This is a genomic window from Caballeronia sp. INML2 (genome assembly GCF_023631365.1).
GTDB classification, from domain to species: domain Bacteria; phylum Pseudomonadota; class Gammaproteobacteria; order Burkholderiales; family Burkholderiaceae; genus Caballeronia; species Caballeronia turbans.
Genome location: NZ_JALQDH010000048.1, coordinates 113,427 through 155,028, shown reverse-complemented (window position 1 = coordinate 155,028; position 41,602 = coordinate 113,427). Strand labels below are relative to the sequence as shown.

The window sequence follows — 41,602 nt, the reverse complement described above, 5'->3', positions numbered from 1 at the left end:
TCACTTGTGACCCAGCACTTGACTCTCAATACAGTTACTTTCTTTGCAGCAGCAAAGAAAGTGACTGCCGCCCCGCACAGGGGCAGTGCTAATAAACCAACAAGAAAACGGGATCCGGCGAAAAAAAATCGCCGCTAAGCAAACAGGGACTTCATTGCCCCCGCAAAAACCTTTCTGTATCGTGACCCGAAGAATGCTGAAAAATTCAGCAAGCAAAGGAAAGCGAACCGAAATGGAATCTCAAAGCGAAGCGATAAAAACCGACGTATTGATCATAGGCGCCGGCCCGGTAGGCCTATTTGCCGCCTTCGAGGCAAACGTGATCGGCCTCACGTGTCAAATCGTCGACACCCTCGGGCGCATCGGCGGCCAATGTATCGAGCTCTATCCCGACAAGCCGATCTACGACATTCCCGCGATTCCTTCATGCACCGCACGCGAGCTCGTCGATCGCCTGCTCGAGCAGATCCGCCCCTTCGATGTGCCGATCCATCTCGATCAGCGCGTGCAGTCCGTCACGCAGCGCGAAGACGATCATCGCTGGACGGTCACGACCGAACGCGGCATGACCGTCGACTGCGCCGCGATCCTGATCGCGGCCGGCAACGGCGCGTTCGTGCCGCAGCGGCTGCAATTGCCCGAGGTCGCCGCGCTGGAAGGCAAGGACGTGCACTACAGCGTCTCGCGCGTGGCGGATTTCGCGGACAAAGAGGTCATCGTCGCGGGCGGCGGCGATTCTGCGCTCGACTGGGCGCTCGCGTTGAAGGACATCGCGAAGAAGCTCACGCTCGTGCATCGGCGCAGCGGCTTTTCGGCGGCGGCGAACTCGGTTGCGACGATGAAGCGCGCGGTGGACGCGGGCGAGATGGCATTCGTCATCGGCATGATCGAATCGCTCGATGCGCCCGATAACACGCTGCGCGGCGCGCGCATCAAGCAGGTGGAAGGTTCGACGGATGTTGCCGCCGACAAGATCGTCGCGCTCTATGGTCTCGTCTCCGAACTCGGCCCGATCGCCACCTGGAACCTCGATGTGCGCGGCGGGCGCATCGAAGTGGATACGTCGAACTATGAATCCTCTCGGCCGGGCATTTTCGCGGTCGGGGATATCGCCAACTATCCGAACAAGCAGAAGCTCATTCTGTCGGGCTTCCATGAAGCGTCGCTCGCGTTGCGCAAGGCCTATTCGTATGCGTATCCCGAGAAGAAGCGCGTGCACGTGCATTCGAGCTATGACGCGAAGCTCGCCGAACGCGTGAACGCCGCGCACGCAACCGGCGACGCGTAAGCGCTTCGCATGATCGCGCGCATCGTCGCGTGGTTGCTGCTCGCGTCGCTCGTGGGCGCGGCCGCATTCGGCTACGCGGTGTACTCGAAGCGCATCGTGCTGTCCGAGCGCTACGATCCCTTCGCCCCGCTCGACGTGCGTGCGCCTCAAGGTCCGCTCACGCGCTTCAGGCTATGGCGCACGATGCACGACGCGCCACTCTGCGACGCCGCGCTCGCGCGCTCCGGTCTCGTGTATCGCGCGATGGCCGATGCAACAGGGCCGGGCGGTTGTGCGCTCAAGGACGTAGTGCGCGTCACGCAGATGGAAGACCTGCGCATCAGTTCGCCCTTTCTCGCGACGTGTCCGCTCGCGCTCGGCATCGCCTATTTCGAGCATCAGTATCTTCAGCCCGCCGCGCTCGACATCTACGGCGAGCGCGTCGCGCGCATCGAGCATGTCGGCAGCTATGCGTGCCGCAACGTGAATCATCAGCAGGACGCTGCGCTGAGCCAGCATGCGAGCGCGAACGCCATCGACCTGACGGGCTTCGTGCTCGAAGACGGACGCCGCATCACGCTCGCGCGCTGGAGCGATGCGGCCTCTCCCGATGGACAGTTCCTGCGCCGCGTTCACGAAGGCGCGTGCCATGCGTTCGCCACCGCGCTGGGCCCCGGTTACAACGCGCTGCACGAGACGCACTTTCACGTCGACATGGGACCGTATCGCATGTGCCGCTGACCTACGCGTGGCGGTGCGCCGGGTCGCGGCACGCCGCATGATCGTGAGGCTGATCGTTCCACGCCGACCCGAGGATGATGCTGCAGAAGTTCAGCCGCCTGTAATTCGGGTCCTTCAACGCGAGCACGTCGGCCTTGACATTGCCGAAGGTCGATTCGGGCTTGCCGATCGTGCCTTTGGCGAATGCGTCGATGATGCCTTCCTTGAAGTTCGCCTCGCGCGGATGCGCCGCGACCACGAGGCGCCGCTCATCCGCGCTGAACTCGTCGTAGGCGAGACCGAGCACATCCATCTCGACGCCCGCCGTGACCAGCGCGACCACCGGCTTCTTGTACTGCGGAATGCCGGGCGTCGTGTGCAGCGCGATCGCGTCCCACACCTGCTCGATCTCGTATTCGCCGATGCCATGCCGACGCAGGAAATCGCGCGCCGCATTCGCGCCATCGACTTCGAAGCGGTCGTGCGCGCTGCTGTACGCTTCGGTGAGGCCCATGTCATGGAACATCGCGCCGATATACAGCAGTTCGGGATCGTACTTCAGTTGCTTGCGCTCGCCCGCGAGCGCGCCGAACAGGAACACGCGGCGCGAATGGTGGTAGAGCAGATCGGGCTCGGTATCGCGCACGAGTTGCGTGGCTTCGCGCGCCATCTGGCTGTCGGGAATCCTGATGCCTGCGATGATTTCGCTCATGAGTATGGCTCCGTGATGTGGGTCGATCGACGACGCGGATGCGGGTGCGTTGCTAAAATCGCGCAGCGCGTCGGATGGCTTTAGTCTCGTCAAAACGCCTTCACGTCTCAATCGAAACGGCGCGTCGAACCCTGCCAAGCGCACGCCGTCTTCTGCCATGCGCGCTCATCACGGACCTTCCATTCGATGCCTACAGTCGCAATCGCAATCTTCCAGGGCGTGCAGGCGCTCGATGTGGCCGGTCCCGTCGATGTGTTCGCGGAAGCGAACGGCTTCATTGCCCAATCGAACGCATATGAGATCACGCTCGTCGGTCCCGCAGAGCGCATCGTGCGCGCGTCGAACGGCACGCGTCTCGTCGCGGACCTGTCTTTCGACGAAGCGCATCGGCGCTATGGCACCGCGCTCGTCGCGGGCGGCCCGGCGCTTCCCGCCGATGCGCCGGATTCGCGGCTGACGGCCTGGCTCGCCGATGTCGCCTCGCACTGCGAGCGCTACGGCTCGATCTGCACGGGCGCATTCGCGCTCGGACACGCGGGCCTGATCGACGGCCGCAATGTGACCACGCACTGGCAGAACGCGCCGCGCCTCGCGGAGCGCTTTCCGCGCGCACGCGTCGAGCTGGACCGCATCTACATGCGCGACGACAGGCTCGTCACCTCGGCGGGCGTGACGGCGGGCATCGATGTCGCGCTCGCGCTCGTCGCGGAAGATCATGGCGCGCAGGTCGCGCTCGCGGTTGCAAAGCGCCTCGTCGTCTTCGCGCAGCGACGCGGCGGGCAATCGCAATTCAGCCCGTACTTGAGCGCACCCGCCGATGAGACTTCGCCGGTCGCGAAAGTGCAGGCGTATGTGATGGAGCACATCGGCGAGCGGCTGTCGGTCGCGCAACTGGCGAGCGTCGCCGGCATGAGCGAGCGCAACTTCGCGCGCGCCTTCGTGCAACTCGCGCAGATGACGCCGCATGAGTTCGTCGAACGGGCGCGCGTCGACGCGGCCCGCAATATGCTCGAGAGCAGCGACACGCCTCTGAAAACCGTCGCATACGAGTGCGGCTTCGGCACGGCCGATCGGATGCGGCTCGTTTTCACGCGGCGGCTCGGCGTGTCGCCGAACGACTATCGGCTGAGCTTCCGCACGCGCTTCACGAAGTAATTGGCGCGCTTGTACGCCGACGCCTCACGCCGAGTTCGCTAAACTTCGTGATGATGCGGTACGTGCAGCAGTGCGCGCGCGCCGCCGAATCCACCCTCGACATATCGGAACAGCGAATGACGAAACAAGAGACCGCCACGCAGGATCCCTACGAACGACGCGCGCTGCTGCTGCATCTCGGCGACGTGATGGAGTCGGTGTTTTGCCTGAGCCAATGCGCCGACGAATACGCGAGCATCGGCGAAGCGGTGAAGGGCAACGACGCGCTTGCTGGCTTCACGCTGCTCGGCTTCATCGACGAGAAGATGACGCCGCGCGATTTCATCCGGCGCGCATCGGGCGCGTTCTTCGTCTGGCCGAAGGCGCTTCTCGACGAGACGCTGAATCGGCAACTGCTCGCCAACACCGTCAGGCACGATCTCTTCGCAGACAACGCGAAGGGTTGGGGCGCCTATGTGGAAGAGCGGCGCAAGGACGTGCCGTGGTTCGGCGAGGAGCTGCCCGAAACCGCGAAGAGCGCGGCTCCGGCGCATGAAGCGCAGGCGCCGGCTCGGCAGAAGCAGAAGAGCAAGGCCGCGTCCGAAAAGCCATCGCGCTATTCGACATGGCCGTGGCCCGACAAGCCAGGCGACGCGTAATCGAAGGCTATTGCTTCTTGCTCATGCCGCTCGCGCCCGCATCGAAGCCGAGGCCGTTGGGCCGGTCGGGCGCGGCGCCCTTGCCCGATGATGTCTTGCCCGGCCGCGTCTTCGGTGCATCGCTGGCGTTCGCGGCCGCTGCCGCAGGCGGCGTGACGTTTTTCTCCTGATACGCGGGCGTGCTGTCGTATTCGAGCTTGTTCGGTTTTTGCGGCGCCTGCTGAGCGCTCGCCACGACGGCGAGCGTGCCACCGAGCAGACCCCCCGTCATGCGCCCGAGCGTGCCGAGTGTGGGTCTCATCTGCTGCCTCCCTTTGTACTTTAACTTTATCTAGCAAAGCGCGGACCCGCGGTTTGCGGCGTTCGAGCGCAGGCTTGTCGTCGCTCAAACCTCGTCGCCGCTGACGAGCGCGCGCGATCATGCCTTGCGCGCGGTCAATGGCGTGTGCGCCCCCGCCCGGGAAAATTCCCGCTTTTAACGCGGGAAAGATAGAAATGAAAAAAGTCTTCGGGGCAGTGGTGATGGCGTGCGCCTCCTTGTTTGCAGGCGTGGCACACGCGGCGGGCGATGCGCCGTCGAGTGATTCGATGGGCGGCATCCACGCCGGCGACGTGCTGGTGCGCCTGCGCGCGATCAGCATCCAGCCCGATGTGACAGCGGGCGGCGCACTCGGCACGCTCGGCGTGGACGTGAACAATGCGATCGTGCCGGAACTCGACTTCACCTACATGATCCGCGATGACATCGGCGTGGAGCTGATCCTGGCTACGTCGCGGCATCAGGTGACGTCGAGCATCGGCGGGCTGGGCGGCGTGAGCGTGCTGCCGCCGACACTGCTCCTGCAATACCACTTCAATCACGCGGGCCGCGTGCGTCCGTATGTCGGCGCGGGCGTGAACTACACGTATTTCTACAACGACAAGCTGAAAGCGGGCGATACGCCGGTGTCGATCCGGCACAGCAGCTTCGGCCCGGCGCTGCAGGCGGGCGTCGACGTGCAGGTGGCGAAAAATCTCTTCGTCAACGCGGATCTGAAAAAGATCTGGATGCGCACGAGCGCGTCGGCGGACGGCGCCGATCTCGGCTCGCTCAAGATCGATCCGTGGGTCATCGGTATCGGCGTCGGCATGAAGTTCTGACATGTGCGCTTTTCCGGCGAGTGTGCGCCGCGCCGCCTTGTGTCTGGAAATTGGCGGAAGATACCGGTGCTTCTGGCGTGGACGGTTTCGCGGGCGCGGTATCCTTGGCAGCAGGCCCGGCGCAGACTCGCGCCGCTCGCGCATGCGCGAACGGCGTGCGACCTGCAACGACTAATAAAACCGCATCGGGGAACTGCAAGCCAATGAGACCTTCCACTTACGCGGGAATCGCCTTGCTCGCGGCGTGTGGCGCCGCTTTCGCGCAACAGCCGCTCGCCGTGCCCGGACGCAGCCAGAGCGCGTGGCAGCAATCCGTCGATAACGCCGCCTGCTACGGCTACGCCAATCAGACGACGAAAGTGAACGTGGCGCGCGAGCCGCAGGCGCCGCCGCGCGATGCCCAGCGTGAAACGCGCGTGCTCACGCCGCCGCGCCCCGTCGAGCCGCCCTTGCCGTCGGGCGCGTCGGGCGCGATGGCGGCGTCCGCTGCTGCGCCGGCATCGGGCGCATCGGCGGCGATCGCGGCGTCGAGCTTGCCGCCGGGAAGGGTCTCCGGTGCATCCGGGCTGCCCGGCGCATCTGGTCCGATGCCCGGCATGCCCGCGATGCCCGCATCGATGGCGGCCGGCGCGTCCGGCGCATCGGATGCGATTTACGGCGGCGACATGAAGATGCCGCCGCTGCCGCCGCCCGAGCCGCCGATGACGCGTTACTGGCGCGCTTACAGCGAGTGCATGCAGAATCGCGGCTACTTCACGCGATGAATCGTCGAAGCGCGCCCGATCGATCGCGGGCGTGCGTCGATTGCGGGAGCAACGACGGATGAACTCTCGGCCGATTCACGAAGGCGGATGCGCATGCGGCGCCGTGCGCGTGCGTGTCGCGGGCGAGCCGAAGGAAGTGAATCTGTGCCACTGCATGACCTGCCGGCGCATTCACGGCGCGCCGTTCGGCGTCTATGCGATCTTTGCGCGCGACGCGTTTCAGGTGTCGGGCGACACGGTGGCGTGGGAGAGTTCGACCACAGGCAAGCGGCACCATTGCCCGACGTGCGGGTCGCCGGTCTATCTGGCGTTCGACGGTGTCGACGAAATCGAAGTGCCGACCGGCATCTTCGACGAAACCGGTCTCTATCCGCCGCAATACGAAATCTGGTGCAAGAGCGCGGAGCCCTGGCACGACGCGCAGGGACGGCCGCGTTTTGCGCGCGGCGCGCCCTGATCAAACCATCAGCATTCGACGATCGCCTTCACGACGCCCGCCTTCGGATCGAGCAGCGACGAGAAGCGCTCGGGCACGTCGCTCAGCGTCAGTCGATGCGTGTTGAGCGCATCGGTCGGCACTTCGCCTTTGCGCATTGCCGCGAGCACGGTCTCGAAGTCCTCCGGCGTCGCGTTGCGGCTTGCGAGCAGCGTCGCCTCACGTTTGTGGAACTCGGGATCGGCGAACGAGATGCGATCCGGCACGATCGAGACCAGCACGTACTTTCCGCCGTGCGCGATGAACTCGAAGCCGCGTTCCATCGCGCGCGAGTTGCCGGTCGCATCGAAGACGACATCGAAAAATTCGCCATTCGTGAGCGCCGACAGAGCTTGCTTGTCCTGCTCGCCGATCTGCACGGTGGCATCCACTTTCAGTTCCCGCTTGCAGAACGCGAGGCGGTCTTCGCGCGTGTCGAGCGCGGTGACGTTCGCGCCGCGCAGGCGCGAGAACGTGATGGCCGCCATGCCGATCGGCCCTGTGCCGACGACCAGCACGCGCTGGCCCGGCGTCACGTCCGCGCGACGCACGGCGTGCGCGCCGATCGCGAGGAATTCGACCATCGCGGCCTGATCGAGCGTGACGCCCTCGGCCTTATGCACGAACTGTGCGGGCAAATTCAGGTATTCGGTGAACGCGCCATCGCGATGCACGCCGAGCACCTGGATGTTCACGCAGCAATTGGTCTTGCCCTGACGGCACGCGATACATTCGCCGCACGAGAGATAGGGCATCACGTAGACCGTGTCGCCCGCCTTCAGGCCGCTCGCCGGATCCGCTTCCTCGATCACGCCGGACAACTCGTGGCCCATCACACGCGGATACGACAGATAAGGCTGATTGCCGGTGAAGATGTGCAGGTCCGTGCCGCACACGCCGACGCGCTTCACGCGCAACAGCACTTCGTTCTCGCCGCGCTGCGGCTTCTCGCGCTGTTCGGCTTTCAGGGTTCCGGGCGTTTCGCAAATGACGGTCAGCATGCTTTGTCTCGTGATGTCGTTGGAGTGGGGCGTTCGACAATCTAACGATGCCGGTCGATTTGGTCAAGCCAATTTCATTAATGCGAAAGTGGTAAGGCCAGAATCGCGGCCAGCGGCGGGCGCGGTTTCGCCTTATATTTTCATCACAGCGAACCCCGCAAAAACACGTAAAAAGGACTGCACGTGCAGCAGCTTCATGAATTTGTCGAGCGGCATCCGCGGCTTTTCGTGCTGTCGGGCGCGGGCATCAGCACGGAGTCGGGCATTCCGTGCTATCGCGACCGCGAAGGCCAGCGCACGGGCCGCGCGCCGATCCTGCTGAAGGATTTTCTCGGCTCGGACTACGCGCGGCGCCGCTATTGGGCGCGCAGTCTCATCGGCTGGCCGATCGTGCAGAACGCACAGCCGAACGGCGCGCATCACGCGTTGCGGGCGCTCGAGGCGCGCTCGCGGGTGCATCGCCTCGTCACGCAGAACGTCGACGGGCTGCACACGCGCGCGGGCAATCCCGATGTGATCGAGCTCCACGGCAATATCGGGCGGGTGCGCTGCATCGATTGCGGCGAGCGACATACGCGCGCAGCGGTGCAGCGCATGCTCGAAACGGCGAATCCCGATTTCGTCGGTCATACGGCGCCCGCGGTGCCGGACGGCGACGCGCACATCGAGGATCTCGACTTCGCATCGTTCGACGTGCCCGGCTGCACGCGCTGCGGCGGCGTGCTCAAGCCCGACGTGGTGTTCTTCGGCGAGAGCGTGCCGCGCGCGCTCGTCCACGACGCGGCGCGCTCGCTGGAAGCCGCCGACGCGATGCTCGTCGTCGGCTCGTCGCTGATGGTGTACTCGGGCTACCGCTTTTGCGAGTGGGCCGCGAAGAGCGGCAAGCCGATCGCGGCGATCAACATCGGCAAGACGCGCGCCGATGCGCTCCTCGCGCTGAAAGTCGAAGCGCCGTGCTCGGAGGCGCTCGAACGCTTAATCGAGCGCCTCGACGCGCGGCCGGTGGCGGGCTAGCGGCTACTTCAGCTCGCGCGAGAGCGCTGCGATGCCTTCGAGCAGGCGCGCCGCGTCCGACATGCGCGTGAAGAGGGCAGGCGTCACGCGCACGACTTCGCCCGCATCCGGACCGGGGCGCGTCACCGTGAACACGCCGAAGCGCTCGCGCAGCGCCGCGACGATCGCATCGCAGCCCTCTTTCGTCGCGCGTCCGTGCAGGCGGAAAGCGGTGATGCCTGCGGTCATCGCGGGATCGTCGGGCGTCATGATCTGTACGCCGGGAAGTTCGCGCGCCGGCTTTGCCCAGGCATCGCGCAATGCACGCAGGCGCGCCTCCTTCGCCTTGGCCCCGATCGACAGATGCACGTCCAGCGCCGCCGGCAGCGTGAACCACGCGGCGAAGTTGGGCGAGCCGGTATGCACGCGCGCGCGGATATCGTCGGCGGGCCAGGTCCGGTCGCCCAGATACGGATCGATCGACGCGACGTGTCCACGGCGGATATAGATCGCGCCGCAGCCGAGCGGCGCGCCGATCCACTTGTGCAGATTCAGCGCGGCGAAGGGCGCGTTCAGGTCCGGCACGTCGAAGTCGAGCTGCCCCCACGAATGCGCTGCATCGACGATCACGTCCGCGCCGGCTTCCTTCGCCATCGCCGATATGTCCGCGACCGGCAGGACGAGTCCCGTCGCGAAGCACACGTGCGAGAGCAGCACGAGCCGCGTGCGCGGGTGCGCGCTCAAGGCCCTGGCGTAGGTTTGCAGCACCGCCTCGCGCGTCGCCGGCTCGGGCATCGTGATGCGCACGGGCGTGACGCCGCGCCGCTCGCGCAGCCATTCCATCGCGTCCTTGCCGCAGGGATAGTCGAGATCGCTGTAAAGCACGGTGTCGCCAGGAGAGAGCCGGTTGTAGCCGCTGATGAGCGCGAGCAGCGCTTCGGTCGCGTTGCGTGTCAGCTCGATTTCCTCGACCGCGCATCCCATTTCCTTCGCGACGCGCTCGCGCAGACCCTGATACAGCGTCATCAGATGCGGGCGAATCAGCAGCGTCGTCTCGCGATTCACGCGTTCGGTCCAGTGATGGAACATCGCCTTGACCGGCTCGGTCATCGCTCCCCAGAAGCCGTTCTCCAGATTGATCAGCGCGTCCGACTGGCGCCACAAGGCGCGTACCGCGTCCCAGTAGTTTTCGTTCGTGGCGAGGCCGGTCGCCGGCGTGGGCGGGAGCGCCGCGAGCGCGGCTTCGAAATCGGGCGTGCGGTAGTCGAGGAGGTCGGGCATCGGAATCGGAAGTCGATGAGGGTGGAAAAAATTACTTGGCGTGATCATGCTTCATGGCACGGGCTTACCGCTGCGCCCGGACAAAATGCGGACTATTTGCATCTTTCGCCTTCAGAGCTCAAACCGGCGGGCCGTAATCAGCAGGAAGAGCGTCACGCGCCCGGTGCGGCGAAACGTCCGCTCGTGCGGGGCAGTCCGCGCGAAGCGCGCGCACGACGCCGTATGTCCCTTGAACGGACCCTGAGAGAACCTGAAACATGAACCTGAAGAACATCACGATCAAGAACAAGCTGGTTGCTGGATTCGGTATTCTGGCCGTATTGGTGGTGCTTGTGGCAGGCATGTCCCTGCGCGCGCTATCCGTCGCGTCAGACGGCTTCGCGCACTACGTGAACGGCATCAACGCGCGCGCCGACGTGGCCAGCCAGCTTCGCACCGCCGTCGACCGGCGCGCCATCGCCGCGCGCAATCTCGTGCTCGTCACGAAACCTTCCGATATCGATCTCGAGAAAGCCAACGTCACGCGTGCGCACGAGGACGTGCAGGCGCGCCTGAAGCAACTGAACGACATGATCGCCGCCGCGACCGATACCAGCGAAAAGGCGAAGAGCCTCGTCGCCGAGATGGGACGCGTGGAGACCCTGTACGGGCCGGTCGCGACGAATATCGCCGGACTTGCGCTCGCGGGCAAGCGCGACGAGGCGATCCAAAAAATGGACGACGAATGCCGCCCGCTGCTCGCGCAACTGGTCAAGGCCACCGACGATTACGCGACCTACACCGCCGCGCGCCGCGAGGACATCGTGCGCGCTGACGCGGCCAGCTATCGGATGCAACGCAACGTGCTGATCGCGCTCTGCGCGGCCGCGGCGCTCTTCGCGGTCGGTGCGGGCATCGCGATCACGCGCTCGATCACGACGCCGATCGGCAAAGCGGTCGGCATCGCGCAGACGGTGGCGCGCGGCGATCTGACGAGCCATATCGTCGCCGATGCGAAGGACGAAACCGGCGACCTGTTGCGCGCGCTCGCGACGATGAACGCGCGCCTCACCGAAACCGTGGGCCGCGTGCGCGAAGGCAGCGGCGCGGTCGGCGGCGCGGCGAAGGAGCTCGCGACCGGCAACACCGATCTGAGCCAGCGCACCGAAGAGCAGGCCGCTTCCTTGCAGGAGACGGCGGCGAGCATGGAAGAGCTCACGTCGACGGTGCGCCAGAACGCCGCGAACGCGCAGCAGGCGAGTTCGCTCGCGTCGAATGCATCGGATATCGCGAGGAAAGGCAGCGATGTCGTCGGCCGCGTGGTTGCGACGATGAACGGCATCAGCGACAGCTCCGACAAGATCGCGGAGATCACGGGCATCATCGAAGGCATCGCATTTCAGACGAACATTCTCGCGCTCAACGCGGCGGTCGAAGCGGCGCGGGCAGGCGAGCAGGGCCGGGGCTTCGCGGTCGTCGCAAGCGAAGTGCGCAGTCTCGCGCAGCGCTCGTCGACGGCGGCGAAGGAGATCAAGGAACTGATCGCGGCCTCCACGGACAAGGTGCGCGACGGTTCCGTGCTGGCGGGCGAAGCAGGCACGACGATGACCGAGGTGACGCAGGCCGTCGCGCGCGTGACGGACATCATGCAGGAGATCGCGGCGGCTTCGGCGGAGCAGGGACGCGGCATCGAGCAGGTGAATCTTGCCATCACGCAGATGGACGAAGTCACGCAGCAGAACGCGGCGCTGGTGGAAGAAGCGGCCGCGGCGGCATCGTCGCTCGAAGAACAGGGACGCAGGCTCAACGAAGCGGTCGCGTTCTTCACGGTGGACGCGCCGGCATCGACGTTCACGCGCTCTGAGACGCACGTGGCCCGCGCGCCGGTTGCGAAGTCCGCACCTCGCGTTGCCCGGGTCGCTCAGATTGCGGTCGCGAAGCCGGCGACCACCGACGGCTGGAGCACCTTCTGACGCCGGTTCAGGCGTTCACATCGACGATGACGCGGCCCTTCACTTCGCCGCGCAGCAAGCGCGCGGCGACATCGGGCGCATCCGCGAGCGCGACGGTGGTCGCGACGCTTTCGATGGTCGCGACCGGCACTTCGTCGGCGATCGCCTTCCACGCCGCGACGCGCCGCTCGCGCGGCACGTAGACACTGTCCACGCCCAGCAAGGCGACGCCGCGCAGGATGAACGGCGCGACGGACGCCGGCAGATCCATGCCTTGCGCGAGCCCGCACGCGGCAACCGCGCCGCCGTAGCGCAAGCTCGCGCAGACGTTCGCGAGCGTATGACTGCCGACGCAATCGACGGCCGCCGCCCAGCGTTCCTTCTGCAGCGGCTTGCCCGGGTCCGAAAGCGTCGCGCGCTCGACGATATCCGCCGCGCCCAGCTCGCGCAGCCGCGCGGCTTCCTCGGGGCGGCCGGTCGACGCGATCACGCGAAAGCCGCGCTTGGCCAGAATCGCGACGGCGAAGCTGCCGACGCCGCCGTTCGCGCCCGTCACGAGCACGTCGCCGTCTTTCGGGCCGATGCCATGTTTTTCGAGTGCCTGCACGCACAGCATCGCGGTATAGCCCGCGGTGCCGACGGCCATCGCCTGGCGCGTCGTGATGTTCGCGGGCAGCGCGATCAGATGGTCGCCCGGCACGCGCGCCTTCTGCGCGAGCCCGCCCCAATGCGTTTCGCCCGCGCCCCAGCCGTTCATCACGACCTTGTCACCGGGCTCGTAATCCGGATGCGAACTCGCCTCGACGACGCCCGCGAAGTCGATGCCCGGCACCATCGGCCACATGCGCACGACCGGCGCCCGGCCGGTGATCGCGAGGCCGTCCTTGTAGTTCAACGTGGAGAAGTCGATGCGCACGAGCACGTCGCCGCCGTCGCCGGACAAAGCCAGGCGCGATTCGTCGATCGACTGAATGGACGCGACCGTGCGGTCGTCCTGTTTGTCGAGCATGAGGGCTTTGAACATCGTCGGATTCCGGAGGAGGTTGAGCGAAAGAGGCGGCGCGCGGCCGCCTCCCGGCAAGCTTAATGATGCTCGAATTCCGCGCGCGGCTTCGGCGTCGCCTTCACCTTGTTGTACTGGAACTCGGGCAGCGCCTTGATCGCGTCCTTGGTCGCGCCCGCGAGCACGAACTGGCCGTTTTTGACGTCGAGTTGATCGATGGGAATCGCGACGTCGTGGCGCGCCACGCCGAGGAACTTGTTCGCGGCGATGATCGCGAACGAAACGGATTTGTCCGGCGCGACGATGATGTCATTGATCACGCCGACGCGTTGTCCCTGATCGTTGACGACGGGTTTGTTGAGGACGGATTTCTTGATGCTCCAGCCATCGATGATGGCCGTCGAGACCTCGACCGATACGCCGAGCGGTTGCGTGCCCGCGACTTGGGCGAAGGATGCCGTGGAAGTCAGGCCGAGTGCCGACGATGCAACGAGCAGTGCCACGAGTTTCGATTTCATTGTTTCGATTCCTCAAAGGATTAGGAAAGCCGTCAATGGAAATGCGCGATTCAAGCTTCCGGCGCGGTAGAAGTTTGAACGTTAATCGTGGATTATGCAGGAACGGTGTCAGCTTGCGCCGCGCGCACTGCAATAGTGCGAACGTGCGGCGCGTGCTGCCGCGGGATTTGAAACGGAATCAATGCAATAGCCGCGTGAGCGCGTCGGCCCTGTGCACGGCGCGCTTGCCGCTCTTGTCGCTTTCGACTTCGAAGTGCGGATCCTCGCGCGACGCGTTGACGGTATGGCCGTCGAGCGTCGTGCGCTCGGTGACGATGCGCACGATATGCCCCGTCGTTTCGCCTTGCGGCGTGTTCCAGCGGACGTGATCGTGCAGCTTGAAAGACTTGCGCATGGCGCTTGGCTCCTGAAGGAACGTGGACGTTTCAGAAGGCGCAACCGCCATGCCCGTCATCGCAGGCGTGCGAGCGTGGCTTCGTCGTCCTGGCCGCCGAAATAGCGGCGCAGCGCTTCCTGAAAGACCCCGGGGTCGTCGGCCGTGTGCGCGAAAAGGGTCATCGACGAATGAAATTTCATGTCGTCCGGATAGCCGAAGATGTCGCCGACGCTGCGCCCCTGCACGCCGCCGACGATGCGCGTCAGCTCGACGAGCCGCGCGCCCAGCACGGGATGCGCGAGATACGCCCGGGCTTCGTCGCGCGACGAGATCGCATAGCGCTGCGCCATCGCGCTGTGCCCGAGGCCGGCGATCTGCGGAAACACGAACCACATCCAGTGCGTGCGCTTGCGGCCGGCCGAGAGTTCGGCGCGCACGTCGTCGATGACGCTCTCCTGCGCGTCGACGAAACGCTGAAGGTCGTAGGGATCGCTCATGGTTCTCTCCTTAAGGGAGCGCGTCGGCGATGCGCTGTCTCATCGCCGCGTCGGGATAAATGCCCATGCCCGCGCGCGCGTTGTCGATCATGTATTCGCGCCGTCCCGTGCCGGGAATGACGCAGGTCACGGCGGCGTTGCCCAGCACGAATTTGAGCAGAAGCTGTGCCCACGACGCGCAGCCGAGTTCCTGTGCGAACGCGGGCAAGGGCCGGTTGCGCAGGCTCGCGAGCAGCGACCCGCCGCCGAACGGCTGATTGACGATCACCGCGACGCCGCGCTCGGCGGCGAGCGGCAGGAGGCGCGCTTCGGCGTCGCGGTCGTTGGCGGCGTAGTTGATCTGCATGAAATCGACGCGCTCCGAGCGCAGCACGGCCTCGACTTGGGCAAATGCGCTCGACGTGTAATGCGTGATGCCGATGTAGCGGATCTTGCCCGCGGCTTTCCAGTCGCGCAGAGTGGCGAGATGCGTGCGCCAGTCGAGCAGGTTGTGAATCTGCATGAGATCGATGCGATCGGTCCGCCAGAGGCGCATCGACTGCTCCATCTGCGCGATGCCGGCCTCGCGTCCGTCGGTCCAGACCTTGGTGGCGATGAACGCCTTGTCGCGCGCGTGCGACTCGGCGAGCAGCGCGCCCGCGACGGCTTCGGAGGAGCCGTACATCGGCGATGAATCGATGACCGAGCCGCCCGCGGCGAAAAGCGCGCCCAGCACGTCGGCGAGCTCGCGGCGACGGGTTGCGTCGTTGCCTGCGTCGAAGGTGCGCCAGGTGCCGCAGCCGACGATGGGCAAGGGCTCGCCGGTTGCGGGGATCGGGCGCTTGTTCATGGGTTGGACGGGCGGTTTGGCTGCAAGGGCGGTTTGTGCGGCGAGCGCGGCGGCGGTGAGGCAGAGGAAATCTCGGCGGGTGGTCATGGGCGGTGAGCGCGGGTTGTGCGATTCGGCTGGGGGAAAAGGCATGTCGCGAATTCCTGCTCGATGACGGTCCGTTCGATTCTTTCGCCGTGAGGAACGCACGATGACGCAAGTTCGTTCCTGCTTTCAGGCCGTTGCGTCTACGTTTGAAGCTATGCTTTTTTGCGTTTCGGACGTTTCGAGGAATTAGCATACCTCGCTCTCGCCAGCGATCTCAGTCCACAATAATCCGCCATGACCCGCCGAAACGATCTGCAAAACATGCAGCCCCTGGAACTGATTCGCACGCTGCGTCTGGCTGGCCGCGCCGCCGAAGCCCGCGCCCTTTGCGCGCAGTTGTCCGCCTGCGACGATCCCGGCTGCGTGATCGCCCAGCTTGGAATCGATTTGAGCTATCTCGGCATGTATGCCGACGCCGAAACGCAACTGAAACGCGCATTAGCGAACGAGTCGCTCTCTTACGTCGATCGCTATATTGTGATCGACGAGTTGTGCGGCGTGCAATTCATCCTCGGCAAGTTTCACGAAGCGCACGAGGGATACCGCGCGCTGCGCGGGCGTGAGTATGCCCAAGCCTTTCACCGTCTGATTATCGGAGATGATCCCGTCTGGCAGGGCGTAGGGGCTGACGATTTCCTCAGCATGGAAGAACCTGTCGCGGGCAAACGGATATTCATTTGCGGGGAGGGCGGTTTCGGCGACTTCGTGCATTTCTCGCGCTACATCGATCTCCTTCTTCGGGACGGGGCGCGTGCGGTCGTCGTGGAGCACATCCCGGCATGGGAAGGCATTTTTCGCCAGAGCGACGACGTGACATTGTCGAAGGCGACAGCCGAGCAGCGCGCGATCGAAATCGAGCGCTGCGATCGCATCACCTTCGGCTTCAGTCTTTACGCGCGATATCAGCGCTCGCCGTACTTTCCTGCGGAGAATCCCGGGGCGCGCATTGCCATCGATCCAGCCAGGGTGTTGTCCGACGAGGCGAGCGCGCAGTTGAGCGTCGAAACGACGCTCCCGAAAATCGGCCTGATCTGGAAAAGCGCGAGCGGCGTGCGTCACGAGCCGTATCGCTCGATTCCGCTGGAGCGCCTCGAATCTGTGCTAACAAGCGGCACCTGTCGTCTCTATTCGCTGCAGGTAGGCGAGATCAGCGAAGAAGAGCGCGCCGTCATGAACCGCCACGGCGTGACCGACATGGCGCCGCATCTCTCGACCTTCGGCGACACCGCTCGCGTGCTCGAAAAGCTGGATCTGCTCATCACCATCGACACGGGCACGGCGCATCTCGCTGGCGCGCTGAATCGCCCCGTCTGGGTGCTGCTGCCGCAGGCATGCGATCCACGCTGGCTCGACTGCCAGCGCTTTACGCCGTGGTATCCGTCGATGCGCCTCTATCGTCAGACCGAGCTCGGCAACTGGGCCCAGCCGCTCGCGGACATGCAGGCCGACCTCGCCGCGCTCAGTGCTTCCGTAGCGCCGTCGTCCGCCGAAAGCCCCTGAAACGCTCGCGCCGATGTTCCTCGTCGAAGTGCGCGCGCGCGGGCTTGACGAGATCGCTGCGCGAAACGATGCCGACGAGCCGCAGCGACTGCTCGTCCGCGACCACCGGAAGGCGCTCCAGTTCATGCACGGCGAGGCGCGTCGCGGCGAGCCGGCACGGCTCACCCGGCAGCGCGAACACGGGCGCGCCACGCTGAAGCTGCTCCAACGCCTCGCCGATGCCCACACTCGCCTGCCCATCCGTCAGCGTCCCGAGCGCCGCCCGATCGAGCATCCCGACGAGCGCGCCGTCTTGCACGACCGGATATGCGCGATGCACCTGATGCGGTCCGAAGTGCTTCGCGAGCACGTCGCTCAAAGGCGTGGCGGCATCGACCGTCAGCACGTCGCGCGTCATGACTTCCTCGACGTGATGACGCTCCAGCGGATCCACGCCGTATTCCCGATAGATGTGATACCCGCGCCGCGCGATCTTCTCGGTCATGATCGAGCGCTTCATCGCGACCGTCGCGAAGCCGTGCGCGACGAGCGTCGCGGCGAGCAGCGGCAACAGCGCGTTCGCATCGTGGGTGAGGCCGAACGCGAAGACGATCGCGGTGAGCGGCGCGCCGAGTGTCGCGCCGAGCGTCGCGGCCATGCACACGAGCGGCCAGAGCGCGGCGTCATGGCCCGGAAGGATCGCGCCGAGCACGGTGCCTAAGCCTGCGCCGAGCATCAGGAGCGGCGCGAGCACGCCGCCCGAGGTCCCCGAGGCGAGCGCGATGACCCAGCTGATCGCCTTCACGGCGAGGATCGACAGCGCCACCTGAATCGCGATGTGCTGATGCAGCAAGTCGCCGATCACGTCATAGCCGACGCCGAGCGCGCGCGGCTCGATGTACCCGCCGATGCCGACGAACACCGCGCCGATCGCAGGCCACCACATCCAGTGGATCGGCAGCTTGCCGAATACGTCTTCGAGCTTGTAGAGCGCCGCCGACAGCCCCGATGCCAGCGCGCCCGACAGCAGCCCGGCCACGAGGCACGAAAGCAGCGAGATCATCTGCGGCGGCTGCGTGTCGAGCGGAAAGAGCGCGCCCGTGCCGAACACCGCGGCGCGCGCGAAACCCGCGACGGCGCAAGCGAGCGCGACCGGCAAAAAGCTGCGCGGACGCCACTCGAAGAGCAGCAGTTCGACCGCGAGCAGCACCGCCGCGACCGGCGTGCCGAACACGGCGGTCATGCCCGCCGCCGCGCCCGCGACGAGCAGCGTCTTGCGCTCGGCGGCCGTCACGTCGAAACATTGCGCGATCAGCGACCCGAGCGCGCCGCCCGTCATGATGATCGGGCCTTCCGCGCCGAACGGCCCGCCGCTGCCGATCACGATGCCCGACGACAACGGCTTCAGAATCGCCACCTTGGGCGACATGCGGCTTTTGCCGAACAGAATCGCTTCGATGGCTTCGGGAATGCCATGGCCGCGAATCTTCTCCGAGCCGAAGCGAGCCATCATCCCGACGATCAGGCCGCCGATCACCGGAATCGCGATTACCCAGGGCCCGAGCGTGTTGAGCGCGGGCGAGCGGTCCGCGATCGAGAACGTGCCGAAGAAAAACAGGTTCGTGAAGAGATGGATGAGCCCGAGGAGCAGGACGGCCGCGAGCGTGGCGATCCCGCCGATGACCGCGGCGAGCCCGCAGATTTTCAGCAGCCGGTCGTTGACCGAAAAGTCGCGTTTGTGATGGTCCATGATCAGCGCTCCAGGATATTCAAAGATCGATGCGCGGCACGCGGAACGCGCCTTCGAGCGACTTCAGCTCCGCGCGATGCAGCGCGGCGAGCCGTTCGAGCACGTCTTCGCCGCGCGCTTCGAGATGCACCCGCACCTGACGGCGATCCTCGTCGCTCGGCGCGCGGCGCACGAGCCCGGCCGCCTCGCAGCGCGTGACGAGCGCCACCACGCCGTGATGATGCGATTGCAGCCGCTCGGCGAGTTCGCCCACCGTCGCCCAGTCGCGGCCCGGATAGCCCTTGATGTGCAGGAGCAGCAGATACTGCAGCGGCGTGATGCCTTCGTCCTGCGCGGCGCGCTCGGAGAAGCGTTCGAAGCGGCGCATCTGATAGCGGAATTCGGACAACTGCTCGAAGTCCGGCTTGTTGAGGTTGCGCGGGGTTGTCATCGGATTCCAGTCAGCGCGGGGCGGTTCAGGCGCTTTTGCGCTCGCCCGCGAACGATTGTCGATAGAGGCCGGAGATCAGGTCGGTCTCGGTGATCATGCCCGCAAGCTGATCGTGCGCGCCGACCACCGGTACGTGGTGGTGCCCGAAGTGCGCGAACATCGGCACCAGCTCGGCGATCGCAGTGTGCGTCTTCACCGTGCAGACGTCCGTCGTCATCAGCGAGGCGACGAGCGGCGGTGTCGTCGACGGGCCGCGCATGACCCGCTCGATCGCGCGCCTCATGCCCTCGACGATGCCGCCGCCGCGCACCGGCGCGAGATCCGCGCGCGTGACGATGCCGCATACGCGGCGCGTCGCGTCGATCACCGGCAGTGCCTTGACGTGATGTTTGTCGATGAGCGCGAGCGCCGCCTGTGCGCTCGTATCGGGCGTCACCGACACGACCGCGCGCGACATGATGTCCGCGCACGTGAACTCGGTAAAACGGCGCGCATAGGCCTGCAACTGCGTCTCGCGAAGAAGCGCTTCGAGATCGTCCGGATCGACATCGAGCATTTCGCTGCGGCGCGAAAGCACGGCTTCGAGATCGGCGCGCGTGAACGAGGCGGCGTCGGGCGGCGCGTTCGCGGGTTGCGGCGCGGCGTGCCCGTGCGGATAGCGATGGCCCGTCAGCGCATGAAACACGATCGCCGACGACAGCAGCGCCGCCGACTGGATCGCCACCGGCGCGACCACGAATCCGAAGCCGAGCGCATGAATCGACGGTCCGCCGAGCACCGCGGTCAGTGCGACCGCGCCCGAAGGCGGATGCACGCAGCGCAGCGCGAACATCGCGCAGATCGCGAGACAGACGGCGAGCGCGGCGGCGTCGATCGGATCGTGCACGAGCATCGCGCAGGCGACGCCGACCGTCGCCGACACGATGTTGCCGCCGATGATCGACCACGGCTGCGCAAGCGGACTCGCCGGCACGGCGAAGAGCAGCACGGCGGAGGCACCCATGGGCGCGATGAGATAGGGAGTGGCCGAGGCATCGCCGATCAGGAGATGCGCGAGCCCGCCCGTCAGCGCAATGCCGATCAGCGCGCCCAGACCGGCGCGCAGCCGCTCGGTCCAGCGCAGCGTGACGGGCGCGGGAAGAAAGCCATGCAGCCAGCGAAGCAATGCGATACGCGACACTTTTTTCAGCGTTCCGGGAAAGTCAGTGGAGGGTCACACTGGCCGGCCGGGTCGATGGCGCGAAAGCAAGCGTGCGACGAACGCAAAATTATATCGCAATATGATACAAATTGTCGCGCGTCGTGGTGCGTCGCGGCTGAACGGACGCGCGCGTCCTCCTGTACGATCACTTATCTCCCGCAGGTCGCGGACACTTCTACATGGCTCGTCGCTTCATTTCCGGTCTGGCGTGCGTCATCGTCGGCGCGTGCACGTGGTCGTGCGCGGCCGCCGCAACGGACGACGATCCGTCGACCCTCGTCAGCGACGTTCACGAGTTCGTCGTCGCCGCCGATGGCTCGCTGACCGAAGACGACACCGCCGTGCTGCGCGCGAATACGTCGGCGGGCGTCGACGAGATCGCGCAGCGTTACGTCTGGTACGACAGGAGCGTGTCGAAGGTGGATATCGTCGAGGCGTATTCCGTCGATGCGAACGGCGCGCGCCACGACGTCTCGCCCGGGCAGATCCGCGATATTCAGGAGCCGCGCTCGGCGGGCGCGCCCACGTTTCAGGACGCGAAACTGCGCGCGGTGATCTTCCCGGCGGTGGGCATCGGCTCGACGGTGCATTTGCGCGCCCGCAAGAGCCAGGCGGCGGCGGTGATTCCCGGGCAGTTCAACTATTACGTCGATCCGGGGCAACGGCCCGTGTTGCAGCAGCGGCTCGTCTTCGATCTGCCGGCGGACAAGCCGCTTTTCGCCGATGCGCGCGGCTATGTCGCCGAGCCGCCCGTCACGGAAAACGGCCGCACGCGTCATGCGTTCACGTATCGGCGCGAGCGTATCGCGCGCATCGAAAGCGGCTCGGTGGGTTATGCCCAGTACGGCGACCGCCTGATGGTCACGACCTTCCCCGATTACGCGAGCTTCGCGAAGCGCTATCGGGAAGCGGCCGCGGACCCGGGAACGGACGATCCCGCCATCCGCGCACTCGCGCAATCGCTCACGCAGAACGACACCGACGACCGCGCGAAAGCCAGAACGCTCTACGACTGGGTGCGCCACACGATCCGCTACGTCGCGATGTTCATCGGCCAGAGTCCCGCCGTGCCGCATCGCGTGACCGAAGTGCTCGCGAACCGCTACGGCGATTGCAAGGATCACGTCGCGCTCTACGGTGCGCTGCTCGATGCCGTCGGCATTCGCAACGAGCCCGCGCTGATCGGCCTCGGCTCGGTCTATACGCTGCCGTCGGTGCCGGGCTACGGTTCGGGCGCGATCAATCACATCGTCACGTGGCTGCCGGATCTGAACACGTATGCGGACAGCACCGCGTCGAGCGTCGAGTTCGGCTTTCTGCCGCTCGCGGACATGGATCGCCCCGCGCTGCTCGTGAACACCGGCGTGCTCGCCCGCACGCCCGCGACCCAGCCGCTCGCGCGCACGGCGCGGCTGCAGATCGAGGTCGCGCCGCAAGGCGAGGCGAGCTTCGCGTACTGGGTGGAAGATTCGGGATGGAGCGCGGAGATCGAGCGGATGAACCTGCGGCTCGCGAACGCGCAGCGGCGCGACCAGATCGCGGCGGACCGGCTGCGCTACACGAACCTGCGCGGCGCGGGCGCCCTGACGACGAGCGATGTCGATGCAACCGGCGGCCCATTCGCGACGACCTTGCGCGGCACGCTCGACGATGTCGTCTGGCCGACCGGCACGACGGCGTTGCCCGCGCTCACGAGCCTGTCGGGCGGCATCGCGACGGCGACGCGCAACTGGCTCGCCGAGCGCACGCGCACGCAGCCGTATCTGTGCATCGGCGGCACGTTCGACGAGGTCTCGCAGATCACGCTGCCGAAAACGATGCGCGTCGCCGAGGTGCCCGTCGATCAGGATCTGACGAGCGATTTCTTCCGCTACCGCTCGCGCTATCTTTTCGATCCGTCGACCAACGTCGTCCAGATTTCGCGCACGCTGGAAGCACGCTTCGGCAAGCAGGTCTGCACGCCCGACGAATTCCGGGCGGCGCTTCCCGCGCTGAAGACAATCGAGCGGGATGCGCAGGCGCAGATCATCGTCAAGGCAGCCGGCCGGTGAAGCTCACTCCATGTCCCGCGCGACGCGAAAGCCGTTCTGCGACTGCCGCACGCTCGAACTGTATTTGAAGCGCGTCGCCGACTGCATGTAGGGCGCGCCTTCGCGCCACGAGCCGCCGCGAATCACGCGCACGGAGCAAGACGGATCGTCCCAGGCGCGGCCATCGACGGGCGCGTTCCTGTACGAGCTATGCCAGCAATCGGCGACCCATTCCCAGACGCTGCCGTTCATGTCGTACAGGCCATAGGGATTCGCCGCGAACGATCCGACGGGCGTCGGCGCATCGGGTTTGTACGGGTCGCCGCAATCCTTGCAGTCGGCCGTGCCCTTCTTCATCTGATCGCCCCACCAGTACGTGGATTGCGTGCCGCCGCGCGCGGCGTATTCCCATTCCGCTTCCGTCGGCAGGCGATACGGCTTGCCGCCCACCTTGCTCAGCCATTTGACGTAGACCTGCGCGTCGTCCCAGCTCACGTTGCGCATCGGCGCGTTGCCGGGCGGCGGTGTCGCCGACTCGCCCTCCGCCGCCACGCGCGTGCACGCGCCCGCATCGGCGCAGGCGTTCCATTGCTCGACCGTGACTTCGTATTTACCGATGGCGAACGCCCGCCCGATCGACACCCGATGCGGCGGCTTCTCGGCCGGATCATCGTTGTTGCTGCCCATCGTGAAGCTGCCGGACGAAAGCGGAATCAGGATGGGGCATGCCGGGCAATCCTTGATCTCGCCGCCGCTCGCCGTCTTCGCCGCAGGCTTCGTGGTGATGGCGGCGGGCGGCGCGGTCACAGCGGCGGCGGGCGCGGCCGGCGGGCTCGGGCGAGGCTTTTCCGGCGCGGCCGCGGTCGCCGGCGCGGATGGCGGAGGCTTCGGCGTCGGGGCGGCGGGCGTCGCCGTCGCCGCCGGGGGCGCCGCTGGCGACGATGCCGCTGGTTTAGCGTTGCCCGCCGCGCGCAGACGCTCGATGCGCGCCTTGGCGAGCGTGGCGAAACGCCCGTTCGGATATGCCTTCAGATACGCCTCGTAATCGCCCGGATAGGTGCTGTCCTTGATCGATTCCCAGAACGTCAGTTCGTACTGCTCGTTGCTGTCCTTAGGAAGGATGCCGCGCGTGCGCACGGCATTGGCGGAATCGGCGGGAAAGATGGCGTTCGCGTCCGCGATGCGCGCGTTCACCGATGCCTCCGCGATCGGAAAGCCCGCATCGAGCGTCGACGCGATCCACGGCCGCTGCCCGCCGCGCGATGCCTGCGTGACATCGGACGCAGCCGCCGCGAACGTCGACGACGTTACCGGTGAACGCGTGCCCAGCGCGCGCAAGAGCGCCGCGGTATAGCGTCCGTTGCGCTCGCCTTCTATCGCGGCATCGCCGGGCGCGGCGGCATAAGCGACGAGCGTGCGCGGCGGCAGCGTCCACGTCCGCGCGTTCGCTTTCTCGAAAGGATCGGTGAGGCACATGTCGAGCACGACGATGTTCGCCGCGCCCGGGCGCACGCGCGTCATGCGCTCGACGATTTCTTTCGCGGAGAGCGCATCCCGCACGAGCGTCGCGGGACGGCGCTCGCGTGCGCCGAGCGGCACGAGCAACGCGTCGCCGCCCGCGTGAAGTCCGTGGCCGGCGAAATAGACGAGCGCCGTATCGTTCGGGCCAAGGTGCGCGGCGAAGGCATCGAGTGCCTCGCGCATTGCCGCTTCATCGAGGTTCGTGCGGTGCGTGACGTGAAAGCCGAGGGCGCCGAGCGCTTTGCTTATGTCATCGGCATCGTGCGATGCGCTCGCGAGCGGATGGTCGACATAGTCTGCATTGCCGATCACGAGCGCGAGATGCCTGGGCGCGTGCGCGGTCGTCGCGGTAGAAGGAGAAGACAGCGCTGCGACAGACGCCGCGCTCGCTGGTGCGGGGGCGAGGCCGATCGTCAGCAGCACGCCCGCGATAAGAAGAGTTCGCCACATATTCACACCCTGTCCGTCCGGCTTTGAGTGGAGGGCATCGTGCTGCATTCGGGCCCGATGCCGAGGCTCTGCGTCCAGCACTACCAACGATAGCACGCACTCACGCGCCGCTTAATCCCCTGAAGGGAGGTATCCGTCATGAGGGCTGAAGGACACCCCTGTGTACGTATCTTTTTTAAACGTTACGTCCTAATCTAAAAGCCAACGACGGTGCATCACGCAACCCGCATCACGCTCCGGGCACGAGCGTTCGCACGTGCAAGGAACGTTTTCCCTGGCCCATCCGCGAGGCCTTTCAACGAGAGGCGTGCATAACATGCTGAGAAGAACCGTGCTTGGCGCGCTGGCTTCCCTGGCCGCACTGGCCGCCGATTCGTCGTTCTCCGCCGCCGCGCGTGCGCGCACGCCCGCTCCGCCGAACGCCGAGGCGTACATCATCTGGCCGCCGGACGGCGCCGTGATTTCGGGCGGCAAGCTCTGGGTGCGCATGGGCTTGCGCAACATGGGCATCTGTCCGAAGGGCGTCGATCTTCCGAACGTGGGGCATCACCATCTGCTGGTCGATGCGGATCTGCCGCCGCTCGATCAGGAGATACCGTCCGACCGCAACCATCTGCATTACGGCGCGGGCGAAACCGATGCGCGCCTCGAACTGCCGCCGGGCAAGCACACCCTGCAGTTGCTGATGGGCGACTACAACCACATTCCGCATGATCCGCCGGTGTATTCGAAGAAGATCACGATCACCGTGAAATGAGCTGTGCACTTGCCGAGGGCACATGACATGAAAAAACGATCCGCTGACGCACTCGCGCTCGCGCGTTCGCTCCTCGTTGCGGCCGCGCTGGCGACGGCGATCGCCGCGCCTTGCGCGTTCGCCGGGCCGACGCCCGCGCCCGCCAACGCCTATGCGTACATCGGCTATCCGAACGACGGGCAGACCTTGCCCGCGGGCAAGCCCTTCAAGGTCTGGTTCGGGCTGCGCTTCATGGGTGTCGCGCCGCGCGGCGTGAAGTTTCCGAACACGGGGCATCATCATTTGCTGATCGATGTCGACTTGCCGCCGATGGATCAGGAGATTCCATCGGATCGCAATCACCTGCACTACGGCGCCGGCGAAACCGAAACGATGCTCGAACTGCCGCCGGGCAAGCACACGATTCAGCTTCTGATGGGCGATGACAAGCACATACCGCATAACCCGCCTGTCTATTCCAAGAAGATCACGATCTACGTCAAATGAGTTCGGGCGCCGAGTGAGGCACTGAGCGGCGCCTTTCCCGATTTCTTTTATCGACTTCGATTCCGCGCGCTGTATGGCGGAGGGAAACGCTCGTGAGTGCAATCCGTAGGGGTGTCGCTTGACAACCGACAGTGCAATAGCGAAGTGTTGGGGGAACAGCACCACGAAGGCGCGGATGCCGGCGCAGCATCGAATGATCGAAGCCTTGCACAGCAACGCACACGGCGAAAAGCAGCCGACGCCCGATGTAATTGGCACACCCTATGCATTACATGGTCGCGAGCAGACAAGTTGCTCGAAGCCACCACCGAAACGCGCGACGCGCACCCAAGGAGCGGAAATGAAGACGCTGATCATCAAGGACCTTCCCGTCACCGAAGAACTGGACAGCCGCGCGATGTCCGCGGTGCGCGGCGGCTATGCGACCCTGTTCCCCGGTTATATCTCGATGAACGGGGCGACGCTCTCGATGCCGTTCAACCCGCAGCAGATCATCAACCAGACGCAGACCACGTTCAACCAGAACGGCAGCAACATCGCGTTCGCCGAGGCGCTGAAGTCGCAATCGACGGTCGCGCCGACGCAGGACGCGAAGAACATCGCCAACGTCAACTTCGGTGTGGCGGGCAACCTCGCGTGAGGCGAACGCCGCGAGGAATGAACCGGATGCCGGTGCGGTAAGCATTCATGCAGTCATGCAGTCGGCAGTAAAAGCGGGGCACGGGGAGCTCTGCTGTAACACCGCCCGCGACATCGGGCGCTGCGGTTCGGCCGGGGTCGCATCCCGCCGGACCGCGTCACGAAGCGCGACGTGCCACAGAGCACGCGCGCGCCACGTGACTTAACCCGTATGGAGTCCCGGCGCGCCGTGTGATTTACTTGAAGGACCGAACGGCCGGCGCCGCGCTTCTCACCCATCAAACTGACCGTCGGTGCGCGTTCACCGGGAGCGAGATCGTGCGAGCCTTGTTGCCATCGTTGCGCGTGACCATCAGGCGCGAGTGGGCCGTGCTGCCAGGGCTGATTGCCGCTGTGTTGCTGTCCGGCTGTATCGACTTGAAGGTGCCGACTTATCAGCGGCCCGACACACCCGAGAAAACCGCCTTCACGAAGATCGACGCAGCGAAGGTCGCCGCGGCCGACACGATACAGCTCGACTGGTGGAAGCAGTTTCACGATCCGACTCTGGACGCGCTGGTGGAGAAGGCCATCAACGGCAACTTCGATATCAAGGTGCTGGCCGCACGCATCCAGGTGGCAGGCGCGCAGATCGGCGAGGCGCGTGCGGGCGCGTTGCCGTCGATGGATCTCGGCGCGGGCGCGAGCTTCGAAAAGACGACCGGCCAGCCGTTCTCGAAACAGTACAACCTCGCGACGCAGGTGAGTTGGGACATCGACATCTGGGGCTCGGTCCAGAAGGGCGTGCAGGCGCAGAAAGCCGAATTTCGCGCAACCGAAGCGGACTGGCGCGCGGGCTATCTCGAACTCGTCGCGCTCGTATCGACGACATACTTCCAGATACTCCAGTTCGACGATCAGATCGAGCAGCAGAAGCAGACCATCGCAACGAACCAGCAGATCCTGACGATCTTCGAAGGCATGCAGAAGAACGGCCTCGTGCCGAAGACGCAGGTGCTCACGCAGCGTGCGGAACTGAATCGTCTGACGCGCGAGTTGCTGGAACTGCGCCGCTCGCGCGACCTCGCGAATAACGCGCTCTCGACGCTGATCGGCGTGCCCGCGGGCGAGTTCAGAATGCCCGACGGCAAGCTCCAAAAGCGCGTGCAGATTCCCCCGGTGCCGGGCGGACTGCCGTCGCAGTTGCTCGCGCGCCGTCCCGATCTCATCGCGGCCGAATATCGCGTGCTCGAAGCCTACGACCTCGTCGGGCAGGCGAAGCTCGCGCAACTGCCGACCATCAACCTGACCGGGCGTGGCGGCACGGCGAGCTTTCAGTTGACCGATCTGTTGAAGATGTTCACGTTGAGCTTCGTGCCGAGCATCAATATCCCGATTCTCGATCCGTCGGTGCGCGCGCACGTGAAGACGACCGAAGCGCAGACGACGGTCGCGGAACAGCAATATCGCAGCACGGTGATGAACGCCTTCGAGGAAGTGGAGAACGCGCTCGTCAATCTCGATTCGCACACGAAGCAGCGCGTCGAGTTGCAGCAGGAAGTCGATCAGTTGACGGTGGTCGCCGCGCAGATCGACGCGCAACTGAAAGAAGGCGTGATCTCGCAACTCCAGGTGTTCGAGACGGAGCGCACGCTCCTCGCGGCGCAACTCGCGCTGCTCGCGAACCATCAGCAGATTCTTTCCGACACCGTGACGCTCTATAAGGCGTTAGGCGGCGGCTGGCCGATGATCGATGTGCAAAGCGCAAGCAAGGACACGACGAAGTGAAGCGCTTCATTCATTGTCTCCTTCGCAATGATATGAATAACTAACGATCGTTCCAGGATGGCTCGCCATTTGCGTGACGAACCGGTGCCGCACGATTGACTACGACGATGCGTGACTTAAACTCTCAACAGCCGCCGGTGACGAATGACTTCCATGACGGCGCGGACCAACCTGTCCATGCGCCCGACGATGCCGGGCATTCCTCTGGCGCGTCGGCGGCAGCGGCTGGACGTACCTCGTGACATGGACATGGCTCAAGGCTTCTCCATAGCGGAACCACAGCCGGGCGTGGGCGAGGCATTCGACGTCATCCTGAAGCCCATGCCGGGTCCCGAGCTTGCCGGCGAGATGGCCGACAGGCTGACGGAAATCCGCATCGACGAAAATCTCTTTGCGATCGGCCGCGCCGAAGCGCCGTTCGACACGAGCCCGCCCGAAGCCGTCGCGCAACTCTCGCGGCGGCACGCGCGCATTTTCATCGAGCACGGGTTCGTCTATATCGCCGATCTGGCCAGCAAGAACGGCACCGCCGTGAATGGCACGCCCGTGCGCGACACGCCCGCGCGCGTGAGAAACGGCGACATCGTTTCGTTCGGCAGCCGGCTGTCGTATCGCGTGCAGTTCGCGCCGCGCACGCGGCGTGTGAACATGCCGAAGCCGATCGGCATCACGCTCACGCCGCAGCGCAACGATCTCGGTCTTCATCCCGTCGAGCTCGCCCAATTTCCGTTTCTCGTCAGCAAGACCGACGAGACCTTTTCGCGCTATCGCGAGCAGTATCCGCATCAGGTCAATTACGTGTCGCGGCGGCACGCGCATGTGTTCATCAAGGGCGGCGCGCCGTTCGTCGAGGATCTCGGCAGCACCAACGGCACCTTCGTGAATGGCGAGCGGCTCGGCGCGTCGGCGGTCGAGCTGAAGAACGGCGACACCGTCGCGTTCGGCGGCACGCACTTCGCGTACACGGTGCATCTGCACGGCGAAGAGGGCGAGTCGACGCTCACCGAAATGGTCGCACAGGCAGCGCAGACCCACGACGACGAGCTTGAGAGCGACAAGACGACCTTCGTCGGCTCGGCGCACTCGTTCCTCGATATCTTTTGCGTCGATCAGGCCGCCGCGCGCGAGGACGAAGTCAACGAGGAGGCGCAGCCGAAACCCGCAATCGAAAGCCGTCATGACACGCGCGCCGCAAAGAAGCGCAGCAAGTTCGCGCTCTTCGTGGCCGAACTGCATCGTGCGCTCGCAAGCGATGACCGACGCGCCGCGCGCCGCACGCGCATCATCATCGTGTGCGTGCTGGCCATGCTCGTCGCGGGCGGCACGGCGCTCTTCTATAGCGGCTCGCCCGAGCGTCACGCCAAATCGCTGATGTCGCACGGCGAGTTCGGCGAGGCGGCGACCGTCACGAACGACTATCTGAATACGCATCCGCAAGACGCGCAGTTCACGTCGATGAACACCGAGGCCGTGCTCAAGTCGAACGTGCCGCGCTGGCTCGCCGCGCTGAAAAAGGGCGATTTCGCGAGCGCGGACGCGATCATCGCGCAGATGCGAACGCTCGCCGCGCACAACGCCGATGTGCATTCGCTCGTCGACGAGCTCGAGTGGATCGGCAAGCTGGAGAGCTTCGTGATGAGCCGCGGCGGCGCCGAGGCGCCGATCCGCATGTACGCCGACGAGCCGCGCATCGGCGCGATCCTGAAGCACTGGGAAGCGGATGCGGCGGGCCATCAGCGCGATCTCGACCGCATCGCGGGCTACGTGCCGGAGTTTCGCGATCCGTATGCGCTCGCGCTGAGTCATCTGCGCAAGCTGCAAAGCGACGATTCCGTGTATCTCGCGGCCATCGACAGGCTCGATGCGAGCATCGTCAAGAGCCTCGGCCAGGACGATCCCGATGCGATCAACGCATCGCTGAAAGAATACGCGGACAAGTACCCGCGCCTCGCGGGCCTCGATCGCGTGCGCGCCGATCTCGATGCCTATACCGGCCTGCGGCGCGGTCTCGACGCCGCAAGCCTCGCGCCGCTCGCGGGATCGGTCAGCAAGACGAATTTCTCGACGCCGCCGTTCAAGGAGAAATTCAGGCAGATGAGCGCGAGCCAGCTGCCGCCACCCGATATGCTCACGCAATACGCGAGCGTCGCCGATGCGTGGAACCGCGGCCAGAGCGCGCAGGCGATCGACGGCCTGCAGAAGCTGCCGCAAGGTTCGTGGTCGCCGACCGTGCAAAAGGAGCTCGCCCACAAGAAGGCCGTGGCCGCCCAGTTTGCGGATTTACAGAAGGCGCGCGGGACGAAGGGCTATGAAGATGCGTTGCTGTCGTTCTACGAAACACTGGATCTCGATGCCGACCCGTTCTATGCGAAGGCGGTCGCGCCCGATGTCGCATCGCTGAAAGACAAGGCGACGGCGCGCGCGCAGGCCTTGATGACGCAGGCGCAGACGCTCTGGCAGCAGTATCGGACGAATGGCGGCATCGGCGGGTCCCAGCGGCTCGAATCGGGCGTGTCCGATACGTTCAGGACCCAGGCGCGGCTTTTGTCGGACGCAGAGGATGCGGCCACGCGCGGCATGCGCATCTTCAGGCAAGTGAAGGCGGACAGCGCGACGGCGAAGTGGACCGCGCTCGCCAATGAGATCGACACCGAGGCGGATTTGCAGCGGCGCTCGCTGCAGGATCTGCGCATGGTGCTCGAACCGGGACTTCTCAATACCAAGCTGAGTCTGATCGGCGGAGGCACGCGCAGTGAAGAGAGACACACACCTTAAGCCGTTGTCGGAGGCGCTCGGGGAACACGGCGCAGAAGGCATCGCGATACTCACGGCCGAGCCGCTCGGGCTCACGCAAGGGCTCGTCTTCGCGATGGTGGCGCTCGTCGCTTCGGCGCTCGTGTGGTCGTTCGTCGGCCATGCCGACGTGATGGTCAGCGCCCAGGGCACGCTCGCGCCGGAATCGGAAGTGCGGCGCTTCTATGCACCGATCGACGGCGAACTGGCCGACCTCTATATCGCCGAAGGGCAGCCGGTGCGCAAGGACGATGTCGTCGCGCGCCTGAACGCGCGTGGTGCAATCGAGGCGGCCAGCAACGCGCTCGAAGCGCAACTGAAGCTCGACGATGCCGAGCGCGAGTGGAAGCAGTTTCCCGAGAAAAAGCTGCTGATGGAGCGCAAGATCGCCGCGCTCAAGGACCAGATGGATGTGGAGGAGCATCAGCATCAGCAGCGTGTGGCGGAAGGCACGAGCAAGCTCGCGGAAGGCCAGAAGGCGCAGTTGCAGGAAGCGCGCAGCACGCTCGAAAACGCACGCCGCGCGCGCGATGCGGCCAAGGTGGAACTCGACCGCTTTCAACGTCTGCTCGCGCTGCCGGGCGGCGGGGGCGTGGCGGAGGCGCAGGTCGATGCGAAACGCAATGCGTATCTGGAAGCGGACGGTGCATATCGCGTGGAGCAATCGCGGCTCGCCGAACTCGATTTCCGCCTGAGCCACGATTTCACGCAGGCGAAGCGTCAACTGGAAACGAGCGGTCAGGAGGCGACGACTCTGCGGCTGCAGTACGAAGCCGCGATGCGCGAAGTCGCGAGCACGGAAGACAAGTTGCGTCTGCAACTACAGACGGCGCGGCTCGTCGCGGATGCGGCCGCGCGCATCAGGTTCGAGAACATCGACAAGGACAATTTTCTGCTGATTCTCGCGCCGGTGTCGGGCGTGGTCACCGACGTCACATCGACGCAGCCGGGCGACAAGATTCAGGCGAACACGCCGCTCGGCGGCATCGCGCCGGCGAATGCGAAGCCGGTGCTTAAGATCGAGATCGCCGAGCACGACCGCGCGTTCCTGCGCGAAGGGCAGCGCGTGAAGCTCAAGTTCAACGCGTTTCCCTATCAGCGCTATGGCGTGATCGACGGCACGCTCGCGTTCATCTCGCCCGCGACCAAGCCGAGCCCGTCGACCAAGCAACCCGTCTATGAAGGACGCGTGACGCTCGATCGCGATTTCTATCAGATCGCGGACACGAAGTATCCGCTGCGCTACGGCATGACGGCGACCGCGGAAATCGTAGTGCGCGAGCGGCGCCTGATCGACCTCGGGCTCGATCCATTCCGCAGTGTGGCGGGATAGGAATGGAGGGTTACACGAGCGCCGCAACGCGGACATGATGCGCAATTCAACATAGAACTGAACGGAGAACGACATGACGGCGATTGTGCGTATCGACGACGAAGTGGTCGACGTCGGCGAATTTGTCAGGTTATTGAAGCTGAACGGCCAGTTCGACGGTCTCATCGAGCAACTCGTGCGCGACAAGCTGACCGTGCGCGCGGCGAAGAAGTCGGGCGTCGCCGTGAGCGACGAGGAAATCCAGAACCGCGCCGATCAGTTTCGCCGCATTCGCGGGCTGCATCGCGCGGCGGACATGAACAACTATCTCGACGCGCTGCACGTGAGCCTCGACGAGTTCGAGGTCTATATCACCGACACGCTCTATCAGGAAAAGATGCTCGACAAGGTCGGCACCGAGCGCGAGATCGAAGAATACTTCCAGCTCAACTCGCCGAAGTTCGACAGCATCGAAGTCAGTCACATCCTGCTCGATACCGAGGGTAGCGCGAAGGAGATGATCTCCTATCTCAACGACGATCCCGAGAGCTTCGCCGAGATGGCGCGCGAGCATTCGCTGGCCGACACGCGCGACGCGGGCGGCGTGATCGGCCGGGTGATGCGCGGTCAGATGAAGCCGGACGTCGAGGCGAAAGTGTTCAACGCGGAAGTCGGCGATCTGCTCGGACCGTTCATTTCCGCGGATGGCGCGTCGTATGAAATTTTCGCGGTGACGGCGAAGTATCCCGCGAAGCTCGACGAAGACGTATCCGCGGAAATCCGCCGCCTGCTGCGCGAAGAGTGGATGCTGGCGCGCGCGCAGGAACATGTCATCGAAGCACGTTGACTGACGGAACGCGACAGAACATGGACGCGCCATCGAGCCTGGATTCCCCCGCCGACTTTCTGTCGTCGGTCGAGATTCTTTCGCCATTCACGCGCGAAGAGATCGAGCATCTTGCGGCCAATGCCGAGTCGCGCCGTTTCGGCTTCGGTGAGACTGTATGCAATGCGGGCGATGCGGCCGACGGGCTCTATATCGTGAAGGCAGGGTCCGTGCGCATCTTCACCGAGGAGCACGGCAAGGAAATCAGCATGGGGGTCAAGAAGGAGCGCGAGACCTTCGCCGATATCGCGATGCTGCGCGATTACCGGCACGAGTCGTCGGTGCGCTCCTCCGGCAAGACCGAGCTGCTGTATATCCCGCGCGCCGCGATCGATCCGGTCATCGCGAAGAATCCCGCCGCGCTCGCGTTCGTGACGAGCTACGTCGCGATCAATTCGGCGGGCGGCTTCGTTGCGAAGCTCTTCGATCTGCGCGGCAAGCTCAACAAGGCGGAGCTCGAGGAATGCGTGCGCAGCGTCGGCGTGAAGCGCGTCGCCGAGGGCAAGGAGATTCTCAAGCAGGAATCGCGCGACGACCGGCGTCTTTATGTCGTGCGGCAGGGCGAAGTGCGCATCGTGCGCGAAGAGGGCGGCGAAAAACATGTGCTCGCCACGCTCGGCCCCGGCGAGATCTTCGGAGAGAAGGCCTGCGTGATGCGTCAGGAGCAGATGGCTTCGGCAATCGCCAGCGCCGATACGCGCCTGCTCGTGATCCCCGAAAAAACGGTGCATTTCATCATCGAGCGCAACGTGAAGCTGCGCGAAGTGCTCGAAGAGCGCATCCGCTTCACCGAGCGCGAACTGCAGCGCCAGAAGAAGCTTGCCGAGCGCCGCAAGTTGCCCGCGATGCTCGACCTGCACACGAAGCCCGAACTGGGCGAGCGTGTGATCAAGCGCTTCGCGTGGGTCGAGCAGGCCGAAGAGATGGACTGCGGTGCGGCCTGTCTCGCGATGATCTGCCGTCACTACGGCATCAACATGACGCTCGGGAAGCTGCGCGAACTCGCCAACGTGACGACGTCCGGCGCGACGCTCGATTCACTCGCCCGTGCGGGCGAATCGCTTGGCTTCACGACGCGCGGTGTGCAGTGCACGTTCGAATCGCTGCGCGGCTTCGAGATGCCGTTCATCGCGCACTGGGAGGGTTATCACTACATCATCATCTACGGCGTGTCGAGCGAGAACGTGTGGGTCGCGGACCCGGCGATCGGCTTCAGGAAGATGACGGTCGGCGAGTTCGAGCGCGGCTGGAGCGGCACGTGCCTGCTGTTCACGCCGGGCCAGGATCTCACGCAAAGGGCCGTGTCGCGCTCGCCGTGGCTGCGTTTCGTCGGTTATCTGAAGCCGTACAAGAAGATCCTGCTGCATCTCTTTCTCGCCACATTCGTGATTCAGGTGCTGGGCGTGATTCCGCCGCTCATCATCCAGAACATTCTCGACGGCGTGATCGTGCATCAGAACGTCAACTTGCTGCACGTGCTGATCGGCGGGCTCGTCATCGCGAGCCTGTTCACGCAACTCATGACGACGATCCGCGCTTACCTCGCGAACTTCATGGTCCGCAACATGGATTTCGCGATGATGTCGCAGTTCTTCAGGCATACGTTTTCGCTGCCCTTTGGCTTCTTTGCGAAGCGCAAGACCGGCGACGTGTTCGCGCGCTTTCAGGAGAATCACACGATCCGCGCGTTCCTCACGGAATCGACCGTATCGACCGTGCTGAACCTGCTGATGATCTTCATCTACTTCACGATCATGTTCCTCTACAACGTGAAGCTCACGTTGCTGCTGATCGCGTTCGTGATTCCGATGATGGTGCTCACGATCGTCGCGACGCCCCGCATCAAGCAGAACGCGCGCGAGACCTTTTCGGCAGGCACGGATGCGCGTTCGTATCTGATGGAAGCGCTCGGCGGCGTGGAGACGGTGAAGGGCATGGGCATCGAGCGCCCGGTGCGCCTGAAGTGGGAGAAGAAGTACGCGAAGTCGCTGGAAGTGCAGTACAAGTCGCAGCGCTTCAATATCGCCGTGGGCCTCTGCAGCCAGTTGCTGAACGCGGCGACGACCATCGGCGTGCTGTGGGTCGGCGCGAATCTCGTGCTCGCGCGCGAACTGACCATCGGGCAACTGATCGCGTTCAACGCCTACATGGGCAGCGTGCTGGCGCCGCTGATGGGTCTCATCAACTTGTGGAGTCTCTTGAACGACGCGGGCGTCGCAATGGAGCGCCTGGGCGACGTGCTCGACATCGAGCCGGAGCAGAAGCCCGAAGACATGCAGCAGCGCGTGATGCTGCCGGATTTGCAGGGCGATATCAGCTTCAACGGCGTGTATTTCCGTTATGGCGAAGGCGACGCGCCCTACGTGCTGGAGAACATCAGCTTCGATATCAAGCCGGGTGAGCTGATCGCGATCGTCGGGCGCAGCGGCTCGGGCAAGACCACGCTCGCGAAGCTGCTCGTCGGTTTCTATGCGCCGAGCGAGGGCAAGATGACTGTGGATGGCTACGATATCAACGTCGTCGACAAAGGTTTTTTCCGCGCGCAGATAGGTTATGTGATGCAGAGCAATCTGCTGTTCTCGGGGACGATCGCCGAGAACATCGCGAGCGGCGACGAAGCACCCGACAGGCGGCGCATCGAGGAAGTCGCGAAGATGGCCGACGCGCATGCGTTCATCGTCAAGATGCCGCTCGGTTATGAGCAAGTGGTCGGCGAGCGCGGCGTGGGGCTTTCGGGCGGACAGATTCAGCGGCTATGCATTGCGCGCGCGCTGTATCACGACCCGCGCCTGCTCGTGTTCGATGAAGCCACGTCCGCGCTCGATACGCAATCGGAAAGCAATATTCTCGGCAACATGCAGGAGATATTGAAGGGCCGCACGGCCGTGATTATTGCGCACCGGCTCTCGACCATCATGCGCGCCGACAAGATTCTCGTGCTATACGAAGGCGGCATCGTCGAGCAGGGCAAGCACGACGAACTCGTCGCGCGAAAGGGCATGTACTACCAACTCGTGCAAAAGCAACTGAGCGCAGCATGAAAATACTCGACCAACCGGAAGGTGACACCAGCGCGCCCGCGTCATCGGCGATTTCATATGCGGGGCTCATCGAGAAGATCGAGATCCTGCGCTCGACACTCAGATGGACCTCGCGTCTCGAGCGGCCCGAAATCGAGAAGCTGCTGCGGCAGGCGAGCACCTTGCGCGACGAAGTCATGCAACTGTCGCACAAGGAGCGCTTCGTGCAGGCGGCTGCCGCGGAGCCGAAGCGCGACCTGCCGGCGGGCGCGCGGCGTCAGGCGCTGATCGAACGCAGTTTCGTGTTCGAAGGCACGTTCGGCGATAACCCGAAGCTGCTCGAAGCGCTGGAAATCGCGGAAAAAGCCGCGCCGACGGATCTGCCCGTGTTGATCGACGGCGAGAGCGGCACCGGCAAGGAACTGATGGCGAAGGTCATTCACGCCAACGGCTCGCGCGCGGACAAGCCGTATATCTCGGTGAACTGCGGCGCGATTCCCGACAATCTGCTGGAGTCGGAACTGTTCGGGCATCGCAAGGGCGCGTTCACGGGCGCGTCCAACGATCGCAAGGGCAAATTCGAAAGCGCGCATACGGGCACGATCTTTCTCGATGAGATCGGCGAGTTGCCTTTGTCGGGACAGGTGAAGCTGCTGCGTGTGCTCGAAGCGCACGAGATTCAGCGCGTGGGCTCGGATGAGCCGATCGGGGTGGACACGCGCATCGTCGCGGCGACGAATCGCAACTTGCGCAAGTTCTGTGACGAGGGGCGCTTTCGCGAAGACCTGTTCTATCGGCTGAGCGTGATTCATCTGACGCTGCCGGCGTTGCGCGAGCGGCGCGACGAGATTCCGCTGCTGCTCGCCTATTTCGGCGATGAAGCCGCCGCGACCCTGAAGCGCAGGCCGGTGAAGCTGTCGCCGAGGCTGCGCGACTTTCTGCGCAACTATGACTATCCCGGCAATATCCGCGAGTTGCGGAACGTGGTGTACCGGATCGCGTGTCTTGCGGGCGATATGGCCGACATCGATCATCTGCCCGTCGATATCCGGCCGAAGTCATCGCTCTCGCTGGCAATGGGCGGGCCGGCCGCAAGCGGCAACGTCATCGCGACGGCGAGTTCGCTGGCGGAAGCGAAGCGCGTCGCAAGCGATGAGGCAGAGCGCGCGTTTCTCGAGCGCGGGTTGCAGGAAACCGGCGGGACGGTCGCCGAGCTTGCCAGGCGGTATGAGATGAACCGGTCGCATCTGCAGATGCTTCTGAAGAAGCATGGGCTGCATTCGAAGGAGTTTCGAGCGGCGGCGCAGAAGAACAAGGAAGCGGCAGAGTAGCGGCCTGACCGCCCAAAGCATCTTGGCGTCGAGTGCTTGTCCGCGTCATTGGCGGATGTGATCCGTATCATCTCGGCGCGCGGTCGGCGAAGATGAAGGACGCCGACGTCGATTTTTTGCAGACTCAGCAACGGCGTCATTCCTGAACGCCGCTAAACCGACGGATTCACCTGCGTCTTGTCCGGCGCCGTCAAATCCTCTGCATGCACGACGACGACTGATATATTGTCGCGCCCGCCGCGCGCCAGCGCGATCTCCAGCAGCCTTTGCGCCGCCATCTCGCAATTCCCCGGCGCGAGTTCGCTGATGATCTCCGCTTCGCTCACCTCGTTCGACAAGCCGTCGCTGCACAGCAGGAACGTATCGCCGTCGTTCAATGCGAGCGTGTTTTCGTCGAGTTCGAGCACGTCGAGCGCGCCGACCGCACGCGTGATCAGATGCTGCGCCGGATGATGCAGCGCTTCCTCCGCCGTCAATTGACCGCGCGCCTTGAGTTCCTCGACATGGCTGTGATCGCGCGTGAGCTGCACGAGGCGCCCCTGCCGTAGCAGATAGATGCGGCTGTCGCCGGCCCACATGTAGCCGCATGCGCCATCGCGCGCCGCGAGCAGCACCACCGTGCTGCCGATGCGCGATACCGTCCGCCGCGCCGCTTCCGCGCGCAACTCATCGTTGACGTCGAGAAGCCGCGTGCGCGCATCGTCAATCACGCCCGTAAGGTCGTTCGCCGCCGATACCCTCGCCAGGCTCTCGATCACCATGCGGCTCGCAAGATCGCCGACCGCGTGTCCGCCCATGCCGTCGGCCACGGCCCACAAGCCGCGCTCGGGGGCGTCGAGCAGCGCGTCTTCGTTGATCTGCCGCACGCAGCCGGTGTCGGTGCGGGCGGCGGAAGTCCATCGAAACTCAGTGTTGAAGGTCACGGCAACCTCCGGAATCCTGGGTGGCGCGGCGTCGGCCGCGCGTCGCGGACGGTCCCGCTCATTGTGAACCAACGCGCGCCCGAAGCGAATCTTGATATGCACCGTTCAACCCGCGCGATTGCCTGCCACCGAGCTCGGATTGACCGTAAGCGTTGCGCCGTTGCCCGTGTTGCTGACCGCGACGTTCTGAAACTGATTGACCATCTGCCCGACCGTGATGTTGGTGATGTTGTTGGTGACTTCATAGACGTTGTTGGTCACGTCGATGAGAGTCACCACGGCGCCGCCTGCCCCTGCGCCGCCCGACGGACGATCCACGTAGGGCGTGATCCAGCCGTACACCCACGGCGCACCGCCTCCGCCGCTGATGGCCGACATCGCCGCGTGATCCAGCTCGCGGTCGTATTCAAGATCGGTGACGGTGAGGGCGCACATGTCGTTTTCTCCGGGATGGGCCTGTGAGCAGGACGTCCGGAGTCAATGCAAGGCCCATGCCGATCCGCGGCCGCCCTAGCGTTTTTCCGCGCGTGGCCGATCGGGCGGCGTTCTCGCGGCATGGGCCGCATCGCGAGGGGTGACATCCGTTGGGTCCTCGCCAACAAGCGATGTTGGCGCAGTGCTGAACAACCAACACATGCCGGCGCTTCCCACGCTCGCAGGCACGCGGCCGGGCGAGACGCGTTCTGGCGCATGCAACCCAACAAACACACTTCGAAAGTGTTGGCTGGCCAAGCACACAACCTCGTTGCGAATCGGCAGCGAACAATGGTTAATCTAGCAAAATCAATAAGTTATGAGGGCTGGCAAGGAAGATGCAAATGACATGGCAACCCGGCGCCAAACAAACACCCTGGCGCCAAGCAGAAAAGCATCGGAGCCAGCCATGTCAACCAACCAGCAATCCGGAGTGATCGACCAGCAAGCCGCCGCGAGCGGTTTCTCGCTCGACGACGAACCGGCGCTCGGCACCGAACTCGTCACGCGCCGCTCGGGCTACGAACACCACGGCATCTATGCGGGCAACGGCATGGTCATCCACTATGCCGGCTTTGCGAAGTCGCTGCATCGCGGCCCGGTCGAGGAAGTCACCGTCGCGCAGTTCGCCGCAGGCCACGAAGTCACGATCCGTCAGAACCCGGCCGCGAAGTTCGTCGGCATGGAAGCGGTGCGCCGCGCGCGCAGCCGCCTCGGCGAAGACCAATACCACCTGCTGACCAACAACTGCGAGCACTTCGTCACGTGGTGCCTCGACGGCCGCGCCCGCAGCCGTCAGGTGCAAGCGTGCTTCGTGCATCCGCGCGCCGCGCTTCGTGCGGTGTCGGGACTGTTCCGCGCCTATGTCGCCGCCGAGCGCCGCCGCATGAACGCGGCGCTCGCAGCCTGAACCGCACGTCCTGCCATCGATTCCGGGGAGACCATCATGCAAACCATCGAAAACTCGCTGCACTGGGCTGTCGACAAGTGGCTCGCCCCCACACCCGCGCGTCCGGCACGCGTCGTGCGTCTGTGCCGCTCGCATGTCACCGGCGCGCGCTATGTGTGCATAGAGGCGCAGCATCCGGGCGGCCCGCTCGCGATCATCTTCTTCCGCCATGACGACGGCACCTGGAACGTGTTCCCGCCGCAGGCGAAGCGTCCGTCGATGAGCGCGCAGCGGCTCGCCGCCTGAAGCGCGTACGATCAAGCCGGCGCGCGTCGGGCTGCCCCGGCTTTGACACGGCAATCCCGCTGCCGCTACTCTAGGTGGACCCATCGCGGCCATTGAAGTCGCCGGGTCGCACGGATGCGGCAGGTCGTGGTAGTTTTGCGTCCGTGAACCAGATCGTACATTTTCGAGGTATTGCCGATGACCCAGCCCGACTCCTCTTCCTCCGCCCGCGCGACGCCCGAATCGACCCTCGGCGACAATCCGCTCGGCATCGCGGGGCTGGAGTTCGTCGAGTTCTCCAGTCCCGATCCCGAGGGGCTCGCCAGGCTCTTCGAGACGCTCGGCTTCGTGCCTGTCGCGCGGCACGTCAGCAAGGCGGTCACGCGCTTTCGCCAGGGCAGCATGAATTTCCTGCTGAACGCCGAGCCGGATTCGTTCGCGACGCGCTTCGCCCAGTCGCATGGCGTGGGCATCGCCGCCATCGGCATTCGTGTGCTCGATGCGCAGGTCGCCCATGAGCGCGCGCTCGAATTCGGCGCGTGGGATTTCGAAGGCGAAAAGATCGGCCCGAACGAACTCGCGATTCCGGCGATTCAGGGCATCGGCGACTCACATATCTATTTCGTCGATCACTGGCCGGGCAAGAACAGCGGCGAGGCGTCGATCTACGATATCGACTTTCGTCCGCTTGATTCGTCATGCGCGGGCGCGGGCGCTGAACCGTCGAGCACCGGCCTCCTGGAGGTGGATCACTTCACGCAGACCGTCGGCGCGGGCCGCATCCAGGAATGGCTCGATTTCTATCGTGAAGTCCTGCACTTCTCGGAGATTCATCAGGTGCACCCGGACTGGCACGTGTCGCAGGATTCGGCGGTCACGCTGTCGCCGTGCGGCTCGATCCGCATTCCGGTCTATGAGGAAGGCACGTATCGCACGGACCTGATGCAGCAGTATCTGCCCGATCACGAAGGCGAGGGTGTGCAGCATATCGCGCTGGCATCGGCCGATATCTTCGCTTCCGTCGATGCTTTGATGGCGCGCGGCGTGCGCTTCCTGCAGCCGCCTGCGCGCTATTACGACGAGATCGGCGAACGGCTTCCGGGCCACGGCCTCGACATCGACAAGCTGCGCACGCGCGGCATTCTCGTCGACGGCGAAATTCTCCCCGATGGCACGCCGCAGCTTTTCCTCCAGACCTTCGTCGAGCGCCAGCCCGGCGACATGTTCTTCGAGATCGTCGAGCGGCGCGGGCATCACGGATTCGGCGAAGGCAACCTCGCCGCGATCGCGAAGGCGCGGGGCTGACCGGACCACCACGCGCGCCGCGGCGGGCGGCGTTCATTGCACGACGATCGTCCCCGTCATGTGCGGATGCAGCGAGCAGAAATACTTGTATGTGCCCGGCTTGTCGAACACGTGTGAGAAGCTCTCGCCGCTGTCGAGCGGATCGGACTTGAAGCTCTTTCCTTCATCGGCGACGGTGTGCAGCATGTCGTCGTGATTCACCCACGTCACCTTCGTGCCGGCCGGCACGGTGAGCGCCGGCCGACTGAACGCGAAGTTGTCGATGGAAATGGTCGGCGCGTTCGCCACGGCGACCTGTTGCGCTGGCTCCTGCGCGCAGGCCGTCGGAATCGCGGCGCTGATGACGCCCTTCACGACGAGCGCAAACGCGGCCTTGCGCAGGAACTTGCCGGCGAGCGGGCGCAGATTGGCAGGCGAGACGTAGCTCGCGATCGTGGCGGCGTTCATGATTGCGCGGCGGCGAGCGCCGTGTCGGTGATGGCAAGCT

General features: G+C 64.9%; 40 protein-coding genes (1 of these 40 running past the window's edge). 23 read left to right on the top strand and 17 right to left on the bottom strand.

Features of this window, described 5'->3' with window-relative positions:
- Positions 1 to 232 precede the first annotated feature (232 nt).
- Complete coding sequence (locus tag NCT32_RS17780; RefSeq protein ID WP_061115747.1) at positions 233 to 1,288, top strand: NAD(P)/FAD-dependent oxidoreductase; 1,056 nt, start codon at positions 233 to 235, stop codon at positions 1,286 to 1,288.
- Positions 1,289 to 1,297: 9 nt separating this feature from the next.
- Positions 1,298 to 2,008, top strand: a complete 711-nt coding sequence (locus tag NCT32_RS17775; protein ID WP_061115748.1) for an extensin family protein — start codon at positions 1,298 to 1,300, stop codon at positions 2,006 to 2,008.
- Between the two features lies 1 nt (position 2,009).
- Here NCT32_RS17775 and NCT32_RS17770 read toward each other — a convergent pair whose 3' ends face one another.
- Positions 2,010 to 2,699, bottom strand: a complete 690-nt coding sequence (locus tag NCT32_RS17770) for an HD domain-containing protein (protein ID WP_061116063.1) — start codon at positions 2,697 to 2,699, stop codon at positions 2,010 to 2,012.
- Positions 2,700 to 2,885: 186 nt separating this feature from the next.
- Between NCT32_RS17770 and NCT32_RS17765 the strand changes: the two genes are divergently transcribed.
- Both NCT32_RS17765 and NCT32_RS17760 read left to right on the top strand, forming a co-directional pair.
- Positions 2,886 to 3,854: a GlxA family transcriptional regulator gene (locus tag NCT32_RS17765; protein ID WP_061115749.1), complete on the top strand. Its 969-nt coding sequence runs from the start codon at positions 2,886 to 2,888 to the stop codon at positions 3,852 to 3,854.
- Positions 3,855 to 3,970: 116 nt separating this feature from the next.
- On the top strand, positions 3,971 to 4,492 hold the full coding sequence (locus tag NCT32_RS17760) for a hypothetical protein (RefSeq protein WP_061116064.1): 522 nt from the start codon (positions 3,971 to 3,973) through the stop codon (positions 4,490 to 4,492).
- A 7-nt stretch (positions 4,493 to 4,499) separates the two neighbouring features.
- On the opposite strand, the gene NCT32_RS17755 is transcribed toward NCT32_RS17760, so the two are convergent.
- A complete protein-coding gene (locus tag NCT32_RS17755) occupies positions 4,500 to 4,793 on the bottom strand; it encodes a hypothetical protein (protein ID WP_250490462.1) in 294 nt (97 codons plus the stop codon).
- Between the two features lie 221 nt (positions 4,794 to 5,014).
- Between NCT32_RS17755 and NCT32_RS17750 the strand changes: the two genes are divergently transcribed.
- From NCT32_RS17750 to NCT32_RS17740, 3 genes are all read left to right on the top strand, one after another.
- Positions 5,015 to 5,632 (top strand): OmpW family protein, encoded by a 618-nt coding sequence (locus NCT32_RS17750; RefSeq protein ID WP_061116065.1) that lies wholly within the window; start codon positions 5,015 to 5,017, stop codon positions 5,630 to 5,632.
- 203 nt (positions 5,633 to 5,835) lie between these two features.
- Complete coding sequence (locus tag NCT32_RS17745; RefSeq protein ID WP_061115751.1) at positions 5,836 to 6,396, top strand: hypothetical protein; 561 nt, start codon at positions 5,836 to 5,838, stop codon at positions 6,394 to 6,396.
- Between the two features lie 58 nt (positions 6,397 to 6,454).
- Positions 6,455 to 6,853 (top strand): GFA family protein, encoded by a 399-nt coding sequence (locus tag NCT32_RS17740; protein ID WP_061115752.1) that lies wholly within the window; start codon positions 6,455 to 6,457, stop codon positions 6,851 to 6,853.
- An 8-nt stretch (positions 6,854 to 6,861) separates the two neighbouring features.
- Here NCT32_RS17740 and NCT32_RS17735 read toward each other — a convergent pair whose 3' ends face one another.
- The gene (locus tag NCT32_RS17735; RefSeq protein WP_061115753.1) at positions 6,862 to 7,872 is read right to left on the bottom strand and encodes a zinc-binding alcohol dehydrogenase family protein; all 1,011 of its coding nucleotides are present in this window, start codon (positions 7,870 to 7,872) and stop codon (positions 6,862 to 6,864) included.
- A 183-nt stretch (positions 7,873 to 8,055) separates the two neighbouring features.
- Here NCT32_RS17735 and NCT32_RS17730 point away from each other — a divergent pair, with 183 nt between their 5' ends.
- Positions 8,056 to 8,886: an NAD-dependent protein deacetylase gene (locus NCT32_RS17730; protein WP_061115754.1), complete on the top strand. Its 831-nt coding sequence runs from the start codon at positions 8,056 to 8,058 to the stop codon at positions 8,884 to 8,886.
- Positions 8,887 to 8,889: 3 nt separating this feature from the next.
- Here NCT32_RS17730 and NCT32_RS17725 read toward each other — a convergent pair whose 3' ends face one another.
- Entirely contained in the window at positions 8,890 to 10,146 is a 1,257-nt protein-coding gene (locus NCT32_RS17725) for an aminotransferase class V-fold PLP-dependent enzyme (RefSeq protein ID WP_061115755.1), read from the bottom strand.
- Positions 10,147 to 10,403: 257 nt separating this feature from the next.
- Between NCT32_RS17725 and NCT32_RS17720 the strand changes: the two genes are divergently transcribed.
- The gene (locus NCT32_RS17720) at positions 10,404 to 12,098 is read left to right on the top strand and encodes a methyl-accepting chemotaxis protein (protein ID WP_061115756.1); all 1,695 of its coding nucleotides are present in this window, start codon (positions 10,404 to 10,406) and stop codon (positions 12,096 to 12,098) included.
- A gap of 7 nt (positions 12,099 to 12,105) precedes the next feature.
- Here the strand turns inward: NCT32_RS17720 and NCT32_RS17715 are convergent, their stop codons facing one another.
- The 5 genes from NCT32_RS17715 to NCT32_RS17695 form a co-directional block, all read right to left on the bottom strand.
- On the bottom strand, positions 12,106 to 13,101 hold the full coding sequence (locus NCT32_RS17715; protein ID WP_061116066.1) for an MDR family oxidoreductase: 996 nt from the start codon (positions 13,099 to 13,101) through the stop codon (positions 12,106 to 12,108).
- 59 nt (positions 13,102 to 13,160) lie between these two features.
- A complete protein-coding gene (locus tag NCT32_RS17710) occupies positions 13,161 to 13,598 on the bottom strand; it encodes a PRC-barrel domain-containing protein (protein WP_061115757.1) in 438 nt (145 codons plus the stop codon).
- 178 nt (positions 13,599 to 13,776) lie between these two features.
- Positions 13,777 to 13,992: a DUF2945 domain-containing protein gene (locus tag NCT32_RS17705; protein ID WP_061115758.1), complete on the bottom strand. Its 216-nt coding sequence runs from the start codon at positions 13,990 to 13,992 to the stop codon at positions 13,777 to 13,779.
- Positions 13,993 to 14,048: 56 nt separating this feature from the next.
- Positions 14,049 to 14,471 carry a DUF1810 domain-containing protein gene (locus NCT32_RS17700; RefSeq protein ID WP_061115759.1) on the bottom strand — a complete coding sequence of 141 codons (423 nt, stop codon included), beginning with the start codon at positions 14,469 to 14,471 and terminating at the stop codon, positions 14,049 to 14,051.
- 10 nt (positions 14,472 to 14,481) lie between these two features.
- Entirely contained in the window at positions 14,482 to 15,387 is a 906-nt protein-coding gene (locus NCT32_RS17695; RefSeq protein WP_061115760.1) for an aldo/keto reductase, read from the bottom strand.
- A 261-nt stretch (positions 15,388 to 15,648) separates the two neighbouring features.
- Here NCT32_RS17695 and NCT32_RS17690 point away from each other — a divergent pair, with 261 nt between their 5' ends.
- Positions 15,649 to 16,887: a glycosyltransferase family 9 protein gene (locus tag NCT32_RS17690; RefSeq protein WP_250477426.1), complete on the top strand. Its 1,239-nt coding sequence runs from the start codon at positions 15,649 to 15,651 to the stop codon at positions 16,885 to 16,887.
- Here the strand turns inward: NCT32_RS17690 and NCT32_RS17685 are convergent.
- From NCT32_RS17685 to NCT32_RS17675, 3 genes are read right to left on the bottom strand one after another with little or no spacing between them, the layout of a single operon-like run.
- Complete coding sequence (locus tag NCT32_RS17685; protein ID WP_061115762.1) at positions 16,847 to 18,616, bottom strand: chloride channel protein; 1,770 nt, start codon at positions 18,614 to 18,616, stop codon at positions 16,847 to 16,849. The two genes, NCT32_RS17690 and NCT32_RS17685, sit on opposite strands and share 41 nt — an antisense overlap.
- Before the next feature lie 19 nt (positions 18,617 to 18,635).
- A complete protein-coding gene (locus tag NCT32_RS17680; protein WP_061115763.1) occupies positions 18,636 to 19,046 on the bottom strand; it encodes a MarR family winged helix-turn-helix transcriptional regulator in 411 nt (136 codons plus the stop codon).
- 25 nt (positions 19,047 to 19,071) lie between these two features.
- On the bottom strand, positions 19,072 to 20,226 hold the full coding sequence (locus NCT32_RS17675) for an HPP family protein (protein ID WP_061115764.1): 1,155 nt from the start codon (positions 20,224 to 20,226) through the stop codon (positions 19,072 to 19,074).
- Positions 20,227 to 20,426: 200 nt separating this feature from the next.
- Between NCT32_RS17675 and NCT32_RS17670 the strand changes: the two genes are divergently transcribed.
- Complete coding sequence (locus NCT32_RS17670) at positions 20,427 to 22,298, top strand: DUF3857 and transglutaminase domain-containing protein (RefSeq protein WP_086960618.1); 1,872 nt, start codon at positions 20,427 to 20,429, stop codon at positions 22,296 to 22,298.
- 3 nt (positions 22,299 to 22,301) lie between these two features.
- Here the strand turns inward: NCT32_RS17670 and NCT32_RS17665 are convergent, their stop codons facing one another.
- Positions 22,302 to 24,248, bottom strand: a complete 1,947-nt coding sequence (locus NCT32_RS17665; RefSeq protein ID WP_250490461.1) for an SUMF1/EgtB/PvdO family nonheme iron enzyme — start codon at positions 24,246 to 24,248, stop codon at positions 22,302 to 22,304.
- A gap of 316 nt (positions 24,249 to 24,564) precedes the next feature.
- Between NCT32_RS17665 and NCT32_RS17660 the strand changes: the two genes are divergently transcribed.
- The 9 genes from NCT32_RS17660 (at position 24,565) to NCT32_RS17620 (ending at position 37,239) form a co-directional block, all read left to right on the top strand.
- The gene (locus tag NCT32_RS17660; protein WP_061115766.1) at positions 24,565 to 25,005 is read left to right on the top strand and encodes a DUF4399 domain-containing protein; all 441 of its coding nucleotides are present in this window, start codon (positions 24,565 to 24,567) and stop codon (positions 25,003 to 25,005) included.
- A 27-nt stretch (positions 25,006 to 25,032) separates the two neighbouring features.
- The gene (locus tag NCT32_RS17655) at positions 25,033 to 25,491 is read left to right on the top strand and encodes a DUF4399 domain-containing protein (RefSeq protein ID WP_061116068.1); all 459 of its coding nucleotides are present in this window, start codon (positions 25,033 to 25,035) and stop codon (positions 25,489 to 25,491) included.
- Positions 25,492 to 25,831: 340 nt separating this feature from the next.
- Positions 25,832 to 26,131 carry a hypothetical protein gene (locus tag NCT32_RS17650; RefSeq protein WP_061116069.1) on the top strand — a complete coding sequence of 100 codons (300 nt, stop codon included), beginning with the start codon at positions 25,832 to 25,834 and terminating at the stop codon, positions 26,129 to 26,131.
- A gap of 317 nt (positions 26,132 to 26,448) precedes the next feature.
- Positions 26,449 to 27,897: an efflux transporter outer membrane subunit gene (locus NCT32_RS17645; RefSeq protein WP_250490460.1), complete on the top strand. Its 1,449-nt coding sequence runs from the start codon at positions 26,449 to 26,451 to the stop codon at positions 27,895 to 27,897.
- A gap of 249 nt (positions 27,898 to 28,146) precedes the next feature.
- Positions 28,147 to 30,672, top strand: coding sequence for an FHA domain-containing protein (locus NCT32_RS17640; protein ID WP_061116071.1), 2,526 nt, complete (start codon positions 28,147 to 28,149; stop codon positions 30,670 to 30,672).
- Positions 30,650 to 32,023, top strand: a complete 1,374-nt coding sequence (locus tag NCT32_RS17635; protein ID WP_061115767.1) for an HlyD family efflux transporter periplasmic adaptor subunit — start codon at positions 30,650 to 30,652, stop codon at positions 32,021 to 32,023. Before NCT32_RS17640 ends, NCT32_RS17635 begins: the two co-directional genes overlap by 23 nt.
- Positions 32,024 to 32,096: 73 nt before the next feature.
- Positions 32,097 to 32,849 (top strand): peptidylprolyl isomerase, encoded by a 753-nt coding sequence (locus NCT32_RS17630; protein WP_061115768.1) that lies wholly within the window; start codon positions 32,097 to 32,099, stop codon positions 32,847 to 32,849.
- A 20-nt stretch (positions 32,850 to 32,869) separates the two neighbouring features.
- Positions 32,870 to 35,929 carry a peptidase domain-containing ABC transporter gene (locus NCT32_RS17625; RefSeq protein ID WP_061115769.1) on the top strand — a complete coding sequence of 1,020 codons (3,060 nt, stop codon included), beginning with the start codon at positions 32,870 to 32,872 and terminating at the stop codon, positions 35,927 to 35,929.
- Positions 35,926 to 37,239 (top strand): sigma-54-dependent Fis family transcriptional regulator, encoded by a 1,314-nt coding sequence (locus NCT32_RS17620; RefSeq protein WP_061115770.1) that lies wholly within the window; start codon positions 35,926 to 35,928, stop codon positions 37,237 to 37,239. The genes NCT32_RS17625 and NCT32_RS17620 overlap by 4 nt, the downstream gene beginning before the upstream one ends.
- A 152-nt stretch (positions 37,240 to 37,391) precedes the next feature.
- Here NCT32_RS17620 and NCT32_RS17615 read toward each other — a convergent pair whose 3' ends face one another.
- Both NCT32_RS17615 and NCT32_RS17610 read right to left on the bottom strand, forming a co-directional pair.
- The gene (locus NCT32_RS17615; protein ID WP_061116072.1) at positions 37,392 to 38,162 is read right to left on the bottom strand and encodes a PP2C family serine/threonine-protein phosphatase; all 771 of its coding nucleotides are present in this window, start codon (positions 38,160 to 38,162) and stop codon (positions 37,392 to 37,394) included.
- A gap of 105 nt (positions 38,163 to 38,267) precedes the next feature.
- The gene (locus NCT32_RS17610) at positions 38,268 to 38,597 is read right to left on the bottom strand and encodes a hypothetical protein (RefSeq protein ID WP_061115771.1); all 330 of its coding nucleotides are present in this window, start codon (positions 38,595 to 38,597) and stop codon (positions 38,268 to 38,270) included.
- Positions 38,598 to 39,045: 448 nt separating this feature from the next.
- Here NCT32_RS17610 and NCT32_RS17605 point away from each other — a divergent pair, with 448 nt between their 5' ends.
- The 3 genes from NCT32_RS17605 (at position 39,046) to NCT32_RS17595 (ending at position 41,115) form a co-directional block, all read left to right on the top strand.
- A complete protein-coding gene (locus NCT32_RS17605) occupies positions 39,046 to 39,546 on the top strand; it encodes a lecithin retinol acyltransferase family protein (RefSeq protein ID WP_061115772.1) in 501 nt (166 codons plus the stop codon).
- Between the two features lie 36 nt (positions 39,547 to 39,582).
- Positions 39,583 to 39,831, top strand: a complete 249-nt coding sequence (locus tag NCT32_RS17600) for a hypothetical protein (protein WP_061115773.1) — start codon at positions 39,583 to 39,585, stop codon at positions 39,829 to 39,831.
- Between the two features lie 177 nt (positions 39,832 to 40,008).
- Positions 40,009 to 41,115 carry a 4-hydroxyphenylpyruvate dioxygenase family protein gene (locus NCT32_RS17595; RefSeq protein WP_061115774.1) on the top strand — a complete coding sequence of 369 codons (1,107 nt, stop codon included), beginning with the start codon at positions 40,009 to 40,011 and terminating at the stop codon, positions 41,113 to 41,115.
- A 33-nt stretch (positions 41,116 to 41,148) separates the two neighbouring features.
- On the opposite strand, the gene NCT32_RS17590 is transcribed toward NCT32_RS17595, so the two are convergent.
- Together NCT32_RS17590 and NCT32_RS17585 are read right to left on the bottom strand one after the other, a co-directional pair.
- The gene (locus NCT32_RS17590; RefSeq protein WP_061115775.1) at positions 41,149 to 41,562 is read right to left on the bottom strand and encodes a cupredoxin family copper-binding protein; all 414 of its coding nucleotides are present in this window, start codon (positions 41,560 to 41,562) and stop codon (positions 41,149 to 41,151) included.
- Positions 41,559 to 41,602, bottom strand: the final stretch of a protein-coding gene (locus tag NCT32_RS17585) for a metallophosphoesterase (RefSeq protein WP_250490459.1). Its footprint extends 946 nt past the window's final position; only the last 44 of its 990 coding nucleotides appear in the window; its start codon lies off the right edge, out of view; its stop codon occupies positions 41,559 to 41,561. The genes NCT32_RS17590 and NCT32_RS17585 overlap by 4 nt, the downstream gene beginning before the upstream one ends.

Excerpts from the sequence above, each read along its gene's own strand:
- NCT32_RS17625 (WP_061115769.1), top strand. The coding sequence starts at position 32,870 with ATGGACGCGCCATCGAGCCTGGATTCCCCCGCCGACTTTCTGTCGTCG.
- NCT32_RS17605 (WP_061115772.1), top strand. The coding sequence starts at position 39,046 with ATGTCAACCAACCAGCAATCCGGAGTGATCGACCAGCAAGCCGCCGCG.
- NCT32_RS17735 (WP_061115753.1), bottom strand. The coding sequence starts at position 7,872 with ATGCTGACCGTCATTTGCGAAACGCCCGGAACCCTGAAAGCCGAACAG.
- NCT32_RS17665 (WP_250490461.1), bottom strand. The coding sequence starts at position 24,248 with ATGTGGCGAACTCTTCTTATCGCGGGCGTGCTGCTGACGATCGGCCTC.
- NCT32_RS17740 (WP_061115752.1), top strand. The coding sequence starts at position 6,455 with ATGAACTCTCGGCCGATTCACGAAGGCGGATGCGCATGCGGCGCCGTG.
- NCT32_RS17660 (WP_061115766.1), top strand. The coding sequence starts at position 24,565 with ATGCTGAGAAGAACCGTGCTTGGCGCGCTGGCTTCCCTGGCCGCACTG.
- NCT32_RS17760 (WP_061116064.1), top strand. The coding sequence starts at position 3,971 with ATGACGAAACAAGAGACCGCCACGCAGGATCCCTACGAACGACGCGCG.
- NCT32_RS17780 (WP_061115747.1), top strand. The coding sequence starts at position 233 with ATGGAATCTCAAAGCGAAGCGATAAAAACCGACGTATTGATCATAGGC.
- NCT32_RS17720 (WP_061115756.1), top strand. The coding sequence starts at position 10,404 with ATGAACCTGAAGAACATCACGATCAAGAACAAGCTGGTTGCTGGATTC.
- NCT32_RS17690 (WP_250477426.1), top strand. The coding sequence starts at position 15,649 with ATGCAGCCCCTGGAACTGATTCGCACGCTGCGTCTGGCTGGCCGCGCC.
- NCT32_RS17620 (WP_061115770.1), top strand. The coding sequence starts at position 35,926 with ATGAAAATACTCGACCAACCGGAAGGTGACACCAGCGCGCCCGCGTCA.
- NCT32_RS17710 (WP_061115757.1), bottom strand. The coding sequence starts at position 13,598 with ATGAAATCGAAACTCGTGGCACTGCTCGTTGCATCGTCGGCACTCGGC.
- NCT32_RS17725 (WP_061115755.1), bottom strand. The coding sequence starts at position 10,146 with ATGCCCGACCTCCTCGACTACCGCACGCCCGATTTCGAAGCCGCGCTC.
- NCT32_RS17700 (WP_061115759.1), bottom strand. The coding sequence starts at position 14,471 with ATGAGCGATCCCTACGACCTTCAGCGTTTCGTCGACGCGCAGGAGAGC.
- NCT32_RS17755 (WP_250490462.1), bottom strand. The coding sequence starts at position 4,793 with ATGAGACCCACACTCGGCACGCTCGGGCGCATGACGGGGGGTCTGCTC.
- NCT32_RS17595 (WP_061115774.1), top strand. The coding sequence starts at position 40,009 with ATGACCCAGCCCGACTCCTCTTCCTCCGCCCGCGCGACGCCCGAATCG.
- NCT32_RS17590 (WP_061115775.1), bottom strand. The coding sequence starts at position 41,562 with ATGAACGCCGCCACGATCGCGAGCTACGTCTCGCCTGCCAATCTGCGC.
- NCT32_RS17770 (WP_061116063.1), bottom strand. The coding sequence starts at position 2,699 with ATGAGCGAAATCATCGCAGGCATCAGGATTCCCGACAGCCAGATGGCG.
- NCT32_RS17705 (WP_061115758.1), bottom strand. The coding sequence starts at position 13,992 with ATGCGCAAGTCTTTCAAGCTGCACGATCACGTCCGCTGGAACACGCCG.
- NCT32_RS17765 (WP_061115749.1), top strand. The coding sequence starts at position 2,886 with ATGCCTACAGTCGCAATCGCAATCTTCCAGGGCGTGCAGGCGCTCGAT.
- NCT32_RS17685 (WP_061115762.1), bottom strand. The coding sequence starts at position 18,616 with ATGGACCATCACAAACGCGACTTTTCGGTCAACGACCGGCTGCTGAAA.
- NCT32_RS17610 (WP_061115771.1), bottom strand. The coding sequence starts at position 38,597 with ATGTGCGCCCTCACCGTCACCGATCTTGAATACGACCGCGAGCTGGAT.
- NCT32_RS17670 (WP_086960618.1), top strand. The coding sequence starts at position 20,427 with ATGGCTCGTCGCTTCATTTCCGGTCTGGCGTGCGTCATCGTCGGCGCG.
- NCT32_RS17640 (WP_061116071.1), top strand. The coding sequence starts at position 28,147 with ATGGCTCAAGGCTTCTCCATAGCGGAACCACAGCCGGGCGTGGGCGAG.
- NCT32_RS17750 (WP_061116065.1), top strand. The coding sequence starts at position 5,015 with ATGGCGTGCGCCTCCTTGTTTGCAGGCGTGGCACACGCGGCGGGCGAT.
- NCT32_RS17630 (WP_061115768.1), top strand. The coding sequence starts at position 32,097 with ATGACGGCGATTGTGCGTATCGACGACGAAGTGGTCGACGTCGGCGAA.
- NCT32_RS17600 (WP_061115773.1), top strand. The coding sequence starts at position 39,583 with ATGCAAACCATCGAAAACTCGCTGCACTGGGCTGTCGACAAGTGGCTC.
- NCT32_RS17715 (WP_061116066.1), bottom strand. The coding sequence starts at position 13,101 with ATGTTCAAAGCCCTCATGCTCGACAAACAGGACGACCGCACGGTCGCG.
- NCT32_RS17745 (WP_061115751.1), top strand. The coding sequence starts at position 5,836 with ATGAGACCTTCCACTTACGCGGGAATCGCCTTGCTCGCGGCGTGTGGC.
- NCT32_RS17680 (WP_061115763.1), bottom strand. The coding sequence starts at position 19,046 with ATGACAACCCCGCGCAACCTCAACAAGCCGGACTTCGAGCAGTTGTCC.
- NCT32_RS17650 (WP_061116069.1), top strand. The coding sequence starts at position 25,832 with ATGAAGACGCTGATCATCAAGGACCTTCCCGTCACCGAAGAACTGGAC.
- NCT32_RS17655 (WP_061116068.1), top strand. The coding sequence starts at position 25,033 with ATGAAAAAACGATCCGCTGACGCACTCGCGCTCGCGCGTTCGCTCCTC.
- NCT32_RS17775 (WP_061115748.1), top strand. The coding sequence starts at position 1,298 with ATGATCGCGCGCATCGTCGCGTGGTTGCTGCTCGCGTCGCTCGTGGGC.
- NCT32_RS17695 (WP_061115760.1), bottom strand. The coding sequence starts at position 15,387 with ATGACCACCCGCCGAGATTTCCTCTGCCTCACCGCCGCCGCGCTCGCC.